General features: G+C 62.1%; 52 protein-coding genes and 1 tRNA gene (1 of these 53 running past the window's edge). 31 read left to right on the top strand and 22 right to left on the bottom strand.

Annotation, left to right across the window (positions count from 1 at the left end; translation table 11 throughout):
* Positions 1 to 672: the start of a glutamate--tRNA ligase gene (gene gltX / locus EV679_RS00265; protein ID WP_130486275.1), read on the bottom strand. 723 nt of this gene lie to the left of the window's left edge; only the first 672 of its 1395 coding nucleotides appear in the window; it begins with the start codon at positions 670 to 672; its stop codon lies beyond the left edge, outside the window.
* 99 nt (positions 673 to 771) lie between these two features.
* Here gltX and EV679_RS00260 point away from each other — a divergent pair, with 99 nt between their 5' ends.
* Complete coding sequence (locus EV679_RS00260) at positions 772 to 3234, top strand: bifunctional acetate--CoA ligase family protein/GNAT family N-acetyltransferase (protein WP_068372721.1); 2463 nt, start codon at positions 772 to 774, stop codon at positions 3232 to 3234.
* A 54-nt stretch (positions 3235 to 3288) separates the two neighbouring features.
* On the opposite strand, the gene EV679_RS00255 is transcribed toward EV679_RS00260, so the two are convergent.
* Together EV679_RS00255 and yjgA are read right to left on the bottom strand one after the other, a co-directional pair.
* Positions 3289 to 3972: an alpha/beta hydrolase gene (locus EV679_RS00255; RefSeq protein WP_068372716.1), complete on the bottom strand. Its 684-nt coding sequence runs from the start codon at positions 3970 to 3972 to the stop codon at positions 3289 to 3291.
* Complete coding sequence (yjgA, locus tag EV679_RS00250; RefSeq protein WP_130486274.1) at positions 3969 to 4553, bottom strand: ribosome biogenesis factor YjgA; 585 nt, start codon at positions 4551 to 4553, stop codon at positions 3969 to 3971. The genes EV679_RS00255 and yjgA overlap by 4 nt, the downstream gene beginning before the upstream one ends.
* A gap of 109 nt (positions 4554 to 4662) precedes the next feature.
* Between yjgA and pmbA the strand changes: the two genes are divergently transcribed.
* The 6 genes from pmbA to erpA all read left to right on the top strand — a co-directional run bounded on the left by pmbA (position 4663) and on the right by erpA (position 10197).
* On the top strand, positions 4663 to 6030 hold the full coding sequence (pmbA, locus tag EV679_RS00245) for a metalloprotease PmbA (RefSeq protein WP_127772952.1): 1368 nt from the start codon (positions 4663 to 4665) through the stop codon (positions 6028 to 6030).
* A gap of 233 nt (positions 6031 to 6263) precedes the next feature.
* Positions 6264 to 6692: a 50S ribosomal protein L13 gene (gene rplM, locus EV679_RS00240; protein WP_068372705.1), complete on the top strand. Its 429-nt coding sequence runs from the start codon at positions 6264 to 6266 to the stop codon at positions 6690 to 6692.
* Between the two features lie 9 nt (positions 6693 to 6701).
* Positions 6702 to 7094 (top strand): 30S ribosomal protein S9, encoded by a 393-nt coding sequence (rpsI, locus tag EV679_RS00235; RefSeq protein ID WP_068372703.1) that lies wholly within the window; start codon positions 6702 to 6704, stop codon positions 7092 to 7094.
* Positions 7095 to 7825: 731 nt separating this feature from the next.
* The gene (gene argC / locus EV679_RS00225; RefSeq protein WP_068372701.1) at positions 7826 to 8890 is read left to right on the top strand and encodes an N-acetyl-gamma-glutamyl-phosphate reductase; all 1065 of its coding nucleotides are present in this window, start codon (positions 7826 to 7828) and stop codon (positions 8888 to 8890) included.
* A 9-nt stretch (positions 8891 to 8899) separates the two neighbouring features.
* Positions 8900 to 9673 carry a DUF6776 family protein gene (locus tag EV679_RS00220; protein ID WP_127772953.1) on the top strand — a complete coding sequence of 258 codons (774 nt, stop codon included), beginning with the start codon at positions 8900 to 8902 and terminating at the stop codon, positions 9671 to 9673.
* A gap of 155 nt (positions 9674 to 9828) precedes the next feature.
* Positions 9829 to 10197 (top strand): iron-sulfur cluster insertion protein ErpA, encoded by a 369-nt coding sequence (erpA, locus tag EV679_RS00215; RefSeq protein WP_068372697.1) that lies wholly within the window; start codon positions 9829 to 9831, stop codon positions 10195 to 10197.
* Between the two features lie 320 nt (positions 10198 to 10517).
* Here the strand turns inward: erpA and EV679_RS00210 are convergent, their stop codons facing one another.
* Together EV679_RS00210 and EV679_RS00205 are read right to left on the bottom strand one after the other, a co-directional pair.
* A complete protein-coding gene (locus EV679_RS00210; protein ID WP_130486273.1) occupies positions 10518 to 11648 on the bottom strand; it encodes an anhydro-N-acetylmuramic acid kinase in 1131 nt (376 codons plus the stop codon).
* Positions 11649 to 11651: 3 nt separating this feature from the next.
* The gene (locus EV679_RS00205) at positions 11652 to 13064 is read right to left on the bottom strand and encodes a M23 family metallopeptidase (RefSeq protein WP_127772954.1); all 1413 of its coding nucleotides are present in this window, start codon (positions 13062 to 13064) and stop codon (positions 11652 to 11654) included.
* Positions 13065 to 13295: 231 nt separating this feature from the next.
* Here EV679_RS00205 and tyrS point away from each other — a divergent pair, with 231 nt between their 5' ends.
* From tyrS to EV679_RS00165, 8 genes are all read left to right on the top strand, one after another.
* Positions 13296 to 14528: a tyrosine--tRNA ligase gene (gene tyrS / locus EV679_RS00200; RefSeq protein ID WP_068372681.1), complete on the top strand. Its 1233-nt coding sequence runs from the start codon at positions 13296 to 13298 to the stop codon at positions 14526 to 14528.
* A 449-nt stretch (positions 14529 to 14977) separates the two neighbouring features.
* Positions 14978 to 15634 carry a YbhB/YbcL family Raf kinase inhibitor-like protein gene (locus tag EV679_RS00195; protein ID WP_068372678.1) on the top strand — a complete coding sequence of 219 codons (657 nt, stop codon included), beginning with the start codon at positions 14978 to 14980 and terminating at the stop codon, positions 15632 to 15634.
* A 238-nt stretch (positions 15635 to 15872) separates the two neighbouring features.
* Positions 15873 to 17117, top strand: a complete 1245-nt coding sequence (gene glyA, locus EV679_RS00190; protein ID WP_068372675.1) for a serine hydroxymethyltransferase — start codon at positions 15873 to 15875, stop codon at positions 17115 to 17117.
* 111 nt (positions 17118 to 17228) lie between these two features.
* Positions 17229 to 17705: a transcriptional regulator NrdR gene (gene nrdR / locus EV679_RS00185; protein WP_068372672.1), complete on the top strand. Its 477-nt coding sequence runs from the start codon at positions 17229 to 17231 to the stop codon at positions 17703 to 17705.
* Between the two features lie 48 nt (positions 17706 to 17753).
* Positions 17754 to 18884 carry a bifunctional diaminohydroxyphosphoribosylaminopyrimidine deaminase/5-amino-6-(5-phosphoribosylamino)uracil reductase RibD gene (ribD, locus tag EV679_RS00180; protein WP_130486272.1) on the top strand — a complete coding sequence of 377 codons (1131 nt, stop codon included), beginning with the start codon at positions 17754 to 17756 and terminating at the stop codon, positions 18882 to 18884.
* Between the two features lie 154 nt (positions 18885 to 19038).
* Positions 19039 to 19671 carry a riboflavin synthase gene (locus tag EV679_RS00175; RefSeq protein ID WP_130486271.1) on the top strand — a complete coding sequence of 211 codons (633 nt, stop codon included), beginning with the start codon at positions 19039 to 19041 and terminating at the stop codon, positions 19669 to 19671.
* A 136-nt stretch (positions 19672 to 19807) separates the two neighbouring features.
* Positions 19808 to 19898, top strand: a tRNA-Ser gene (locus EV679_RS00170).
* 355 nt (positions 19899 to 20253) lie between these two features.
* Positions 20254 to 20898 carry a hypothetical protein gene (locus EV679_RS00165; RefSeq protein WP_130486270.1) on the top strand — a complete coding sequence of 215 codons (645 nt, stop codon included), beginning with the start codon at positions 20254 to 20256 and terminating at the stop codon, positions 20896 to 20898.
* 252 nt (positions 20899 to 21150) lie between these two features.
* Here EV679_RS00165 and EV679_RS00160 read toward each other — a convergent pair whose 3' ends face one another.
* From EV679_RS00160 to EV679_RS00105, 13 genes are all read right to left on the bottom strand, one after another.
* The gene (locus tag EV679_RS00160) at positions 21151 to 23142 is read right to left on the bottom strand and encodes an AAA family ATPase (RefSeq protein WP_130486269.1); all 1992 of its coding nucleotides are present in this window, start codon (positions 23140 to 23142) and stop codon (positions 21151 to 21153) included.
* Positions 23139 to 23525, bottom strand: coding sequence for a hypothetical protein (locus EV679_RS17550; protein ID WP_151098418.1), 387 nt, complete (start codon positions 23523 to 23525; stop codon positions 23139 to 23141). The genes EV679_RS00160 and EV679_RS17550 overlap by 4 nt, the downstream gene beginning before the upstream one ends.
* Entirely contained in the window at positions 23522 to 23719 is a 198-nt protein-coding gene (locus EV679_RS00155; protein WP_130486268.1) for a helix-turn-helix transcriptional regulator, read from the bottom strand. Before EV679_RS00155 ends, EV679_RS17550 begins: the two co-directional genes overlap by 4 nt.
* Before the next feature lie 126 nt (positions 23720 to 23845).
* Positions 23846 to 24409, bottom strand: a complete 564-nt coding sequence (locus EV679_RS00150; protein ID WP_130486267.1) for a hypothetical protein — start codon at positions 24407 to 24409, stop codon at positions 23846 to 23848.
* A gap of 457 nt (positions 24410 to 24866) precedes the next feature.
* Positions 24867 to 25598 (bottom strand): DUF4339 domain-containing protein, encoded by a 732-nt coding sequence (locus EV679_RS00145; protein ID WP_130486266.1) that lies wholly within the window; start codon positions 25596 to 25598, stop codon positions 24867 to 24869.
* 137 nt (positions 25599 to 25735) lie between these two features.
* Positions 25736 to 26932 (bottom strand): tyrosine-type recombinase/integrase, encoded by a 1197-nt coding sequence (locus EV679_RS00140; protein ID WP_130486265.1) that lies wholly within the window; start codon positions 26930 to 26932, stop codon positions 25736 to 25738.
* 293 nt (positions 26933 to 27225) lie between these two features.
* The gene (locus tag EV679_RS00135) at positions 27226 to 28533 is read right to left on the bottom strand and encodes a sensor histidine kinase (protein WP_130486264.1); all 1308 of its coding nucleotides are present in this window, start codon (positions 28531 to 28533) and stop codon (positions 27226 to 27228) included.
* A gap of 3 nt (positions 28534 to 28536) precedes the next feature.
* The gene (locus EV679_RS00130; protein ID WP_068372664.1) at positions 28537 to 29232 is read right to left on the bottom strand and encodes a response regulator transcription factor; all 696 of its coding nucleotides are present in this window, start codon (positions 29230 to 29232) and stop codon (positions 28537 to 28539) included.
* On the bottom strand, positions 29229 to 30710 hold the full coding sequence (locus EV679_RS00125; RefSeq protein WP_130486263.1) for an ArnT family glycosyltransferase: 1482 nt from the start codon (positions 30708 to 30710) through the stop codon (positions 29229 to 29231). The genes EV679_RS00130 and EV679_RS00125 overlap by 4 nt, the downstream gene beginning before the upstream one ends.
* Positions 30697 to 31740 (bottom strand): glycosyltransferase family 2 protein, encoded by a 1044-nt coding sequence (locus tag EV679_RS00120; protein WP_068372660.1) that lies wholly within the window; start codon positions 31738 to 31740, stop codon positions 30697 to 30699. Before EV679_RS00120 ends, EV679_RS00125 begins: the two co-directional genes overlap by 14 nt.
* Complete coding sequence (locus EV679_RS00115; RefSeq protein ID WP_068372657.1) at positions 31737 to 32126, bottom strand: GtrA family protein; 390 nt, start codon at positions 32124 to 32126, stop codon at positions 31737 to 31739. The genes EV679_RS00120 and EV679_RS00115 overlap by 4 nt, the downstream gene beginning before the upstream one ends.
* Positions 32127 to 32397: 271 nt before the next feature.
* A complete protein-coding gene (locus EV679_RS00110; RefSeq protein WP_068372653.1) occupies positions 32398 to 33129 on the bottom strand; it encodes a GntR family transcriptional regulator in 732 nt (243 codons plus the stop codon).
* On the bottom strand, positions 33126 to 33356 hold the full coding sequence (locus EV679_RS00105; RefSeq protein WP_127772970.1) for a hypothetical protein: 231 nt from the start codon (positions 33354 to 33356) through the stop codon (positions 33126 to 33128). The genes EV679_RS00110 and EV679_RS00105 overlap by 4 nt, the downstream gene beginning before the upstream one ends.
* 183 nt (positions 33357 to 33539) lie before the next feature.
* Here EV679_RS00105 and EV679_RS00100 point away from each other — a divergent pair, with 183 nt between their 5' ends.
* From EV679_RS00100 to EV679_RS00080, 5 genes are all read left to right on the top strand, one after another.
* Entirely contained in the window at positions 33540 to 34295 is a 756-nt protein-coding gene (locus tag EV679_RS00100) for an SDR family NAD(P)-dependent oxidoreductase (RefSeq protein ID WP_207224882.1), read from the top strand.
* Between the two features lie 23 nt (positions 34296 to 34318).
* Positions 34319 to 35176 carry an isocitrate lyase/PEP mutase family protein gene (locus EV679_RS00095; protein WP_068372649.1) on the top strand — a complete coding sequence of 286 codons (858 nt, stop codon included), beginning with the start codon at positions 34319 to 34321 and terminating at the stop codon, positions 35174 to 35176.
* A 41-nt stretch (positions 35177 to 35217) separates the two neighbouring features.
* A complete protein-coding gene (locus EV679_RS00090) occupies positions 35218 to 36261 on the top strand; it encodes a TRAP transporter substrate-binding protein (protein WP_068372646.1) in 1044 nt (347 codons plus the stop codon).
* 104 nt (positions 36262 to 36365) lie between these two features.
* Positions 36366 to 37001, top strand: coding sequence for a TRAP transporter small permease subunit (locus tag EV679_RS00085; protein ID WP_130486261.1), 636 nt, complete (start codon positions 36366 to 36368; stop codon positions 36999 to 37001).
* The gene (locus EV679_RS00080) at positions 37001 to 38401 is read left to right on the top strand and encodes a TRAP transporter large permease (RefSeq protein WP_068372643.1); all 1401 of its coding nucleotides are present in this window, start codon (positions 37001 to 37003) and stop codon (positions 38399 to 38401) included. The genes EV679_RS00085 and EV679_RS00080 overlap by 1 nt, the downstream gene beginning before the upstream one ends.
* A gap of 70 nt (positions 38402 to 38471) precedes the next feature.
* Here the strand turns inward: EV679_RS00080 and EV679_RS00075 are convergent, their stop codons facing one another.
* Positions 38472 to 39404, bottom strand: a complete 933-nt coding sequence (locus tag EV679_RS00075) for an EamA family transporter (RefSeq protein ID WP_068372641.1) — start codon at positions 39402 to 39404, stop codon at positions 38472 to 38474.
* 590 nt (positions 39405 to 39994) lie between these two features.
* On the opposite strand from EV679_RS00075, the gene EV679_RS00070 reads away from it, so the two are divergent.
* Complete coding sequence (locus EV679_RS00070; RefSeq protein WP_238591408.1) at positions 39995 to 42664, top strand: HAD-IC family P-type ATPase; 2670 nt, start codon at positions 39995 to 39997, stop codon at positions 42662 to 42664.
* Between the two features lie 41 nt (positions 42665 to 42705).
* Here EV679_RS00070 and EV679_RS00065 read toward each other — a convergent pair whose 3' ends face one another.
* Together EV679_RS00065 and dprA are read right to left on the bottom strand one after the other, a co-directional pair.
* Positions 42706 to 43203: an acyl-CoA thioesterase gene (locus tag EV679_RS00065; protein WP_068372637.1), complete on the bottom strand. Its 498-nt coding sequence runs from the start codon at positions 43201 to 43203 to the stop codon at positions 42706 to 42708.
* A 35-nt stretch (positions 43204 to 43238) separates the two neighbouring features.
* Complete coding sequence (gene dprA, locus EV679_RS00060; protein WP_420883593.1) at positions 43239 to 44432, bottom strand: DNA-processing protein DprA; 1194 nt, start codon at positions 44430 to 44432, stop codon at positions 43239 to 43241.
* Between the two features lie 270 nt (positions 44433 to 44702).
* Between dprA and def the strand changes: the two genes are divergently transcribed.
* From def to EV679_RS00020, 8 genes are all read left to right on the top strand, one after another.
* A complete protein-coding gene (gene def, locus EV679_RS00055) occupies positions 44703 to 45215 on the top strand; it encodes a peptide deformylase (protein ID WP_130486259.1) in 513 nt (170 codons plus the stop codon).
* Between the two features lie 101 nt (positions 45216 to 45316).
* The gene (fmt, locus tag EV679_RS00050; RefSeq protein WP_068372634.1) at positions 45317 to 46279 is read left to right on the top strand and encodes a methionyl-tRNA formyltransferase; all 963 of its coding nucleotides are present in this window, start codon (positions 45317 to 45319) and stop codon (positions 46277 to 46279) included.
* On the top strand, positions 46276 to 47604 hold the full coding sequence (rsmB, locus tag EV679_RS00045; RefSeq protein ID WP_130486258.1) for a 16S rRNA (cytosine(967)-C(5))-methyltransferase RsmB: 1329 nt from the start codon (positions 46276 to 46278) through the stop codon (positions 47602 to 47604). The genes fmt and rsmB overlap by 4 nt, the downstream gene beginning before the upstream one ends.
* 19 nt (positions 47605 to 47623) lie before the next feature.
* On the top strand, positions 47624 to 48217 hold the full coding sequence (locus EV679_RS00040; RefSeq protein WP_127772979.1) for a DUF4390 domain-containing protein: 594 nt from the start codon (positions 47624 to 47626) through the stop codon (positions 48215 to 48217).
* Entirely contained in the window at positions 48214 to 50520 is a 2307-nt protein-coding gene (locus tag EV679_RS00035; RefSeq protein WP_068372629.1) for a sensor histidine kinase, read from the top strand. Before EV679_RS00040 ends, EV679_RS00035 begins: the two co-directional genes overlap by 4 nt.
* A gap of 25 nt (positions 50521 to 50545) precedes the next feature.
* The gene (locus EV679_RS00030; protein WP_130486257.1) at positions 50546 to 51217 is read left to right on the top strand and encodes a response regulator; all 672 of its coding nucleotides are present in this window, start codon (positions 50546 to 50548) and stop codon (positions 51215 to 51217) included.
* A complete protein-coding gene (gene trkA, locus EV679_RS00025) occupies positions 51214 to 52596 on the top strand; it encodes a Trk system potassium transporter TrkA (RefSeq protein WP_068372618.1) in 1383 nt (460 codons plus the stop codon). Before EV679_RS00030 ends, trkA begins: the two co-directional genes overlap by 4 nt.
* A 19-nt stretch (positions 52597 to 52615) precedes the next feature.
* Entirely contained in the window at positions 52616 to 54088 is a 1473-nt protein-coding gene (locus tag EV679_RS00020; protein WP_068372614.1) for a TrkH family potassium uptake protein, read from the top strand.
* A gap of 24 nt (positions 54089 to 54112) precedes the next feature.
* On the opposite strand, the gene EV679_RS00015 is transcribed toward EV679_RS00020, so the two are convergent.
* Positions 54113 to 55027 (bottom strand): methyltransferase domain-containing protein, encoded by a 915-nt coding sequence (locus tag EV679_RS00015; RefSeq protein ID WP_130486256.1) that lies wholly within the window; start codon positions 55025 to 55027, stop codon positions 54113 to 54115.
* Between the two features lie 241 nt (positions 55028 to 55268).
* Here EV679_RS00015 and EV679_RS00010 point away from each other — a divergent pair, with 241 nt between their 5' ends.
* Together EV679_RS00010 and EV679_RS00005 are read left to right on the top strand one after the other, a co-directional pair.
* Positions 55269 to 55859: a ComF family protein gene (locus tag EV679_RS00010; RefSeq protein WP_068372608.1), complete on the top strand. Its 591-nt coding sequence runs from the start codon at positions 55269 to 55271 to the stop codon at positions 55857 to 55859.
* 257 nt (positions 55860 to 56116) lie between these two features.
* Positions 56117 to 56590: a tRNA (cytidine(34)-2'-O)-methyltransferase gene (locus EV679_RS00005; protein ID WP_068372605.1), complete on the top strand. Its 474-nt coding sequence runs from the start codon at positions 56117 to 56119 to the stop codon at positions 56588 to 56590.
* Positions 56591 to 56810: the final 220 nt, after the last annotated feature.

Here is a 56810-nt window from a genome sequence, read left to right as displayed (position 1 = left end):
GCCCAGCGCTTTCAGGATGTTGATCTGGCGCGGGGTGTTGTTGACGTGGTCATCGCCGCGAATGACGTGCGTGATGTTCATGTCGAGGTCATCGACGACGACGCAGAAGTTGTAGGTCGGCGTGCCGTCCGGGCGCGCGATGATGAGGTCATCCAGTTCCGTATTGGCGAAGCGGATGGGGCCCTTGACCATATCGTTCCAGCTCGTTTCGCCTTCCTGCGGATTGCGGAAGCGGATCACGGGCTTGCGGCCTTCGGGCACGGGCGGCAGAGTCTTGCCGGGCTCGGGGCGCCAGGTGCCGTCGTAGCGCGGCTTCAAACCCTGGGCGCGCGCAGCCTCGCGCATGGCTTCCACTTCTTCCGGGCTGCTGTAGCAGTAGTAGGCCGTGCCGGCGGCGAGCATGCCGGCCAGCACTTCGCGGTAGCGGTCCATGCGCTGCATTTGATAGAACGGACCCTCATCAGCGTCCAGTTGCAGCCAGCGCATGCCGTCCAGGATGGCCTGCACCGCTTCTGGCGTGGACCGCTCCAGGTCCGTGTCTTCGACGCGCAATACGAAGGTGCCACCATGATGGCGGGCGTAAGCCCAGGAAAACAGGGCGGTACGGGCGCCTCCCAGGTGCAGGAAGCCAGTGGGGGAGGGTGCGAAACGGGTACGTACGGGTGTGGTCATGGCTGGCGCAGGCGGCATGGAGCTAATACTGCTTTCATGCAGCCGTGAGTGCGTGTAGGGTTATGGTATCCGTATCATTTTAATGGAGCGCCACTCACTATGTTGCGTCATCTCATTGCTCCGCTGTTTGATCCGCGTACGTTGCTGGTTGTGGCCGACAGCGTTTTGCCCGTCATGCAGAGCTTGCCGGTGAATTTGCGCGACCGCGTGACCTGGGTGGAGTGCACGCCGGGCGTAGTGCCGGTGCTGCCGGAAGCGCTCTGTGGCCTGGCGCCCGGCGGGCGCCTGGACCTGGCCCTGGTCGGTGTGCGGCCGTCGATTCTGCCGGAAACACTGGCGCGGCTGGAAGCCTTCCGCCCCTGCGCAGCTATCCTGCTGCCTTCCAATGAAGCCGACCCTAACCCCGCCGCCACGGCCGCCCTGTGCCGCGAATGGGCGACGCGCAACCAGTGTGCGTTGCTGGGCCCCAATGCCTTCGGCGTGCAGCGCCCGCATGCCGGCCTGAACCTCAGCCAGCACCCTATCCTGGCGCGGCGCGGCAAGGTTGCGCTGGTCACGCAATCGCGCGCCTTGATGGCGGCGGTGATGGATTGGGCCGATGATGCGCACATTGGATTTTCCGTGGCCGTGGCGCTGGGCGACGAGGCAGTCATCGGCCTGCCGCAGGTGCTCGACTTCTTGGCCGGCGACGGCTGGACCGATAGCATTGCGCTTTATGTCGAAGACGTGGGCTTTGCCCGCGAATTCATGAGTGCGCTGCGTGCTGCGGCCATGGTCAAGCCGGTGGTTGTCCTCAAGGCCGGCCGGGTGCTGGATGCATCCGGGGCGGATAACGCCTTCGATGCGGCCCTGCGGCGTGCCGGCGCGGTGCGCGTGCGTTATTTCGTGCAGTTGTTTTCGGCCTTGAAAGTGCTGGGTTATGCGCGCCGGCCACGCGGCCGCAGCGTTGCACTGCTGTCCAATGGCAGCGGGCCGCCCCAGTTGGCGCTGGATTTGATGGGGCCGGCTGCTGCTGTGCTGCCGGCCGATCTGGTGTCCGCCACGCGCAAGCGGCTGGCCGAACTGTTGGAGCCTGCCGCGCGTCCGGCCAATCCGGTGATCACCTATGCTCCGTTGACGCCGGACCGCATCGGCGACTTGCTGCTATGCCTGCTCGACGACGCGAATGTCGAAGGCGTGCTGGTGCTGCTTGCACCGGATGGACGCTCGGACCTGGCCGGGGTGGTGGGCCGGCTGGCGCAACTGGCGCCCAAGGCTCGCAAGCCCGTCATCACCTGCCTGATGGGGGATGCCGGCATGCGGCCTTTGCGGCGCCTCATGGACGATGCGGGCACCCCCGCGTTCCGTACGCCGGAATCTGCGGCCGATGCCTTCGGCGTGCTGGCCACGCATCACTACAACCAGCAATTGCTGGTGCAGACGCAGCCGCCCGAGCAGCACGGTGATGCCCCGGATATCGAGGGCGCCGAGCGGGTGGTTGCCGCCGCCCGTGCCCAGGCGCGCCAGGAACTGGAGCCGGCGGAGTGCCGGGCCTTGCTGCGAGCCTTCCGGGTGCCGGTCGCCGGGCCTTATGTGGGATGTGAACCGCCGGCAGATGCCATGGAGCCGCCAGCGGCCATCCGTGTGCGTACCGACTGCCGTTTCGGCCCGGTGCTGAGCCTCGGGGCCGGGGGCGCGGCGGCGGTCATGCAGGCGCCGGACCGGGGCGCTGATCTGGCCCCCTTGAACGCTTTCCTGGCCCGTCAATTGATGGAGCGCAGCCGTCTGTGGCAGCGGGTGCTGCGCGATCATATCAGCCCTTCTGCCGAGGAGGCGCTGCGGGTGGCGTTGGAGCAGGTTTCCGACCTGGTGACGGAATTGCCCGATGTGGTGGAAATTGATATCGACCCGCTATATATCGGTGATGCCGGCCTGACCGCTGGCGGTATGCGCATTCGCCTGGCAGAGGCGCCCGCCGAGGCGCGTCCGGCGGCCAGCGGCTATCCGCATATGGCCATTCATCCGTACCCTGCGCAATGGGTGCGCCAGCGCCAATTTGCGGATGGTGCGCCGTGGGAAATCCGTCCCATCCGTCCGGACGATGCCGAGCCGCTGCAGGCCTTTATTCGCGGGCTGTCGGAAGAGACACGCTACATGCGCTTCGTTTCCATGATGCGGGAACTGACGCCGCGCATGCTGGCCCGTTACACGCAGATCGACTATCACCGCGAGTTCGCGCTGGTGGCGACCACACGCGTGCCGAATCCGGCGAACCGGGGCCTGCCAATGGAAATCATCATCGGCCTGGCCCATTACCTGCGCAATGCCGACGGGCGTGGGGCGGAGTATGCCCTGGTCGTGGCCGACGACTGGCAGCGGCGCCGGCTGGGCCGTGAACTGATGGGAACGCTCATAGAGGCTGCAGCCGCGCAGGGACTGGAATACATAGACGGGCTGGTGCTGGCCAACAACCGTCCTATGCTGGGCCTGATGACCAGCCTGGGCTTTGTCAATGATGTGGATGCCGAGGACCCGACCATGCGTCGGGTCTGGCTGGGGCTGCGGCCGGCGCCGGCGCTCTGATCGCGCCGGGGCTGGCAGTGCTGGCTCCGGCAGCGGGCTGCCCCGGGGGAGGCGCTATTGGGCGGACAGCACTGTTTTCAGGAAGACGGCAATGTCGGCGATTTCCTGCGGGCAGACCGAGTGCGGCATGGGGTAGGTACGCCATTCGATCTGGTAGCCCAGGCTGTCCAGAATGCGTCGCGAGGTTTCGGCGCGGGCCGGAATGACGATCGGGTCCTGGGTGCCATGCGCCATGAAGATGGGCGTCTGCTGGTTGGCGGCGCTGCGTTCCTCGGCCAGGGTATCGGCCAGGGGCAGGTAGCCGGATAGCGCGATGAGGCCGGCCAGGGTCTCGGGATAGCGCAGGCCGGTATGCAGTGTCATTGCGCAACCTTGCGAAAAGCCGGCCAGCACGATATTGGCGCTGGGAATGCCACGGGCATGTTCGCGGGCGATCAGCGCTTCGATTTGCCCGGCCGACTGGTGTATGCCCGCATGGTCTTCACGTACGCCAGCAGCCATCTGGAAGATGTCATACCAGGCGCGCATGGGCATGCCGCCGTTGATCGTGACGGGGCGCACTTGCGCATGCGGGAACACGAAGCGGATGGCTGGTGCGCCAGGCCAGGAAAGATGCGGAACGATGGGCGCGAAATCGTTGCCGTCCGCGCCCAGGCCGTGCATCCAGATGACGGCGTGGGTGGGGTTGGCTGCAGTTTCGAGTTCGACGGTATCCAGTAATGCAGGAGCGGAAGTCATGATTCTGTATCGGGTTCGGAAGATGCGGCAGGCTGCTCGGCGTCGAGCAGTGTCTTGAGCGCCTGGAACAGCGCCCGGTAGTGTTTGCGTTGCGGTTCGCGGCCTTCGGGCAGCGCAGCGTTGGCGGCGGCCTCTTTGCGGGCGGCGCGCAGCTGGGCGCGCAGCGCCTGGACGTCCACGCCTGGGTGGCGGGCCAGCAGGTCCGTCAGCGGCTGGTCATCCAGCATCAGGCGGTCGCGCAGGCGTTCGATGCGGTGCAGCCCGGCGGTCTGCTTGCGCGAACCGTTGGCCCAGATGTCGAGCTGGGTGCGGATGGCATCAGCGGGTGCGTCGCGCATCAGCTTGCCGACGTAATGGGTCTGGCGCCGGCGCGCACCATGGCTGTTGATGCGCTGAGCGGCCCGGATCGCTTCATACAGCGATTCGGACAGCGGCAGTTGTTTCAAACGGTCAACAGGCAGTTCGATCAGCGTTTTGCCCAGGTCTAGCAAAGCGTGCATTTCACGTTTGACCTGGGATTTGCTGGGGGACAGATCCTCCTCGTCGAACTCGTCTGTCGTGTTGTGGGCGGGCGGGCACATGGGGAAATCCTGAATGAGGCAAATGAAAAAGAATGGCGGCAGGCCGACGAAACTTCGTCATGCAGGCGGCGACTTGGCTATGATACCCGCCTCAGCGTATGGGAAAGTCATGGCAGATTCTTCTTCGAATTTTTTACCGATTGCCGCGAATCAGGCATTGTTTCGCGAACTGGTCGAGTTGGCCCTGAGCCACGCACGCAGCCTGGGCGCCAGCGATGCGGCGGCCGAAGTCTCCGAAAGCCAGGGCTTGAGCGTGTCCGTGCGGCGCCGCGACGTCGAAACCGTGGAGCAGACGCGTGACCGCTCCCTGGGCGTGACGGTCTATGCCGGGCAACGGCGCGGATCGGCCAGTACCTCGGATTTTTCGCCGCAGGCGATACGCGCCGCGGTCGAGGCGGCCTGGCATATTGCCCGCTATACCGGCGAGGACGATGCCGCCGGTTTGCCGGAGGCCGCAGACCTGGCGACGGATTTCCCGGATCTGAAGCTGCATTATCCCTGGGCGCTGGACGCCGACGAGGCGGCCCGACTGGCTTTGCAGGCCGAACAGGCGGCGCGGTCGGTCAGCAAGATGATCACCAATAGCGACGGCTCGCAGATCAATGCCAGCGAAGGGCATTTCGTGCTCGGCAATACGCGCGGCTTCATGGGGGGTTATCCCTATTCGCGCCATAGCCTGTCCGTGGCGCCCATCGCCGGGCGCGGCAACAGCATGCAGCGGGATTACTGGTACAGCGCGGTGCTGAACCCGGCGGATCTGGCCGACCCCGAGGCGCTGGGCAGGTATGCGGCCCGTCGGGCATTGTCGCGCCTGTCGGCGCGCCGCATTCCCACCGGGAACTATCCTGTGTTGTTCGAGGCGCCGCTGGCGCTGGGCCTGATGGGCGCCATGGTGCGCGCGGCCAGTGGCGGCGCCTTGTACCGCAAGGCTTCGTTTTTGCTTGATGGCATGGGCAAGCAATTGTTCCCGCGCCATATCCGTATCGACGAAGATCCGTTCCTGCCCGGCCAGGCAGGCAGTGCGGCCTTTGATGACGAGGGCGTGCGCACGCGTGCCCGCCGGGTCGTGGAAAGCGGTGTGTTGCAGGGGTATTTCCTGTCCACCTATACGGCGCGCAAGCTGGGGCTGGCGCCTACAGGCAACGCGGGCGGCTCGCACAATCTGGTGCTGCGTTCCTCGCGCACCCGTAAAACGGATGATTTCCGTGCCATGCTCAAGAAGATGGGCACCGGCCTGCTGGTGACGGAGTTGATCGGCCAGGGCGTGAATTATGTGACCGGCGATTATTCCCGTGGCGCTTTCGGTTATTGGGTCGAGAACGGCGAGATTGTTCACGCCGTAGAAGAAATCACCATTGCCGGAAACCTGCTGGAGATGTTCAAGGGCATCGTTGCCGTGGGTGCGGATGCCATCACGCGTGGCGCGAAAACCAGTGGTTCGATTCTGATCGACCGCATGGCAGTGGCAGGTTCCTGATTTTTCATGCTAAACTCGCGGGTTTCTGCCTTCATTGGCAGGGAATTCGCACGGGCGGTTGACAACGCTTTGGCGAGAGCACGCTGCACAAGCCGGTATTCCTGAGCTTTGCGTTCGGGGTCGGGGGCGTAGCGTGATTTTGAACTTTTCCGGGCGTGTCCTGAACGGCGCGCGGGGTATGTGCCAATGGTGGCCCAGCCTGACCGGATTTCATTTGATTTTAGGAACAGATCATGAAGACCTTTGTGGCAAAGCCGCATGAAGTCAAGCGTGACTGGTTCGTGATTGATGCCAAGGGCAAGGTCCTGGGTCGTGTGGCCAGCGAAGTCGCACGCCGCCTCCGTGGCAAGCACAAACCGGAATTCACGCCTCACGTTGACACCGGCGATTACATCGTCATCGTTAACGCGGCAGATATCGTCGTGACCGGCAACAAGGCGCTGGACAAGCGCTACTACCGTCACTCGGGCTATCCCGGCGGCATCACCGAAACCAATTTCGAGAAGATGCAGCAGCGTTTCCCGGGCCGTGCGCTCGAGAAGGCCGTCAAGGGCATGCTGCCCAAGGGTCCTCTGGGCTACGCCATGATCAAGAAAATGAAGGTGTACGCCGGTGCCGAGCACCCGCACGCCGCGCAACAGCCGCAGCCGCTGGAAATCTAAGGAAAGGCCATGATCGGTAACTGGAACTACGGCACCGGCCGCCGCAAGACTTCGGTGGCTCGCGTGTTTCTCAAGAAGGGCTCGGGCAAGATCGTGGTCAACGGCAAGGCTGTTGACGAATACTTCGCTCGTGAAACCGGCCGCATGGTTGTGCGTCAGCCTCTGGTGCTGACCGGCCATCTGGAGTCGTTCGATTTCCACATCAACGTGCATGGCGGCGGCGAAAGCGGCCAAGCCGGTGCAGTGCGTCACGGTATTACCCGCGCACTGATCGACTACGATGCAACGCTGAAGCCCGCACTGTCCCAGGCTGGCCTGGTGACCCGCGATGCGCGTGAAGTCGAGCGTAAGAAGACCGGCTTCCACAAGGCCCGTCGCCGCAAGCAATTCAGCAAGCGCTGATGCGTTTTTGTCCTTGCCGCTTTTCGGAGCGCTATGGGCAGGCGAAAAAACCCCTGGCTGTTTTGGCAGCCGGGGGTTTTTTTATGCTTTGGCGGTTGGGTTTGGGTTTGGGGTTGGGCAGAGGGGCAGAGGGCGTCTTGCTAAGCCGCGCCCAGGCCAGCCGCCCGGGCCCGCGCAGATCGCGTGGTTCCGGCTGCGCCGGAACTGCCCGGCGTTCAGGGCGGGAACGGGGCGGGCACACAACTCGCGGCGCGGACAGTCCACCGGACTGTCCGCAAGCATGCCGCTCAGACATGTGTGCCCTCGGTTCCCCGTTCCCGCCCCGAACACCGGCACGCTCCACTGCGCCAGCCCGGACGGCCAGCCTGGGCGCTTGCAATCGTTGCGTGCAGCGGCTGGCGATGGCCGGGGTTTTAAAAAAGTAAGGCTGATGTATCTTTACCTCAGTACCTCAGTACCTCAGTACCTCAGTACCTCAGTACCTCAGTACCTCAGTACCTCAGTACCTCAGTACCTCAGTACCTCAGTACCTCAGCCCCTCAGTACCTCAGTCCTTCGGTACGGCTTGACCGCTTTGACCTGGCTGCGGGGCGGCTGGGCCGGACGATGATGGGGGCGGGGCACGCGCAATGGGGAGAAACCGGGGAACTTGGAAAAAGTACCGGGGGTCTCATCCAGAAGCGATAGAATCAATGGTTTCAGAAGAACCCGTATTACGAGAGGATTTCGACATGGCTCAAACCGCACCTGCACGCATCAAGGTCGGTATTGTTGGCGGTACTGGCTACACCGGCGTGGAATTGCTGCGTCTGCTGTCGCGCCATCCGCATGTGGAACTCAAGGCCATTACCTCTCGCAAGGAAGACGGCCTGCCGGTGGCGGATATGTATCCCAATCTGCGCGGTCATGTCGATATCGCTTTCAGTTCGCCGGACAAGGCCGAGCTGAACAAGTGTGACGTGGTGTTTTTCGCAACCCCGCACGGCGTGGCCATGAACCAGGCACGCGAGCTGCTGGACGCCGGGGTACGCATCATCGACCTGGCGGCGGACTTCCGCCTGAAGAATCCTTCCATGTTCGAGAAATGGTACAAGATGTCGCATTCCTGCCTGGATGTCCTGGCGGAGGCGCGCTATGGACTGGTCGAGCTGGACCGCGAAGGCATCCGCGAGGCGCGGGTGATCGGCAATCCCGGCTGTTATCCCACGACCGTCATCCTGGGTTTGGCACCGTTGCTGGAAGGCGGCCTGAGCCTGATCGACACCAACAGCCTGATCGCCGACTGCAAGTCCGGCGTGACCGGCGCAGGCCGCAAGGGCGAGATTCCGCTGCTGTTTTCCGAGGCCAGCGATAACTTCAAGGCTTATGGCGTGGCGGGGCATCGCCACCAGCCGGAAATCGAAGCGCAACTGTCGCGCCTGCATGGCAGCCTGATCAAGTTGACGTTCGTGCCGCATCTGGTGCCCATGATCCGCGGTATGTTCTCGACCATCTACGCACGCATCCTGCCGGGCGCACGCGAGGTCGATTTCCAGAAGCTGTTCGAGGAACGCTATGCGGGCGAACCGTTCGTGGACGTCCTGCCTGCCGGCCAGCTGCCGGAAACCCGTACTGTCAGGGCGTCGAACAAGTTGCGTATTGCCGTGCAGCGTCCGGGTAATGGCGACCAGCTCATTATTCTGGTCGTGCAGGATAACCTGGTGAAGGGCGCTTCCGGCCAGGCAGTGCAGAATATGAATCTGATGTTCGGTTTTCCGGAAACGGCAGGACTGGAACACGTGGCGATCCTGCCTTGATGGCCTATCGTGCCAACCAGTAAGCGAAAACCGGGCAAGGCCCACGCGCCGCATGCGGCTCGCCACCGGGCGCGCGCGCGCCGTGCACCGGCGTTGGCAATTGTCCTGGCGCTGGTGCTGGGGCTGGTGACGGGCGTGGCTGGCGGCTGGTTCTGGGCGCAGGCTCGTCCCCAGTCGCCGGTACAGGGTGCGGGTGCCTTGCTTGAACCGGACGAAGTGCTGGTCCGTAACATGGAAGAGCTGGCCTTGTTGCGTTCGCAATTGGCGACACGTGACGGCGAGCTGGCCGTGGAGCGGGCGGCCCGCCAGCGTTTGGAAGAGCAGCTGACCGGCTTGCAACGGGATTTGGGCGCCGAGCGGGATCGCCTGGCGTTTTTCGAGCAGCTGCTGCCGTCGGGGCCGGGTGGGTCGGTGGATATCCGTTCCGCCAGCTTCGAACGTTTTGGCAGTGCCTTGCAGTATCGCGTGCTGTTGATGCGCAATGGCAAGTTCGATGCGCCGTTCCAGGGCAACCTGCGGTTTATGGCGACGGGACTGGATAACGGCAAGGCGGCCACCCGAGAGCTGCGGCCCATGCAGGCAGAGCCAGGCGGCCAGCCGGTCCCGGATGCGCCGGATGATGCAGCAGAGCATGAGTTGAGTTTCGACCAGTACCTGAGCGCCAAGGGCGTGCTGTGGATTCCTGCCGGTTTCGTGCCTGAATCCGTAACGGTGCAGGTATTGGAAGGCGGTGCGGTCAAGACGGCCTATCGCGTGGAGCTGGAGGCGGTTGCGGCGCCTTGATGGGCCGGCCGCAGAGTGTTGCAGCGCGGGCAATAGCAATGCCATCTATGGGTGTATTTCTGGCTAGCCCCGTAGCGCTGCGTTATAGTAAAGCGTCCGCCGGTGTTTCTGTGCCGGCCATCTCGCGGCCCCAGCAGGCCGCCAGGAGTCAGCAAATGAGCGCAGTGACCGAAGTCACCGATCTGCAGGCACCGCCTGCTTCCATTATCTTTACCGATGCCGCCGCTGAAAAAGTGCGCGATCTCCTCATCGACGAAGGCAACGCCAACCTGAAATTGCGCGTGTTCGTGCAAGGTGGCGGGTGCTCGGGTTTCCAGTATGGCTTCACGTTCGACGAAGACGTGGCCGAAGACGACACCATCCTGGAAAAGGCCGGTGTGCAGCTGCTGGTCGACCCCATGAGCTTCCAGTATCTGGTCGGTGCCGAAATCGACTACAAGGAAGACATCGAAGGCGCGCAGTTCGTGATCCGCAATCCGAACGCCACCACGACCTGCGGTTGCGGTTCGTCGTTCTCGGTGTAATGAAGGGCCCGGGCCCGGCGGCTTGTCTGCCGGGAGGCCCTGGTTTGCCGCTGTCTTCCGTCGCAGTGCCCTGACTCGGGCGAACTCGGTACAAATCAGTTTTCACCCGGCGTCCCGAGGGATGCAACGGTGTAAAGCCCTGCATACTCTGACTCTCCCACCCTGTGGTGGCAAGTCAGGGTGGCAGGGCTTTTTGCATGGTGAGGTCATGAGGGAGGCCGGCAGGCGTTGCGGCCGGGGCATTGGGGGCATGCCTTGCAAGCGCGGGCTGAGGCCCGCACCGCCATGACGATGCGGGTTTTCCTGCCGTTGTGGCTGGCTCAGGCTGGGTGCCAGGCGCCCAGGATGCTGCGATGGCGGGCTCCGGTCACGGAGGGCAGGCCGGCGGCAATGCCGTGATGGTGCGCCCAGGCCAGCCAGGCGAATGCCATGGCTTCCATGTGCTGGGGGTCGACGCCGTAGGCGTCGCTGGCGCTGACAGAGCAGGGTGCCTGCCGGGTCAGGCTACTCAGCAGATGCAGGTTGCGCGCGCCGCCGCCGCAGACGATCAGTTCTTCGGTGTCGGGGGCGTGCCGGGCCAGTGCCTCGAGCACGGTCGAAATGGTCAGTTGTGTCAGCGTGGCCTGTATGTCGGCGGCACTGGCGTTGCCTGCGGCGGCCAGGCGGCTGTCCAGCCAGCTGGCGCTGAAGAGGTCGCGTCCGGTGGATTTCGGTGGTGGCAGGCGCAGCCAGGGTTCGCTCTCCAGCAGGTAGGCCAGCCATGCATCCTGGCACTGGCCGCTGGCGGCCCAGGCGCCACCAGCGTCATAGGGCTGGCCGGTGTGCCGCTGGCACCAGAGGTCCAGCAGCATGTTGCCCGGGCCGGTGTCGAAGCCGACCGGGTCGGCGCCGGGCCGCAGCAGGGTCAGGTTGCCGATGCCGCCAAGATTGAGCAGCGCACGGGGGTGGTCGGCCTGGAACAGCGCGGCATGGAATGCCGGCACCAGCGGCGCGCCCTGGCCGCCTGCGGCAATATCGCGGCGGCGGAAGTCTGCCACGACAGGAATGCCGGTCAGTTCGGCCAGCAGGGCCGGGGCGTTCAGTTGCACGGTGTAGCCGATATCGGGGCGGTGCCGTACCGTCTGGCCATGGGCGCCGATGGCAGCAATGTCGCTGGCGTCCGATTCACTCAGGTAAAGCACGGCGGCGACCGCCTGGGCATAGGATTGCGCAATTTGCAGCGCAGCTGTTTCGGCGCGGTGGATTTCATTCTCGCCAGGCTGGTTGAGCGCCAGCAGTTCGTCGCGCAAGGCGGCCGGGTAGGCCTGGTGGGCGTGGGCGATCAGGCGCAACTGCCGGGCGTCGTCGATTTCGACCTGGACGACGTCCACGCCATCCAGGCTGGTGCCGGACATGATGCCGATGTAATAACGCCCGCGGCGGGCGCGGGCGTCGGGTGTGGGAAAGGTCATGAATCAGTTGGCGGAAGCGACCTGGGTGCCGGGCAGTTCCTGCATGTTCTGCTGGAACTGGGCCAGCATCCGGATCTGGTCCTGGTAAGGTGCGGTGGCGCGGGCAAAGGCCTGGATCTCTGCAGCAGTCAGTTTCTGTGTGACAGGCAGCGACGCCGACAGTGGGTCGACGGGAACGCCCTTGACGCGGAATTCATAGTGCAGGTGCGGGCCGGTTGCCCAGCCGGTGGAGCCGACATAGCCGATCATCTCGCCCTGGCTGACGCGACGCCCCTTGGCCATGCCTGCGGCGAGGCGGCTTTGGTGGGCATATACCGTCGAGTAGCCGCCAGCGTGTTCGATGATGATGACATTGCCATAACCATTCTGCCAGCCAGCGAAGCTGATGGTGCCATCGCCGGTTGCGTGGATGGGGGTACCGCTGGGGGCAGCGTAATCCACGCCTTTGTGGCCTACCCATTTGTTCAGGATGGGGTGCTGGCGCATGCCGAAGGTGGAGCTGATGCGGCTGAATTTCAGCGAGGTGCGCAGGAAGGCGCCACGCAGGCTGTTGCCTTCGAAGTCGTAATAGTTGCCGCGTTCGTCGTCATTGGGCGAATACCAGGCAGCGCTGTGTTGCTTGCCGCGGTTGGAGAACTCGACCGCCAGCACACGGCCGGAGCCGACTGGCCTGCCTTCGAACATGCGGGCTTCGTAGACGACACGGAATTGGTCGCCCTGACGGATGTCCTTGAGGAAGTCGATGCGGCTGCCTAGGATCTCGGCGATTTGCTGGGTGACACCGTCAGGGATACCGGCGCGGTCGGTGGCGCCGAACAGCGAACTGCGGATTTCGCCCATGCCGACGCGTACCTGGCGCTCGGGCGTGACTTTCAGTTCTTCCGCGCTGAAGCCGTCATCGGCGCGGCGGACTTCCAGCAGAGCGGTGACCGGCTGGTTGTTTTCCGTGGTTTGTGGTGTGTGGATGTAGCGCAGCCAGTTCAACTGGCCGTTCTCGTCCAGCGAGGCTTGCAACGAACGGCCGGGATACAGGCGGTAGATGCTGCGCGCGTCCGGGTTGTGCGTCAGGAAAGCCAGCAGGCCGGGTTCGTCGATATTGAGCCGCTTGAGCACTTGCGCCAGCGTATCGCCGCTGCGGATGCGGGTTTCATGGACGAAATCGGCTTCGGCGGCTTCGGCGGCCGAAGCATCCAGGGTCAGCGGCAGGGTTTCGCGCAGCATGCGCTGCTGCACCTGAACGCTGTTATCCTTGCTGGGTTGGACCATGCCGATGGCTGCGGCCGCGCCGAACATGGCGAACGCGCCCAAGAGGGCGACACGGCGGAAGCGGCTGGAGAAGTTGTTGCGTGGCTGGCTCGATCCGGAAGAACGGAGAGTCCGTAGCCTGTTTTGCGTGTCGGGAGACCTGCCGGTCATCGCTGGAGCCCTATTGCCAAGGTTTGGGAACAATGCATGGCAGACCAAGTGGCTCCAGGAGAAGTTCCCGCGAGTTGGCCAGGCTGCCAGAATAAATTCGAGGGGAGACTGCGAAGCAGAAATCTCCTGGCGCGTTATGATTGCCGGGAGAATTGCGCGACAAGGTGCGATAACACCTTGAATTTAGCCTTTTTTAACATGCTTACAGCCGCCAAGGCTACCATTTACCCAATGTCCTCATCTTCTGAAACAATTTCCCCCCAAACTCAGGAAGATCTGAAGATCATCCGCCGCGGTTGCGATGAGTTGCTGGTTGAATCCGAACTGGCTCAGAAACTGGAAAAGAGCCGTGCCTCGGGTGAGCCGCTGCGGATCAAGCTGGGGCTGGATCCTACCGCGCCCGACATCCACCTTGGCCACACCGTCGTCCTGAACAAGCTGCGTCAGCTGCAGGACCTGGGCCACAAGGTCATCTTCCTGATCGGCGACTTCACTGCCACCATCGGCGACCCCAGCGGCCGCAACAGCACCCGCCCGCCGCTGACGCGCGAGCAGATCGAGACCAACGCCCAAACCTATTATTCGCAAGCCAGCCTGGTGCTGGATCGTTCGCGCACTGAAGTCCGCTACAACTCGGAATGGTGCGATTCGCTGGGCACGCGCGGGCTGATTCAACTGGCGTCGCGCTATACCGTGGCCCGCATGATGGAGCGCGACGACTTCACCAAGCGTTTCAAGGGCGGTATCCCCATCTCGGTGCACGAATTCATCTACCCGCTGCTGCAGGGGTACGATTCGGTTGCGCTCAAGGCCGACATGGAGCTGGGCGGAACCGACCAGAAGTTCAACCTGCTGGTGGGCCGCGAATTGCAGAAGGAATATGGCATGGCGCAGCAGTGCGTGCTGACCATGCCGCTGCTGGTCGGTACCGACGGTGTCGAGAAGATGTCCAAGTCCAAGGGCAACTACATCGGCGTGACTGAAGCGCCTGACTCCATGTTCGGCAAGCTGATGTCGATCTCCGACACGCTGATGTGGAAGTACTACGAGCTGCTGTCCTTCCTGTCGCTCGACGAAATCGCGGCGCTGAAGGCAGAGGTCGACGCCGGCCGCAATCCGCGCGATGTGAAGGTGCTGCTGGGCCGCGAATTGGTGGCGCGCTTCCATGGCGCGGCCGCGGCCGAATCCGCCGCAGAGGCATTCGACGCACGTTTCCGGGACGGCGCCGTCCCGGAGAACATGCCAGAAGTCACCATTGCCGGCGCTCCGCTGGGCATTGCCAAGGTGCTGCGTGAAGCGGGCCTGGTGCCGTCGGGCACCGAGGCCAACCGCAACATCGAGCAGGGTGGCGTGCGCGTGGACGGCCAGCGGGTCGAAGACCGCGCCCTGACGCTGGCGGCAGGCGAGTACGTGATCCAGGTGGGCAAGCGCCGTTTCGCACGCGTCACGCTGGTCGCAGCCTGAGCCGACGCCGCCTGCCCGGGTAGCGGGCGCTGGTCTGGCCGACGCCTGCATGGCGCGCGGCACGTCGTCAGGGAAGGCCGCGTTAGGAAAAACCCGGCCCATTCTTCAGGAATGGAGCCGGGTTTTTCTTGCCTGATTCTAGGTTTTTTGCCAGTGCAGCCCAGGTTTTTCCTAGGATTTTTCCTAGTATGCATGGGGGCTGGGCCGGATTTCTGATGCTGATTTTTACCTGCAAAATGACAGCTTTTTTACGATAAAAAAGAAGGTTTTGCTGTAGGATAACGTTACGGCTGCTTGATTTTTACGCGGTCTGGCGAACCGCCATGGTGCGGGGCGCATCGTTTGTTTCCTAGTGCTGGGCGGCGCCGTGGCAACCCGGGTTGCCTTCTTGAAGCCGCAGTCGTATTTGTCCAGGCCGGCGTCCAGCCATTCCACGAGGAGCTGTTCCCATGAAACTCGCAAGTCTTTCCTTTGCTGACGGCGCACCGATCCCGGAGCACTATGCCTTCGGCAAAATGGATGTCAAATCCAGGGTAGAGCTGGCGGATAACTTCAACCCGCAGTTCACATGGAGCGATGTCCCCGAAGGCGTGAAGTCCTTCGCGCTGCTGTGCGTCGATCCCGACGTCCCCACTGTTCCCGACGATGTCAACGTGGCCGACCGCCTTGTGCCTGCCGATCTGCCCCGCACGGATTTCTTCCACTGGGTGCTGGTCGATCTGCCTGCCCGTTTCCGCACGCTTGAGGAAGGCCATTTTTCCAATGGCATCAGTGCCCGCGGCAAGAGCGGTCCGCAAACCCACATCGCCGGCGTGCGCCAGGGGATCAACGACTATACCGGCTGGTTTGCGGCCGACCCCGACATGTCTGGCGATTATTACGGCTACGATGGTCCGTGCCCGCCATGGAACGACGCGCGCGTGCACCGCTATGTGTTTACGCTGTATGCGCTGGATGTCGAAACGCTGGCGCTGCCGGAACGTTTCGACGGCAAGGACGTGCAGCAGGCAATGGACGGCCACGTGCTCGACAGTGCCTCCTGGACTGGAACCTTCACGTTGAATCCGGCGCTTGCGCCTGTGCGCATCGGCCCGCCGGCATCCTGATGCCAGGCCGCCCGGGCCCAGGGCGGATGCCGCTGCGCGGTGTGCCCGGGCCCTTGCATGAGTGATGCTCAAGTCCTGCATGCGCTTTTTTTGCCGCGTGCGGGCAAACGTGGCAGTTTGGCACACAAGCAGGGTTTTTTTATGGCCGATCGCTGCCTGATGATGCATTTTGCAGTGCCTGGCGGGGTAAACTAAATAGCTTCTTCGTGTTTCACGCTATTGAGCTCAGGACCCCCAAATGTTTGATCGCACCCGTACCCTTGATAAGGTCGACCCCGAACTGTGGGACGCCATCCAGAAGGAAGACGTCCGCCAGGAACAGCACATCGAGCTGATTGCTTCGGAAAACTATGCCAGCCCGGCGGTGATGCAGGCCCAGGGTACGCAGCTGACCAACAAATATGCGGAAGGTTATCCCGGCAAGCGCTACTACGGTGGTTGCGAATTCGTCGACATCGTCGAACAGCTGGCCATCGACCGCCTGAAGGAACTCTTTGGCGCTGAAGCGGCGAATGTGCAGCCCAATTCCGGCTCCCAGGCCAACCAGGGCGTCTACAACGCCGTCCTGAAGCCGGGCGACTCCGTCCTGGGCATGAGCCTGGCCGAAGGCGGCCACCTGACCCACGGCGCCAGCGTCAATTCCTCCGGCAAACTGTACAACTTCCATCAGTACGGCCTGGATGCCAATGAAGTCCTGAACTACGAACAGGTCGAAGCCCTGGCGCGCGAACACAAGCCCAAGCTGATCGTGGCTGGCGCGTCCGCCTACTCGCTGCACATCGACTTCGAGCGCCTGGCCCGCATCGCCCATGAAAACGGCGCGCTGCTGATGGTTGACATCGCCCACTACGCCGGCCTGGTCGCCGGTGGCGCGTACCCTAACCCGGTACCGCACGCCGACTTCGTGACGTCTACCACGCACAAGTCGCTGCGCGGCCCGCGCGGTGGCGTGATCATGATGAAGGCCGAATTCGAAAAGGCTGTCAATTCTGCAATTTTCCCCGGCATCCAGGGGGGGCCCCTGGAGCACGTCATTGCCGCCAAGGCCGTGGCTTTCAAGGAAGCGCTGGATCCTTCCTTCCGTGACTACGCCGCCCAGGTCGTCAAGAATGCCAAGGTCATGGCGGAAACGCTGGTCAAGCGTGGTCTGCGCATCGTGTCCGGCCGTACCGAAAGCCACGTCATGCTGGTTGATCTGCGCGCCAAGGGCATCACCGGCAAGGAAGCCGAAGCGGTGCTGGGCCAGGCCCACATCACGGTGAACAAGAACGCCATTCCCAACGATCCGGAAAAGCCGTTCGTTACCAGCGGCATCCGTTTGGGTACGCCGGCCATCACCACGCGTGGTTTTGGCGAGGCCGAAGCCGAACTGACCGCCAACCTGATCGCCGACGTGCTCGACAATCCGCATGACGCCGATAACATCGCCAAGGTGCGCGCGCGCGTCAGCGAGCTGACGGCCCGCCTGCCGGTCTACAAATAAGCCCTGGCACGGGGCGCCGGCTGCCTGGCGGCTGGCGCCTGTCCCGGAGGAACGCGGCTCGTATATGATGCGAGTCGCGTTTTTGCATTCTGGAAACAGGAGACTGACAGCGTGAAATGCCCTTTTTGCGGCCATCAGGACACCCAGGTGCTGGATTCCCGCGCCATGGAAGAAGGACAGACCATACGCCGGCGCCGCCGCTGTCTCGCTTGCGAACGCCGCTTCACGACCTTCGAGAGGGCGGAGCTGGACCTGCCGTACATCGTCAAGCGCAATGGCAGCCGCACCGACTATGAGCGTGCCAAGTTGCGTGCCAGCCTGGCCCTGGCACTGCGCAAGCGCCCGGTTGCGACGGCAGACGTGGATGCCGCAGTGGTGCGCATCGAAGAAGCGCTCATGACCAGCGGCCTGCGCGAAGTCCCGAGTTCTCGCGTGGGGGAACTGGTCATGCAGGAACTCAAGAACCTGGATCAGGTCGCCTACGTGCGCTATGCCTCTGTCTACCAGAGCTTTGAGGACATCGGTGAGTTTGTCCGCGCCATCCGGGCCATGCAGGGGCCGCGTGGCGAGGCGCCGAAAGACAAATAGCAGCGATATTGCAGGCCGCGCCGCATGCGGCGCATCAAGGAAACAAGCATGGCTGATCAGGATATCGCCTGGATGCGCCAGGCGCTGGCGCTGGCGGAAGCAGTGACCAACATCACGACTCCCAACCCCAGGGTAGGCTGCGTCATCGTACGTGATGGCGTGGTGTTGGGCGCGGGGGCGACCCAGGCCGTCGGCGGCCCGCATGCGGAAGTCTGCGCCCTGCGGGATGCCGCCGCGCGTGGTGCGGATGTGCGTGGCGCGACGGCTTATGTCACGCTGGAGCCTTGCAGCCACTTTGGCCGCACGCCGCCCTGCTGCGATGCGTTGGTGGCGGCAGGGCTGGGCCGTGTCGTGGCAGCCATGGGCGATCCCAACCCCCTGGTCAATGGCCGGGGCATGGCGCGCCTGCGCGCCGCGGGCATCCAGACGGTTGCTGGTATCTGCGAAGAAGAAGCGCTGGCGCTCAATATCGGCTTTGTGGCCAGGATGAGCCGGGGCACGCCTTGGGCCTGGCTCAAGACGGCGGCCTCACTGGATGGCCGCAGCGCCCTGGAGAACGGTCAGTCGCAATGGATTACCGGTCCGCAGGCCCGTGATGACGGCCATCGCTGGCGCGCTCGCAGCTGCGTGGTGCTGACCGGCATCGGTACGGTGCTGCATGACAATCCGCGTCTCAACGTACGTGCGCTGGAGACCCCGCGTCAGCCACGCAAGGCCCTGATAGACGGCGATTTCCGCTTGCCCGAGGATGCCTTGTTGATCGAAGGCGCGCCGCTGCTGGTTTTTACCGCACGTGAAGACGATGCCAAGGCGGCCCGCCTGGCGCAGCGTGGCGTGCAGGTGATCCTGCTGCCGGGCGAGCGCCCGGGAACGGTTGACCTGCCGGCGGTGATGCAGTGGCTGGCTGCGGATGGTGTCAATGAAGTTCACGTGGAAGCCGGCCCGGGACTCAATGGCGCCTTGCTGCGTGCCGGGTGCGTCGATGAATTGATCTCCTATGTGGCGCCCGTGCTGCTGGGCGATGCGCAGCCCATGGCCAGGTTGCCTGCCTTGAGCAGCCTGGCGCAGGCGCGGCGCTTCGAGTTCACCGACATGGTGCGGCTGGGCGCGGACGTGCGCGTGCGCGCCAGAGTGGCGGAACACTGGGACGCCCTGCGTGCGCAGGTGCGCCTTGGGTAAAGGGGCCGTGGCCGGCGGCTTCGGCCCGCCTGGCCCGGATGGGTGCATGTGTGTTCCGGGGTGGAGTATCCTTTCGGAATTGGCCGGCGTGATGTGCCGGAGACTGAGCGGGGGCAGGAGGCCGCCCTCGCGATAATTTTCAGCAGGAGCAGTCATGTTTACTGGAATCGTTGCCGCCGTCGGGAACATTGAAACCGTGACGCCGCTGGGCGCGGATGCTGCGTCGGGCGTGCGCCTGACCATCCGCGCCAATGCGTTGGACTTGTCCGACGTGGCGCTGGGGGACTCCATTGCCATACAGGGCGCCTGCATGACTGTGGTGGAAAAAACCCAAGGCGGCTTTGCCGTCGATGTGTCGCGTGAAAGCCTGAGCCTCACGGTAGGCCTGGACGCGCCGGGTGAAGTCAACCTGGAAAAGGCGCTGCGCGTGGGAGATTACCTGGGCGGGCATATCGTATCCGGCCACGTGGACGGCCTGGGCACGGTGGTGCGTTTCGAGCCCGTTGGCGAATCGCATGAGCTGGTGCTGCGCCTGCCTGCCAACCTGGCGATCTACCTGGCGTACAAGGGATCGGTCACGGTCAATGGCGTCAGCCTGACGGTCAACCGTGTGCACGACCTGCCTGCCGGTTGTGAAATTGCCATCAACCTGATCCCGCATACGGTGGCGGTGACCACCCTGCGCCACCTGAAGGCTGGCGCCAGGGTGAACATTGAAATCGACACCATCGCCCGCTATGTCGAACGCATGGTTGGCGTGCGTAGCCAGATCGCCGTCACCGACTAAGGTCCGCCGCTTCGCCCTGATCCGAGCGATATTTCGTCTTATGCAGCGAAAAAGCTGCAGGGTACGATGAAAGTTTGCTAGAATTACGGATTCTCGTGACCAGTGGGGTTTCCCTGTGGCACGTAGTAGGTAATTAGGACAGGTGGCCGAGTGGTTGAAGGCGCACGCCTGGAAAGCGTGTATACGTGATAAGCGTATCGGGGGTTCGAATCCCCCTCTGTCCGCCAGGAATTTCTTATAAGCCGTTGATTTCTTTATTGAAATCAACGGTTTTTTATTTCCAGCCCCACATCTAGCCCCACATCATGCGGAAGATCGGGGTGAGGCGTCAAAGTTGCATACGGGTTGCTCGCTGACCTAGCTTTCGCATACGCTGGGGTGGCTTTGCTGCTTCACCTAGCGGCAGGCGCTCAAGAGTGCTCCATCCCGCCTTAGATGGTGGCGCTCGCTCGCATCTAAGAAGCGCGTCGAGTCACGACGGCACATGAAAACTAAAATACTTGAAATAAGCTGCGCTTACGTGTCCAATTTATTTTATTAATCTTTGTTTTTTATGTTTATGCTATTTTTCTCGAAATTATTATGAAAATAAAACTAACAATTTCTATTTTTATGATTTCATTTTTTCTTCCGTTGGCTATGGCGGGCGAGATGTCTGTAAATGTATCTATGCCTGGGGCCATCAACCCTTTTGAGGGCTATCGCATGACTTATACGGATAAAGAAAAAAATAGCTGTACATTTGTTTTTAGCCAGCCAGGTGATGGGTTTTCATATTTGAAATCGGACAAGAAATGTCCATCTTTCGTGACGGAAGATAAGGTTTTTTTAGATGCGCAAGAGGCACGGTCTCACATGGAGATTGTTTCACATGCCAGAACCTTCTCTGAATATTTTGGAGAAGATAAGTATGGGAACAAGATTGCGAAAGCTAGTCTTTATTATAGATGTGCCAATTCTGGTGATGTGAGCCCTTCTCAGCCTATGGATTGGGTCGGGGATAACAGAAATTCTTCTTCTGGATATATGTTTATGCCAGTGCGAGATACGCGCATGGCTGGTTGGTATAGATTGGATTATTATCCTGATGGATATAAACCTTATCAATTTACAGTAGGGGTGTGGAAGCCTGTAGGTATTGATTCGATTGTTGCAGTTGATAGGGGGCGAAATTTCACAATTTCGGAGTTTAAGATTAGAGAGTGCTATAGTCATCCGATTGATTGAAATTGGCGAATTCGAACCTGAAATGTGATATCTTTTTTCTGCGCAGCTATCATGGTTTTGTACTAGTCCAGGCATTGCACGGTTGATGATTTCAACTTTGTGGCCGTCTTTGCCAGGTATCTCCCAATAAGAAAGAGTCCCGTTCTACCCGTTCTGCCCGTTTCGGGACAAGTTGGGAGCGTTTGCATTTTCCCGTTCTTCCCGGGCACCCTTTAGGGGGCCGGGATAGACGGGACAAACCGGGCATGGGGTCTACTTGCACCATATCCAGCCGCTCATGTGTGTGATGTGGCCGCTATTTATCAAACTTGTAATAGCGCTGTTAGTGCGTTCGGTCTGGCGTTTCGCATCTACTGGTAGCTGCGGGCCTATTTGCTCAATGACGGCATCTAAGCGAACCGTTGGGCGTCCCACCGGCAGGGCATCAGGTGCATCACTAGGGCGAATGTCGCCAGCCTCGCGCAGCATTGCGCCCAACTTGTCCCACACAATTTTGACGTTGCCGCCCTTGGGTTCTTTTGGCAGACTGGCTTTTGGCGTCGAGTTTCTCTCCACTAGAACCGCCCCCGCTATTTCTTGACCGTCATCAGTGATATGTAGAGTCACACTTTCCAGATCAAAACCATGTGTGACCGGCTCGGCGTCTTTGCTTTTGCCACCATTGGCGTTATCCGTGCTAATGGTTTGTGGACTGGCGGAAACTGCTAAGACGGCATCGCACGCTGCGTATAGACTGCTATGGCCACGCGCCCCCCGGCTAGTGTCCTTGCCCATGTGGTGAACCGCCAGCACCATGCCGTCTGTGAGGCCCTGTAGGCGCTGCAATGCTTCAATCAGTAGCCCCATGTCGGCACTACTGTTTTCGTCGATCCCTGGGCCTGCCTGGGCCAGTGTGTCGATAACGATCAAACCGCCTTCGCCCCCTGCTTCTAGAATGGCATGGGCCAGTTCGTGGACGTCATCCCCTTCGGTCAGCTTTAGGCTATCCAGCACCACGGCGAAGTTATCGGGCATCTCATGACCGTAATGACGTTCCCATGCCTCGATACGGCGTTTGATACCGGCGCGGCCCTCCAGGGCGCAGTAGACGGCTTTGCAAGGCCGGGTATCATGTCCAAACCAATTCTGCCCCAATGAGACGCGGGCTAGCAGATCAATTGCAGCAAACGATTTACCTGCACCTGATTGCCCAATGATTAGACCTATACCCGTCCTTGGTAGTACGTGGTCGATCCGCCAGTCCATATCAGGTAAACGACGCAAGGCATCTCTATTCAATAATGTGAATCGTGGGGGCGGCGGTTCTGTTGCAGGGGATTCTGCTTCGCTATCTGAATATATGACTAGGGAGCGGGTAACCGGTATCCCCTCATATCGTGGCGGCGCTGCTTCCCAAGCGCTGCGCAGCGTCGCTGTGACCTCAGTATCAACTAAACCAACAAGGGCACCAGCGCGGTGCAGAGCATCTCGCACACCACTCTCGCGCAGCCGTCCAGCTTTTACGAAACCAAACAGGCCAAAGGCTTGTCGATTTAATTCATCGTTTCGGGTGCCCTCAGCCGCACAGGAAACAGCCCCCACGGCACGCTCTAGCGCAGCTTGGGCGTATACGTCAGGCTGGCACACATGCGGTGCTTGAGGCGTTGTTAGCGGTGTTTCAGCGATAACCGGAAATCCGGCCAATAGTTCGGCGGCTGTGTATAGCCGTTCGGATACCTCGACAATCGACGTTTGGAATGGTTCTCCCTTACGATGGAAAAAACCGGGCAGGCGCATCACTCGGGGTAGGTCGTGTACTTTATCGTCGGTACTCCAGGCGTAAATAATCTGTTTTTGTAAGTCTTTGAATTGATTCAATGCCAGATCGCTCACCAGCCAATAGGCGTGATATTTTCTTGGCGAAGACTCGACAATTAGCGAAGGCGGCAGGGCAAACGCTCGCAGTCGGTCTGGGGTGCTCGGGTCGGCAACATCAAAATCAGCGAAGCAAGCCCGTACACGCGTTATATTTTCTGCCCTTCGCCCGATCAGGTTGGTTTTGTTGATAGTGACAAAAACACCGGCACCTGCACTGTTCAATCTCTCAAGTTCGGCGGCGTGCTCCACTAGCGAACCATGCAAAATGCGAGCTAGGTTGCTGTCTTTACGGTCAGAATCATCAAACGTCTGAAACGTCCAGGCTGTCGCCTCGGGATCAAGTGCGGTTAGGAAACGTATCGCGTCGGTGTTGCTTTGAGTAGTCATGCTGTACCACCTACGTGTGCGGCGGTGCCTTCGTGCAGGAACCGTGCTTTTAGCAAATCACGGTTGACGTTCGGCAAGCGATGAAATTGCTTCGACTGGAACAACCCAGCGCAGGGTATGCAAAGCTGAAAACCTGACGTTAAAAGCCCACTGGGCAACTGTTGAAATATCGCCATGCGTTTGCGATTGGTGTCGGTTAGGCGTGTCTTGCACTCAAAACACGCGTAAGCCTTGGTGGGAAATATCTGGTTGGTAAATTGCTTATGGGCTTGTTTTTGCTCGCGGTCGGCCTTAAGTCGGGCTCCGCGATGACCCCGTGAGACACTTGACTGGTGTTGGTCTTTGGCGCTCTCACGGCCCTGTATGGTAGGTGTGTTTTTCATTGTGCAGCCTCCCGTTTTGCTTTTAACCAAGCGTCCAGGTCAGCACGCATGACAGCGGTACTATTAGTCGCGATCTTGAATGTTGCGGGGAAAGTAGGGTCTTCTTTGGCGAAGCGCCAGAAAGACGGAACGGAAACGCCGATATAGGCGGCTGCCTCTTTTGGGCGCAGTACAGCGGGGGTGATGTTGGTCATTGAACCAAGTCCTAAAACTCGCGGTGCTGCGGCTCAAGGCGGGCCGATTAGATGCCTTGATGCCGCAACAGCCGCGTTACGTCGGCTTGATTCGAATCGTATGAAATGCGACGGAAGTTAGCGGTGCTAAGTTCCGCTTTTTTGTATCGCGGGGATGATTTTTGCTTCGCGAAGAATGCTGCGTATTGTTTTGCTGCTAGGGGCTTTTGAAATTCGCTGCGATATGATGCCTACTATTTCGTGAGGCTCGTGACTTTCCGCTAGCTTTCCGCCCATTTGTATTATGCTTTCTTGGATATCTAGGTCTACGCGCGGGCCGCGAGGCTTGCGAGCATTGGTTGCATTGATGCCGATTCTTCGAAGTTCTTTCCGATTTAAATCATCGGTAGCAAGCACGCTCCATATAATTCTACACTGCTCCGCCTCGTCATCACTCATGCTTCTGGCTGCCCATTTCATCCGAGCGTAGGCAATCTCAAACTCTCTGGTGAAAACGTTTACTTTATTGCTAAAAGTGATCGGCCATACCTCAGGTGTGTGTTGAAGACTTTTGTGTTCAGGGTCATCAGCGTATGATCCAGTGAAAACAATTAGCTTTATCAGGTTCAGGTCGTGGTCGGTATAGCCCCTTTCTTTCAAGTCTGTCGTATAGCGGTGCTTGTCGATAAAATCCTCTGCATTGCGGTTCACTCTGCTTCTCCAATCGGTACGACACGTATATCGGCTTTATTGCACAAATTGAATTTAGACGGAATCATTGCCAACCCCAGACGCAGTGACCCCTCATGCCCATTGTGGGGACGACCCCGTTCGGTGCAGCGATGTACGTACCTTGAGCTCCGTTGATCTGCCTCTCAAGCGTGTGTGCCATCACCTTATTACCAAAAGCCTCTTGATGCAGTTCATCTTCGTCTCGCGCAGAGATATGAGGTGTTAGCCACTTCCGTTTTTTCTATGTTGTGCTGCCCAAAAACTTGCACGTCCTCACTGCTTCATGGTGATAGATACAGACCGCTTCTTTGCCTTCATATGATTGCGGTTTTTTAGCTACGTCCATGCTGTTGTTTGAGTGTTCACACTTAACACGGGGCGAACGCGTTGTAAGTTATCTGACATTCAAATATGTTGCGTGTAATTCCTCTATGATTTAATCCCCTTTGATTTTCACTGTAAGCAGCCTCCTCGGCTTGTCCTTTTGTTCTATCGAGATTTTCACTTCTTTAGTATTGCTCAAAACTGCAGTTGCCTCATAGACGTTGGGCTGAGGGTTGCTATCTATAGAAACATAAATACAACTTGTTTTTTGGTTTAGCTGGTTTTGTAGGATGTTGGTTACTAGATTGCAGGATGCCTCCTCTATATCGCTGTTGCTGTTAGTCACAAGGGGAATTGATAAGGCTAGGGCTAGGGCTAGCAGTAGAAATATTTCAGCGTACCAATAAAACCTGCGAGTTTTTATCCGAATCCCTCGCAATATTACGTAAACTGGAAAAATCCACAGTGCCCAGAATGCGCTGGGTGCTTTGTGCCCTGCTTTTGCCAAAAGGCAAGAGTCGATGAGTGACAGGATAAATAATATGGCTACTACGCACAGAATATGAAAGATGCTGAAGTCGTTGCCAAAAAACGTAAATATGGCTTGCAACCCAACGGCAATCCAGATAAAAAAATTATTTATTTCGGATTCTGGCAGGGGCGGGGGAGGAAGCAAGTTATTTAGGCTTGTGTCTTTTAGCTTAACCCAGTCTCCATGCCCCGGCCAAACGCTAGTATTTAGATCTATTTTTTTCTGGTCTATAAGATCGCTCATTTGGCTTTTTGTAAATGGGCCGTGCCTAGAACCGTTTTTCGAGTAAAGCCAGTTGTCTTGATTTTTCATTTCTTATAGTGATATTTATAGTTGTCGCGTGAATGTTAGGAGGCCTCTGCAAAACCCCTATTTTCAGTCAAACAGCCATCGTAATTGATTGATTTACATGAAGATGGGCTTCAAAAACGAAGTTTTGTAGACTTTCCCTAAGCGAATGGCTGGCCGATTAAATGGCCCCATGCCTGCATCATATCGACGCGTGCATTGAGCCTGTCTGTCCGTTCGTATGCTGCCTGCACTTTGTTGCTGATGGTGTGAGCTAAAGCTCGTTCAGCAATGTCTGTACTATAGCCCTGATCTGCTGCCCAGTTACGGAAGCTGGATCTGAAACCGTGTGCGGTTGCCACGCGGCCTGGAGTATCGCTTTTCGCTTTGGCTTTGCGTAACAAACTTGTCAGTGCCATGTCTGAAAGCTGTTGTCCACGGATAGCAGGAAAGACCAATGTGTCAGGTGCTGGGGTAGGGTTGCTACATAATTGGGCTTTCAATAGTGCGACGGAAGCATCTGATAGTGGAACGCGGTGTGCTGTGTTGGCTTTCATCCGTTCTTTCGGAATGATCCACAGTTTGGTGTTCAAGTCGATTTCTGCCCATGTTGCGCCTCTGACTTCGCCGGATCGCGCTGCCGTCAAGATGGCAAAGAGTAATGCTGCTCTGGCTCCCAGCACTGGCGGGCTGTGTAGGTGTTCAGCCACAAAGCTCGGCACATCACGCCAAGGCATTGCGGGTTGATGGCGTGCGCCTGTAGACGCTGGTTTGCTTGGAAGCAGGCGGCTCGCCACATCTAACGGGTTCGCTGAAGTATGGCCTTGAGCCCAGCACGCGGCCATCACATCGGCGCAGCGCATTTTGACGCGCCGGGCTGTTGCTGGAATTGCAAGCCATATAGGGTGCAGTGCGTTGGCGAAATGTTGCGGCGTCAAAGCATCAACTCGCAAAGCACCTATATGTGGGAACACATGCTGTTCCAGGCTGCTGATCCATTGCGCACGATGTTTGGCATTTCTGAAGGATGGCGCTACGACTGCCCAACGAGTCCGCGCGGCCTCTTCGAACGTGGGAATAGCGCGCTTTGTATCGCGTGCCATGATTGGATCGTCACCCGCTGCAATTAGCTTGCGTGCTTGATCGCCAGCCTCTAATGCGGTGGCTACTCCAACATCGGGAAACACTCCTAGCCCCATGTCCCGGCGTTTGCCGGTCACAGGCGACACAAAGCGCAGATTCCATTTACCACGTCCTGCGGTCGTGGTGGGTTGCAGCGTCATGCCTGTGATGCCACAAGGAATAGGTGCCCCCTCAGGCTTGATTGCCCTAGCTTGCCTGTCAGTGATTCGTGCCATATCAGCCCCACATATAGCCCCACACTTGGAGCGAGATGCAATGATATGGGATGATGCGGCATTTTTCCACAAGGCTATGATTTATATTGTTTAATTTGCTTTTTTTATATGGGATGATCTTCCTTGATACAGGAAGTAGGCGGCCCCTCTGTCCGCCAGGAATTCTTCAAAGCCCGTTGATTTCATTTTTGGAAATCAACGGGCTTTGTTATTTCTGGCTCTGCTGCTGGTCGCGTGAGGTTGTGTGGTACTGGGCCGAGCCGGGCGAGCCGAGGAAAGGCGAGCCTCTGCCACTAGGTTGATAGTTCAGCCGTCGTGGGTGGCAGGAAGGTGAGGCGCAGTACGTTGCCCGGGCCGTCTCCGGCCAGGGCCTGCAGCGTCCAGCCCAGGCGCTCGCAGATCAGGCTGACGATGAACAGACCCAGCCCGGACAATGACAGCAGTTCGCTGGCGTCGGCCTGCGGGTCGTTCAGGTAGGCCTGATAGGCTTGTGGTAGCCCCTGGCCATGATCGCGAATATCGACATAGTGGGTGTACAACAGCACTTCCACACTTGCGCCGGTGTGCTGCAGGGCGTTCTGGATAAGGTTGCGCAGCAGCATTTTGACCAGTACCGGATCACCCTGAACCTTGGGCTGGGCTACCGATATCAGTTGTAGGCGCGGTGATGCATCCGGCAGATGGCGGTTGAGGTCTTCCTGTATGGCCTGTACCAGGTCAGCGAGCGGGATGCTGACACGCCGGTCTGCCTGCGCCTTGCGCCGGGTAAGGCGCAAGATGATGTCGATATTGGCTGCCATTTCATCGACGGCGCGACGCATGCGCAGCAACACGCCCTGGTCGGCAGTGCCCAGGCCGCCGCGCCGTTCGATGACATCCAGCGCGCCTGCGATGACGGCAATGGGTGTGCGCAGTTCGTGGCTGGCCAGTCCCATCAGCGATTGTTCGCGCTTGACATAGGTTTCCAGCTCATTGAGGAAGCGGTTGAAGGATTGGGCAATGGTCTTCAGTTCGGCATCCTGGTAATCCTCCGTGACGCGCCGCATGTGTGGTGCCGGCCTGGTGTCCAGGATTTGCCGGGAAAGCTGTTGCACTGGTGCCACCAGCCGCTTGCCGGTCAGGCGAGCCAGAAAGATGCCCAGGGCGATGACGGCGATGCCCAGAAGCAGCAGGAAACGGTGGAATTCGTCTTCGCGGGTTTCGAACAGCGTGATGTCCTTGGCAAGGTACAGCTGCCCGTCGTTGACCACGCTGCTGGTGATCAAGTATGTGTTATTGCCGGCTTCGATTTCCCCGGAAAAGGGGAACGGCAGACCCTGGAACAGCATCGGCATGCGGTCGTCGGCCTGCATGCCGGCGGGGACGAAATAAGCAGTCAGGGTGGCAATGTCCCAGACCAGTATTTCATTCGGGCGGGCGTTGTCCAGCAGGAAATCCCGCTCTGTCTGCATATCCATTTCCAGCAGGGATTCTTCCAGTCGCTCATTGGCGATCAGGACGGACGCCACTGTGACGAAGAACGTCAGGAGGATGGCGCACAGGACGGTAAGGCGGATGCGGCGTTCGATGGTGCTGGTGCGTGCGGGGCGAAGGAAGGCCATGCGTCATGATTCCTCGGGTGGGGCGATGCAATAGCCGCGCCCGTGCAGGGTCTTGATGACGTTGGCCCCCAGGTTTTCCTGTAATAGTTTGCGCAGCAGGTAGATGTGGGTGCGCAAGGTATGCGGCTCGACTTCCTTGTCGCCCCACAGGCTTTGCGCCAGCTGGTCATAGGATACGAAGTTGGGATAGGCGCGGACCAGAGCTTCAGTGATACTGGCTGGCATGCCTGACAGTTGCAGTGGGGTGCCCTGGCCCAGGCGGATACGCAGTGTGCCGGGGTCGAAACTGATGTTGCCTGCATGGAGCACGGGTGTGCCGCCGGTGCTGCGCCGGTACAGGGCGTCGATTCGTATCGCCAGTTCCTTCAGGTGGAAGGGTTTGACGAGGTAATCGTCCGCGCCCTGGGTAAAGCCGGTGATTTTGTCGTCGATATGGTCCTTGGCTGTCATCATGATGATGGGGGTGGCGCAATGCAGGTCGTTGCGGATGCGCTGGCACAAGGTAAAGCCGGACATGCCGGGCAGCATGATGTCCATGACGATGACGTCGTAATCGTTGACTGAGGCCAGGTGCAGCGCGACCAGGCCGTTGGCGGCGAAATCCAGCAGGTAGCGGCCGTCTTCCAGGAAGTCGCTGATATTGGCGGCGAGCGCTGCATTGTCTTCGATCACCAGCACACGGATGCGCTGTTCGTTCATGGCGGGCCATCTCCTTGTCTGCGTGGCGCTGGATACCGGGCGCCGTTGGCGTACACCAGGGAGTATCGCCGGTTTTTGAACAGGATCGGGCTGTCGGGCGGCAGGCCGGCCTGTGCCAATTGGTCGTGTTCGACGGCCAGAAAGACGCCAGCAGGGTAGTGGGCCAGGAAATCCCGGGTGACCGGACCCCGATGCAGTTTGGCAGTATCCCTGGAATAGTAGCGTGCCGAGAACGGCAGCTTGTCCTGGTAGTAGAGCGGTTGGCCGTCTTGGGCATGTGCCTGCTGCACGGCCACCAGGCTGCGTTCACTTTTCAGGATGTCGGGGTTGGCCCAGACGGCAATGCCCAGCAGCAGTCCAATCACCGGTACTGGCGTGACCAGGGCTTGCCAGTGCAGCGCGGGCGGGTTTGCCGGCGCGTGCTGCGACAGCCATGCGGCCAGCAGGATTGCGAAGGCGGGCAGGGCGGGCTGTACGTACGTCCACAGGATATTGCCGGACAAGGTGAAGAACAGGGGCGTGGCCAATGCCCAGAGCAGCAGCAGGCTGATGTCCGGTGACACGCGGGCAAGGCGTGGCCTGGCGGCACGGCGGTTCCAGGCCTGGCGCGCCAGCAAATAAATGGCGAATGGTCCCCAGGGTAGTGTTGCCAGAATCCAGTCCAGCCAGATGCTGCCATAGGCGCGCTGGTGAGCGCTGCCGTAAAGGTCGCCTTGCCAGCCGGGATCGACGAAGCGGTAAAAATGCTCGCCAACGATGAAGTACTGCAGGAAACCCGGCGTTTTCAGTTCGGCCAGGAGATACCAGGGCAGGCTTAGCGCCAGGAACAGCAGCACGCCGCCCGTCCAAGGCAGGCGGCGCAGGCAGGCCAGCGCAGCGCGGCGCTGCCAGAGCAGCCAGGGGAGCAAGACGGCCAGCACCAGAACGATCGCCAGCGGCCCCTTGGCCAGCATGCCCAGGGCCAGCCCGGCGAAGAAGGCGTAGCCCCAGGCCTGGCGCAAGCCGTCCTGTTGTTTGCCTAAGGCAACCAGGCATAGCGTGATTGCCAGCGTCAGGTAGGCATCGGTCAGCACGGCGCCAGCCAGGACGAAGGTCAACAGGCAGGAGCTGTATATCAGGGTGGCATGGCGAGCGACCGCCGTGCTGATGCGGTCACGTGAGTAGGCATAGATGAGTGCGGTGGTGGCCAGGGTTGCCAGCCAGGCGGGTAAGCGGGCGGCAAAGTCACAGTCGCCCAAGAGCCGGAATGCGGCGGCGGAAGCCCAGAAGGCAAATGGCGGCTTGCCCCAGAAGGGAGTGCCGGGTTCGAACCAGGGGGTGATCCAGTCGCCGCTGACGGCCATCAATCTGGCGATTTCCGCATAGCGTGGTTCGGAGGTGTCAGCCATGGGCAGGATGGCCATCAGCACCAGGCGCAGCCCGAACAACGCAGCCAGAAACCAGAGCCAGCGTGGCAGCAGGCGTTCAGCGGCGGCCATGACGGGGCTCCTGTACAGGTACGGTGGCGTGGGCGCTGGCCCGCGCACTGCCGGCCTGGCTGTGCAGGACATCGCGGATCAGGTAGACGGGGCGCTGCTTGGTTTCGATATAGGTCTTGCCGACGTACTCTCCCAGCAGCCCCATGGTGATGAGCTGCACGCCGCCCAGAAAGGCAATGATCGCGATGAGCGAAGGGTAACCCTGTACTGATTCGCCGTACAGCAGGGTCTTGGTGGCGATGAACAGGCCGTATGCCAGCCCGGCGCCCGCCACGGTCAGGCCGACACCCGAGGCCCAGCGCAGCGGTTTGATGGAAAAGGAGGTGATGCCTTCGATCGCCAGGCCGATCAGGCCACGGTAGTTCCATTTGGTCCTGCCGGCCGCGCGCGGCTGGCGTTCATAGAGGATCTGGGTAGTCGGGAAGCCGATCCAGGCGAATATGCCCTTCATGTAGCGTGAACGTTCAGGCAATTGTTGTAATGCCTGGATGGCCCTGAGGCTGAGCAAGCGGAAATCGCCCGTGTCCTCGGGGATGGCAACGTCGCTCAGGCGGTTCAGCAGGCGGTAGTAGAGATGGGCGCTCAGGCGCTTGTGCCAAGGGTCGCCAGCGCGAGAGCGGCGCCGCATGGTGACGATGTCTGCACCGGCGCGCCAGGCCCGCACCATGTCGGGGATGAGTTCTGGCGGGTCTTGCAGGTCGGCGTCCAGGATGATGACGGCGGCGCCGGCACAGTGTTCCAGTCCGGCGGACATGGCAGCTTCCTTGCCGAAATTGCGACTGAGCCGGACGACCTTTATGCCAGGTTGGGAGAGCGCGAGCGCGGCCAGTGCGGTGCTGCTGCCGTCGGTACTGCCGTCATCGACAAAGACGATCTCATGGCTGAGGTCCATGTCCTGCAGCACGGCGCTAACGCGCTCGAAGCACAGGGGCAGGACGTCGGCCTCGTTATAGACAGGGATCAGCAGCGATAGGGCGGGTGGCCGTGTCGGTGTGGCGGAGGAGGCACGGAGGGTGCGGATATTGTTCATAGGAACACGAATCTCCTGGAGATCCAGTAGTTGCACAGGGCCAGCAATAGCGTGGCCAGCATCTGTGCGAGAGGAACGGGCAGTGCGAACCCGGAATACAGGGTTGTGAAGAACAGTAGGTTCAGGGGCCAACCGATCAGTACCACTATCAGGTATTTCATGGCGGTGGCTGCATGCCGGGACGCAGGCCGGAAGGCATAGTGGTATTGCAGGAGGTAATTGGCCCAGGCGCCGGCCAGTGCTCCTGTCGCCGTGGCCGCCGTGGGCGGCAGGCTGCCTTGCAGCAGGGCCAGCATGATCAGGTAATGCAGGGCCGTGGCTGCAGCGCCGCTCAGGCCAAAACGCAGGGCCTGGTACTGGCTGGCGGAAAGAAAAGATGCGGGCATGACGAAAACGATCCGGCGGTGGGCGAGATGCTCCGATGCCTGTGCGGCAGGAAGCTCATACCTGTGGATCGTAGATTTCGAGGCGTCGAAAATCCGTCAAGGAAAAATGAAAAACGCGTCAAATTCCCGGCTGCCGCTGGATGCCAGGGGCCAGGTTGGTGTACGGGATGGGGAAGGATGTCTGTGGGCGATGGCCGGGCAAGTACGCCTGGGACTGGCGCAGGAAGGCCGTGTCGGGCGGGCCGCCCGGCGCGAGAATGTGCCGTATGGCCTACAGCGCGCCGCCCTGTTGCAGCTTGCGCCGCACGACTTCCTTCTGGGTCAGCGGCTTGATGGGGTTGTCCTGGAAGGCCTGCATGAAGTTGTCGCTGGTGCGCATGATATGCGTCCAGAGCACGGTTTTCAGGCGCGAGATTTTGTTTTCCCGGATGAGCTGGATCATCATCGCGTGGTCGTGCATGGAGCGCTTGGGTTCGTTCTTGGCATGCAGGGCCAGCTGGGTGCGCAGCGTGGCGACGCGGCCCATGATCATGCGGTAGCCCTGCATCAGATAACGGTTGCCAGCGTTCTCCAGGAACGCGAGATGGTATTGCGTGTCCAGCTGTCCGTAGATGCGGATGTCGCCGTCATGGACTGCCTGTTCCATTTGCCCCAGCAGGCGTTCCAGTGCAGCGGCGAGGTTCAGCGGGTTGCGCATCGCAGACAGTTCTGCGGCCTGCAATTCCAGACAGGCGCGGTATTCACACAGTTCGATGATGTCTTCCAGCGACGGGGTGAACACATAGGTGCCGGATTTCGGCACGATGTTCACCAGGCCTTCGAGTTGCAGCAGGTTCAGCGCTTCGCGAATGGGCGTGCGGCTGACGTCGAAGGCGGCGGCAAGGTTTTCTTCCGACAGCGCTTCGCCGAAATCGAAGGCGGCATTGATGATGGCGTCACGGATTTTGTCCGCGACTTCCGCAGACATGGAGGACTTGGTAGCAGTGCTTTTGGTTGCTGTCATGACTGAACTGTCGTGAAGAGATCCGGCCCGGCGGCGAAAATGATTCCACCGCCATTCGGGGGAGTCATGGACTCCAGATGGAAATTGCCTTGCTTGATCCCACCCCGGCGGGCGAGCGTTTCGGTTTGGCGCGTGGTCAATGGTTGGCCAGGAAAACGGAATTGCAAACGCGGATTGATGGGATGTTCCGGCGCCGGGATCATGGAAATCCCGGCGCTGGCGGCCATTGCTGGCAGTCATGGTCTACTTCGATTATTGCTCACATTCCGGCCTTGTTCAATGTTGTTCCTATGGTACCGCAGCCAGGGGGGGAAGACGCTGGCCACGCTGCTCGCTAACCCGAATTGCATACTAGTTCTGCTATGCTAAGATCGCCAAAAATCCATGCAGCAGGTCTACGGGAGGCGCCGGTGGTGCAGACATATGATCAGTCCTGGTTCGCCGGGCGTGTCGTGGTGGTGACAGGGGGGGCGTCCGGTATCGGGCGTGCAATCGTGGAGCGCCTGCTGGCACTGGATGCCCTGGTATCGGTCTGGGACCTGCGGGAAGATCGTCTGGCGGCGCTGGCAGACCGGTATGGCGGGCAGATTCTGCCGCTCAAGGTTGATGTCAGCGACAAGGTTGCGGTCGATGCGGCGGCCGATGCCGTACTGGCCCAATGGGGCGGTATCGCCCATCTGGTCAACAACGCCGGGATCATCGGCCGGCGCATGACGTTGGCGGATCTTGACGCGGCGGAACTGGACCGCGTCCTGGGCGTCAACCTCAAGAGCGTATTTTTTGCGACGTCGGCCTTTGCCACGCGCGGCGGCGGGTTCAGCGAGCGTTCCATGGTTTCCATGGCGTCCATTGCGGCGCGCACCGGGGGTATGGTGGGCAATATGGCCTATGCCGCCACCAAGGGCGCGATTGCCACGCTGACACAATCCTTCTCCAAGGAGCTGGCACCGGACGTGCGCGTCAACGCACTGTCGCCCGGCATCATCGACACGGAAATCCAGATGGATTCCCTGGGGGACCCGGCTGCCATTGCTGCCCTGGCCGACATCATTCCCATGCGCCGTCTGGGTGCGCCCGCCGAAGTTGCCGAAGCGGCTGTCTGGCTGCTGTCGCCCGGCGCTTCCTATATCACTGCCAGTGTGCTCGACGTGGCCGGCGGCCGCTGAACCTGGCGTCAGGAGTCTGACGAATGTCCAAACTGAAGGAACTGTTGAACGCAGGAACATTGATCCAGGCGCCCGGCGCGGCGGATGCGCTGACGGCGCGCCTGGTGGAGCAGGCCGGTTTTCCCGCTGTCTATATGACGGGCTTCGGCGCCACGGCTACCACCCTGGGCATGCCGGACCTCGGCCTGATGACGCAGACCGAAATGCTCGAGCATGCCCGGCGCATGGTGCGCGCCACGGCCCTGCCGGTCATTGCCGATGCCGATACCGGCTACGGGGGCATCAACAACCTGCTGCGCACAGTGGAGGACTACGCCCAGATCGGCGTCGCGGCCATCCACCTGGAGGACCAGACGCTGCCCAAGCGCTGCGGGCAGCTCAGCGGCATTCAGCTGGTGGATGCCGAGGCCCAGGTACGTACGCTGAAGGGGGCGGTATGCGCCCGGGCCTGGTCGGACATGTTGTTGATCGCGCGTACGGATGCGCTGGGCGTGCACGGTGTCGAGGAAGCCGTGCGTCGGGCCAATCTGTATGCCGAAACCGGAGTGGACCTTGTGTTCGTCGATGGTGTCAAGACGATTGCCCAGGCCGAGGCAATTGCGCGGCACGTGCCCGGGCGCAAGGTGCTGAGTGTCGTGGATGGCAATGAAACACAGCGATTGACCGCAGCCGAAATCCAGCAGATGGGTTTTGACATCGTGTTCTATGCGCTGTCGACATTGTTCGCTGCGGCCAAGGCGTCCGCCAGGGTGCTTGAAGTTCTGCGGCACGATGGCAGTACTGCGGCCATTTCGAACGATATGGCGACTTACGGCGAGTTCATGGAAATGGTGGGTTTGCATCGCTACCATGATTTCGAGAAGGAATTCGGCCAGGCCTGATGGGAAGCCGGAGCCGGAGACAACAAAGAGAGGAGCTGGAAATGAAGAAACTCGCAGTGATCAGTGGCCTGGCGCTTGCCCTGACGATAGGGGTGTCCACCGTTGCCAATGCCCAGGAACGCGTGCGCTGGCGCATGCATTCCGCCTATGCCAAAGCCATGCCGGTCGCCGGTGCGACCGCCTTCCAGATCGGCGATGAGGTCAAGTTGCTGTCGGACGGCAAGTTCGATATCCGCGTGTTCGAGCCGGGCGCCATCGTGGCCGGTACGCAGTATTACGACGCCGTGTCCAAGGGCGCGGTCGACGCCGCCTACGGTTCGCCCGGGTTCAACGTCGGCAAGAACTCGGCCTATGCCTTCTTTGCTGCGGTGCCCTTCGGCCCGGGGGCGGGTGAAATGCTGGCCTGGCTGCGTTATGGCGATGGCCTGAAGCTGGCGCAGGAAATGTACGCGCGCGACAACATCCACATGCTGCCGTGCGGCATCCTGCCGCCCGAGAGTGGCGGATGGTTCCGCAAGGAAATCAAGTCGCTCGACGACCTGCGCGGCCTGAAAATGCGCTTCCTGGGCCTGGGTGCAAAAGTGATGGAAGAGTTCGGGGTATCCACGCAGTTGCTGGCGCCGGGTGAAATCTACCAGGCGCTGGAGCTGGGCACGCTGGATGGCGCCGAGCAATCCGTGCCGGCCATCGACCGGGGCCTGGGCTTCTACCAGATTGCCAAGTTCAATTACTTCCCCGGCTGGCACCAGCAATCCACGGTGCAGGAACTGCTGGTCAACAAGGATAGCTGGAACAAGTTGAATGCGGCGCAGAAGGCCATGATCGAGTTGTCTTGCGACCGTGCCCTGGTGGATCAGCTGGCGGCCGGCGAAGCCGGGCAGTACGCCATCATGCGCCAGAACGAGGCCGATGGCGTGCAGATCAAGATGTGGCCGGCAGAAATGCTGGCAGCCTTCAGCACGGCCTGGGACAAGGTGATCAAGCAGGAGGTGGCCCAGAACCCGGATTCGGCCAAGGTCTGGGACAGCCTGTCCAAGTTCCGCGAGGATTACAAGATCTGGGGGGAACGCGCCTACCTCAAGTAAGGGGGCAGGCCGGCAGCATCCGGGTGGATGCTGCCTTGCGGCGGCGGGCTGCGGTTGCCACCCGCCGCCCCGCTGGAATCTGATGGCTGTTAGTGGAGCCCGCCATGCGCCAGTTACTCGTTTTATCAGACATGCTTTCCAGGCTGTGCGCGGGTGTGGCGCGGCTTGGGTCCTGGCTGATTCTGCCGCTCATCCTGGTGATCGTCTATGACGTCGTCACCCGCAAGATCGTATTCATCCAGCAGTGGGTCATGAATAGCTGGCTGTACGACTTCATTTCCCCGACCAAATTGCAGGAGCTCGAGTGGCACCTGCACGCGATGATTTTCCTGATGGCCTATGCGCTGGCCTATCTCAACAGCGCGCACGTACGGGTGGATATCTGGCGCGAAAAACAGTCCGAGCGCAAGCGCGGCTGGGTCGAACTCATCTGCATCCTGGTGTTCGCACTGCCGTTCTGCGGCGTCCTGGTCTATGAGTCCTGGCAATTCGTCGTGAATGCCTATGTGCAGGGCGAGGGTTCGGCGGCCCTGACCGGCATTCCGCACCGCTGGATCATCAAGTCCTTCCTGCTGCTGGGGGTGGGCCTGCTGTTGCTGGCTTTGCTGGCGACCCTGCTGCGCCTGGTGATTTTCCTGTTCGGCCCACGAGCCCTGCGCCCTGAAGCGCTGGCGCGGCTGGGCATGGTCCAGCAGCCCGCCGGCGAGGCGGTGCGCGATGATTCTGCCGAGGTGCGCTGATGGAAGCCCTCTACAACCATTTCTATGACTACCTGGGCGGCTACATGTTCATCGCCCTGGCGTTGTTCGTGTTCACCGGCTTTCCGGTCGGGTTGGTGCTGGGTGGGCTGGCGCTGCTGTTCGCGCTGGGCGGGATCGGGCTGGGGGTGATGCATACCTCCGAGCTGTACCTGTTCGTCGAACGGCTGTGGCAGAACGCCGCCAATAACCAGATCCTCGTGGCCGTGCCCTGCTTCATCTTCATGGGCATCATGCTGGAGAAAAGCCAGGTGGCGGACAATCTGCTGCGCGTACTGCAGTTGCTGCTGCGCCGCGTGCCTGGCGGACTGGCGCTGGCCGTTGCATTGCTGGGCACGATTCTGGCGGCGACGACGGGCATCATCGGAGCCTCCGTGGTGATGCTGACGATGATGGCCTTGCCTGCCATGCTGGCGCAGAAGTACGACGTACGGCTGGGCACGGGCATCATCGCTGCCAGCGCGACACTGGGCATCCTGCTGCCGCCTTCGGTCATGCTGGTCATGATGGCGGATCTCATGGCCATTTCCGTGGGCAATCTGTTCCTGGCGGCCATTCTGCCGGGCCTGATGCTGGCGGCGTTCTACTGCATCTATGTGGTAGTGATCTCGATGATCAAGCCGCAGCTGGCGCCAAGGGTGGAGCGCGAGGAAAGTGAAGTCGGGGCCTGGAATCTTTTTGTCCTCTTTGCCAAAGGGGTGCTGCCGGTTTCGTTCCTGATCGTGCTGGTGCTGGGCTCGATTTTCGCCGGTTGGGCCACGCCCACCGAAGCGTCGGGGATAGGCGCGTTCGGCGCCATCCTGCTGGCGGCATTCTCGGGGCGGCTGCGGCGCGAGACCGTGGATAAGGTCTGCATGCAGACGGCGCTGACATCAGCCATGATCTTCCTGATCTTCGGCGGCGCCACTGCATTTTCCTATGTGTTCCGTGCGCTGTATGGCGAGGACCTGATCCTGGACTTCATCCAGTGGATGGGCCTGACGCACTGGAGCCTGCTGTTCCTGCTGATGGTCGTGATTTTCCTGCTGGGGTTCTTCTTTGACTGGCTGGAAATCACGCTGATCATCCTGCCGGTATTCGCGCCCATCATTGCCAGTTTTGCGCCGGATTTCGCCCCTGCGCTGGGTATCGAGCATCTGTCACCGGAAGACCAGAAGTCCATGGTGTTGCTGTGGTTTGCCATTCTGGTGTCGGTAAACCTGCAGACGTCGTTCCTGACGCCACCCTTCGGTTTCGCTCTGTTCTTCCTGAAGGGGGCGGCGCCGGCGTCGGTGCGCATCAAGGATATCTATCGTGGCGTGACGCCTTTCGTGATCCTGCAACTGGTGGGTGTGCTGGTGCTGGCACTGTGCCCGTCCATCGTGTTCTGGCTATTGTCATGAGCGCGGCATGATGCGCTCGCCAGCGCACCGCCCGACGGGATGAGCCCGCGTGCGGTGCGCTGGTGCGGCATCAGGCGTCTGCCGGTTTCTGCTTGTTGTAGGCCAGCAGGACGATGCCGGTGATGACGATGGCGCCGCCGATCAGTTGGGTGGAATTGAACATTTGGCCCAGCACCATCCAGCCCAGGCAGAGCGATGCCACGGGTTCGATATTCATGACCGGTGCGTTGCGAGCCATGTCCAGCCGTGGCGCGAACACGAACAGAGAACTGAAGGCGATGGTGTAGAGGATGCTCAGCAGCACCAGCGCCAGCCATCCCAGGCTGTTGTCCGGTGCGGCCATGCCGCCAGGGATGAGGTCTGCGGTGCCTGCCACGATCATGCTGGCGAACACGACCAGGATCGTATAGAAGCTGCGTACCGGGCCGGTGACGGTGGCCAGTTTGTGTTCGGTGACCCACAGGCCGATGGAAAACACACAGGCCGCGCCGAAGCTGAACAGCAGGCCGCTGATCCAGTCCGGGCCCAGTTCATGTCCGCCACGGATCAGGGTAGGCAGGTCCAGCACGAACAGCAGTCCGAACAGGATCAACGCCATGATGCCCGCCGTGCGCCGGGTAGGCGGCTTGCCGCCCAGGGCCCAGGTGAGCAGGGCCAGCAGGATGGGGAAAGTATTGGCGACCAGCAATGCCAGCGCGACGGGAATGCGCGCCACAGCCGAATACAGGCAGAGGCTTTGCAGGGCGATCAGCACGCCCAGCGCCAGTTGCCATTTGCCGGTGCCCGCGGGCAGGCGGGGCGCTTGCCGCAGCCAGAGCAGCAGTCCGGTGAGCGCGAGCAGGCTTGCGCCCGAGCGGAACAGGATGGCGACCAGCAGTCCGGCGCCGTTGTCGAAGGCCAGGCGGGCGGAAACGTGGTTGCCAGCGAAACAGGTGCCAAGCAGCAGCAGGATGGCGATGGCCAGGTGGCGGGGCAAGGTGGGGGCAGAGGCGGTTGCAGTCATGGTGTCTCCGTAGGCGGCAGGGTGACAATTCCTGGCCTGGTCGCCCGCGTCGCCAGGGGCAAGGTAGGCATGGGTGTTCTGGTCTGCCTGGGCGCTTCAAGACAAACAGCCCCCCGTGAGGTTTCCAGGGGGCTGCATGATGAAGGCGTGGCGCAGTATTTTCAGGGGTGCGGCTTGGTTGCTGCGGCGTGACCGGCCGGGTTTGCCGGCGGGCAGGGACAGCAGTGCGGCGATGCGCCGGTCAGGCGGCATCCAGGCTTGGCGATTATGGCATTTTCCTGGCAGGCGTGGCTGGACAGGCCCAGTCCGCGTGCGGGTATGGGGCAGGTGCCATGTTATCTTTTGCTAATGGGGCCGGTGTGGCGGATGCAATCAGAATCGCGCGATAGCGCGTCATGCCATGCGGCCGGTCCCTGGCTGGCCGGCTTTAGCGGCCAGGGTGTTTCATGACAGCGGGGTTGTGTTCAGAGCCAGGGGGGCAAATGCAGCAGCGGGGGCAGGAACCGGTTTCAGGGCCGGAGGACACAGAGGCGGCCGGGGGGCGCCTGGCGCGTCCGGGGCACGAAGGGGCTGCGTCCATCTGGCATGCCATGCCAGTGGACGATGTGCTGGCAAGCCTGCAAAGCGGGCCGGAAGGGCTCGATGGTGCGCAGGCCGCGCAGCGGCTGAAAACGTATGGCCCGAACCGGTTGCCGCTGGCTGCGGGCAAGCCGGCATGGCGGCGTTTTCTTTTGCAGTTCCATAACAGCCTGATCTATCTGTTGCTGGTGGGGGCGGCCGTCAGCCTGGCGTTGGGCCATGGCGTGGATGCGGCCGTCATCGTGCTGGTGGTGGTTGTGAATGCCGTTACCGGATTCATCCAGGAGGGCAGGGCGCAACAGGCCATGGAATCCATCCGGCGCTTGATCGCGCCCCATGCCACGGTGTTGCGCGATGGCGGGCGGATGGTATGCGATGCCGCAGACCTGGTGCCTGGCGATATCGTGCTGCTGGAGCCGGGCGACCGCGTGACGGCGGATCTGCGCCTGTTGCGCTCGCGTGGCTTGATGGTGGACGAGGCCATCCTGACAGGCGAATCCGTCAATGCGTCCAAGCAGGTCGCCGTGTCGATGGTGGACGCGCCCCTGGGCGACCGCGACGGGATGGCGTTTTCCGGCACCCTGGTGGTGGCGGGCATGGGCGCTGGCGTCGTGGTGGCGACTGGCGCCAGGACGGAAATCGGCCGCATCAGCACGCTGATGCATGAGGTCGAGGTGATCAGTACGCCGTTGTTGCGCCAGGTAGATCGTTTCAGCCGGGTGTTCGGGGTGGCGGTGCTGGTTTGCGCCGTCTTGCTGTTCGTGTTCGCCGTGGGTGTGCGCGGCTATGGCGCGCTGGATGCGCTGATGGCTGTGGTCAGCCTGGCGGTGGCCGTGGTGCCCGAGGGTTTGCTGGCCGTCATGACGATCACGCTGGCGATCGGCGTGCAGCGCATGGCGCGGCGCCAGGCCATCGTGCGCCGTCTGCCTGCCGTGGAAACCCTGGGGGCGACTTCCATTATTTGTTCCGACAAGACCGGTACGCTGACGCGCAATGAAATGACGGCGCAGCGAGTGGTAATGGCAGATGCCTGCTGGCAGGCGTCCGGCCAGGGCTACGCGCCCCAGGGCGAGCTGCTGGCGCAGGCAGGTGGCGCGGATGTGGAACAGGCCGGTGCGCTGCTGCGTTGCGGCCTGTTGTGCAATGACGCGGGCTTGCATCAGGACGAAGGTGGTGCCTGGTCGGTGCGCGGCGATACCATGGAAGGGGCGCTGCTGGCGCTGGCCGCCAAGGGGGGGCTGGATGCCGGGCTGGAGCGGCTGGCCTGGCCACGGCTCGATGAAATCCCGTTCGACGCACGTTATGCCTATATGGCGACCCTGCATGGCGACGCGGCGGGGAGCGGCGTGCGATTGTTGTGTCTGAAGGGCGCACCCGAGAAAGTGCTGGGACGCTGTGCTACGCAGCGCACGGCCGGGGGCGAGACGCCGCTGGACCGCGCCTACTGGGATGGGCAAATCGCGGCATTGGCGGAACAGGGCCAGCGTGTGCTGGGCTTTGCCATGCGCGAGCTGGGGCCGGAGGATGCGCTGTCGCTGAACCCGGATGAGCTGGCGGCGGATTTCGTGCTGCTGGGGGTGATCGGGTTCATCGACCCGCCACGCGACGAGGCCCTGGCGGCCGTGCGTGATTGCCGCAGCGCAGGCATCGAAGTCAAGATGATCACCGGCGACCACGCCGCCACCGCCCTGGCGATTGCACGGCAGCTGGGCCTGCGGGACCAGCCCGAGGTGCTGGGTGCTGCCGAGCTGGATCGCATCAGTGATGCCGATTTGCCTGATGCCGCACAGCGCACGACGGTGTTTGCCCGTGCGACGCCAGAACACAAGCTGCGCATCGTGCGTGCGCTGCAGGCGCGTGGCGCGGTGGTGGCCATGACTGGCGATGGCGTCAATGATGCGCCGGCGCTCAAGCAGGCGGATGTCGGGGTGGCGATGGGCGGCAAGGGGACGGAAGCAGCCAAGGAAGCGTCCGAGATCGTGTTGGCCGATGACAACTTCGCCTCCATCGTTGCGGCCGTCAAGGAAGGCCGGACGGTCTATGACAACCTGACAAAGGTGATTTCCTGGACCTTGCCGACCAATGGCGGTGAAGTCATGGTCGTTATCCTGGCCCTGATGATGGGATGGGTGTTGCCCATGTCTACCGCCCAGATCCTTTGGATCAACCTGGCGACGACCGTGACGCTGGGCCTGGTGCTGGCTTTCGAGCCTGCCGAGCCCGGCGTCATGGCGCGCCGGCCGCGTCCGGCCGGGCAGCCGTTGCTGTCGGGCTTCCTGCTGTGGCGGGTGGGGTTCGTTTCGTTCCTGTTCATGATAGGTGCGCTGGGCATCTTTCTGTTCCTGCAGGCCCGGGGGGCACCGCTGGAAGTCGCACGCACGGCAGTGGTGAACGTGATCGTGGTGATGGAGGTGGCTTATCTGTTCAGCGTGCGCTACCTGCACATGCGTTCGTTCAACTGGCAGGGCATCAAGGGGACGCCGGCTGTGGCGTTGGCGCTGGTGGTCGTGACGGCGGGGCAGTTGTTGCTCACCTATGCGCCCGCCATGCAGCGCTGGTTCCAGACGGCGGCGTTGAGCCCCGGGCAGGTGGTGGCCGTGCTGGCGGTAGGGCTTGCGCTGTTCACTTTGCTGGAGCTGGAAAAGGCCGTGGCACGGCGCTGGCTCGGAGAGGTCGTTTAGCCGCCCTGGCTGGCCGGCGCCACTGGGTCAATAAACAGGCTTCAGGCTTCGTGGCCCGTGGTGTCGTGCTTGATGCGGCGATGCCTGGCTTCCATTTCCTCGCGCAGGGCGCGGCGCTGGATGGCGGCTTCATAGCGCTGGCGCTCTTCCAGGGTGTCGGGTTGCAGCGGCGGCACGGCGACCGCCTTGCCATTGTCATCCACGGCCACCATGGTGAAGTAGCAGCTGTTGGTGTGGCGCACCATCTGCTGACGGATATCTTCGGTCACGACCTTGATGCCGATTTCCATGGAGGTCCTGCCGGTGTAGTTCACGCTGGCATAGAAGGTGACCAGTTCGCCGACGTGGATGGGCTGGCGGAACATCACCTGATCGACCGACAGGGTGACGACATAGCTGCCCGCGTAGCGGCTGGCGCAGGCGTAGGCCACCTGGTCGAGGTACTTCAGGATGGTGCCGCCATGGACATTGCCGGAAAAATTGGCCATGTCCGGCGTCATCAGGATGCTCATGGAAAGCTTGTGGCGATGTTCATTCATGGGAAAAGCCGGGGTCGGGAAGAAAAAGACCGATTCTAGGTCTTGTTGGCGGGAAAAGGAGCCTGGCCCTGGCGTACGCGCCTCCGGGCGGCCAAGCCCTGGTAGCTGCCTGCATCCGTACGCGCGGCCAGACCGGCGGTTTCAAGTTCCCAGAGCGCGGCGCTGGCCGATGCGGCATCCATGCCGCTGCGCAGCAGCAGGGCATCCAGGCCGGCGGGGGCGTCCGATAGAAAGGGGAGCAGACGGCGGGCATCCGGGGACAGCGGGCAGGCGGGCGGAGCTTGAGGATGGGGGGGCTGGGCCGGGGTTTGTTCAGGCGCAGGCGGAATGGCAGGAAGCTCTTCCAGGATGTCTTCCAGGGTTTCGACCAATTTGGCGCCCTGGCGGATCAGTGCATGGCAGCCGCGCGCCAGCGGGGCATGGATGGAGCCGGGTAGCGCGAAGACTTCCCGGTTGTTGTCGGCGGCCAGCCTGGCGGTCACCAGTGAACCGCTACGCAGGGCAGCTTCTATGACCAGCGTGCCCTGCGCCAGGCCCGCAACCAGGCGGTTGCGACGCGGGAAGTGACCCGGCAGCGGCGGAGTGCCTGGTGGATAGTCCGACAGGATGGCGCCTTGCCCGATGATGCGGCGGGCCAGCTCGGCATGGGACGCCGGGTAGATGATATCCGGGCCGCAGCCCAGGACGGCCACCGTGGCCGGGGCGAGCGGGGGCGCGCCGTCCAGTGCGCCAGTATGCGCGGCAGCATCTATGCCGCGTGCCAGCCCGCTGACGACCACCCAGCCGGCGCTGGCGAGCGCGCTTGCGAAGGCATAGGCGTTCTGTTTGCCTGCCGGGGTGGCGTTGCGAGCGCCGACAATGGCGATGGCGGGTCGCGCCAGCACCTGAGGGTTGCCTTCAAGGTAGAGCAGCAGCGGTGGGTCGGCCAGCTGGCGCAGGGCGTCGGGGTAGCAGGGGTGATGCAGCGGCAGGGCATGGCGCTCTGCGCCGCCGCGCAGCCAGTGCGACGCCTGTGCCAGGCGGGCCGCCAGTTCGGTGCCGGGCGCACGCGCCAGCTGCATGGCCAGGGCAGCCGGCAGACAGGTTCGCAATACGGCAGCGTCCTGCTGGTAGACGGCCGATGGCGTGGCGAAGCGTTGCAGCAGCGCCAGTGCGGTACGCAAGGGCAGGCCAGGTTCGAGCGCGAAGCGCAGCCAGGCCGCCAGGACTGGGTCCGGGTGAGCAGGCAGGCAGACAAGCGGGCGGACAAGTGTGCCTGCAGGAGGGCTGACCGGTGTGCCGGCATGCGAGTCGGCATGTGGGATGGGGGAAGGGCCGGGAGTACACATGGATGGCAGTCTGGCACGTTGCCCGGCCAGTCGGGGGTGAAGGTGTGCTCAATTGAGCACACCTTCACCCATTCATCCGCATGGCTTTTCCCCGTGCCGGCAGGTAGATGATTTATGATGAAGGTTATGCGCGTCTCAGGGCGCTTTTTGTGTTTCTTCGGTACCTTGGCCATGGCATTGCTTCCCATCCTCCGTTATCCCGACCCTCGCCTGCACAAGGTCGCCCAGCCTGTCGAGCAGGTCGACGACAGCATTCGCCAATTGGTGCGCGACATGGCTGAAACCATGTATGCAGCGCCCGGCGTCGGCCTGGCGGCAACCCAGGTAGACGTGCACAAGCGTGTGGTGGTGATCGACGTTTCGGAAAACCAGCAGGAATTGCGGGTGCTCATCAACCCGGAAATCCTGTGGCGCAGCGACGAAAGCAAGACCTACGAAGAAGGCTGCCTGTCGGTGCCCGGCGTGTACGACGAAGTCTGCCGTCCGTCGGAGGTCCGGGTGCGCGCGCTCAATGAGCAGGGCGAAGCCTACGAATTCGATGCCGATGGCCTGCTGGCTGTCTGCGTGCAGCATGAAATCGACCACCTGGATGGCAAGGTTTTCGTCGAATACCTCTCCAGCCTGAAGCTCAACCGCATTCGCAACAAGCTGCGCAAGCAGGCACGCGAACTGGCGCGCGCCTGATGCCGCGCTGCCGCCGGCTGCGTCTGCCGGCGGCCTGGATTCGCCGTGGCGCCCTGGCGGGGCGCGCGTTCGTCAACTGTTGTTATTCCTGAATCCTACCCATGCGACTTGTCTTTGCCGGTACCCCGGAATTCGCCCGTATCGCGTTTGACGCGCTGTTGGCAGCCGGGCACGAGATCGTGCTAGTCATGACACAGCCTGACAGGCCTGCCGGCCGGGGCATGAAATTGATGGCCAGTCCGGTCAAGCAGGCAGCGCTGGCGGCGGGAATCGAGGTGCTGCAGCCGCGCAGCCTGAGGTTGGATGGCAAGTTTCCCGATGAAGCCGGGGCCGCTCGCACCGTGCTGGAAGCGCTGCGGCCGGATGCAATGATCGTCGCCGCCTATGGCCTGATCCTGCCTGCCTGGACGCTGGCGTTGCCGCGCCTGGGCTGTCTGAATATTCACGCCAGCCTGTTGCCACGCTGGCGTGGCGCTGCGCCCATCCAGCGTGCCATCGAGGCCGGCGACGAACGTACCGGCGTGACGATCATGCAGATGGACGAGGGCCTGGATACCGGCGCTATGCTGCTGGAGAAAAGCACCCCCATCGGTCCGCACGACAATGCGGCGCGCTTGCATGACCGTCTTGCGGCGCTGGGTGGCGAAGCGATTGTCGAGGCGCTGGCGGCGCTGGAACGTGGCACGCTGCCGGCGGTGCCGCAGCCTGAGCAAGGGGTTTGCTACGCGGCCAAGCTGGACAAGGCCGAGTCGCCGCTTGATTTCACCCAGTCTGCAGACGTCTTGGCGCGGCGCATCCGGGCTTTCGATCCCGTGCCGGGCGCAAGTGTACGCCTGCCTGGTCTGGCTGATCCGGTCAAGGTATGGGAAGCCGTCGCGCTGCCGGACGAAGGTCACGGCCAGGCGCCCGGCGCCTTGCTGGCCGCCACGCCCGAAGGCATAGACCTGGCGACGGCCAATGGCCGCCTGCGTTTGTTGACGCTGCAGAAAGCGGGGGGCAAGCGCCAGCCTGTCGATGTCTTCGTGCGAGGCTGGCAGGTGCCAGCCGGAGGGCTGGGCGCGTGACGGGCGCGCCGCAGGTCCAGATCCCGCTGTCGGCTGTGCTGCTGGATACGGCAGTTGCAGTGCAGTCCGTGCTCTCAGGGCGTTCTCTGACGGAAACGCTGGATGCATTGCCATCGGTCCGCCGTCCGGCGGCCCAGGCGCTGGCATCGCATGTCATGCGCACGCTGGGCACCGCCATCGCGGACCGCTCCTACCTGGTGCGGCGCAGGCCGGAACAACCTTTGCTGGATGCCTTGTTGCTGACGGCCTTGTCGTTGCTGGATGCCGCCGTGCGCCATGAACAGGGCACGGCCTTGCCGCATGAACCCAATTACGCATCGCATACGCTGGTGGACCAGGCCGTCGAGGCGGCTGCCGGGCAGGTGCGGCTGAAGCATTTCAAACCCCTGATCAATGCCGTGCTGCGCAGTTTCCTGCGCGAGTACGGGCAATTGCCGCGTGACGACGATGAAGCGCGCTGGAATTTCCCTCAATGGTGGGTGCGCAAGCTGCAATTCGCCTACCCCGATGCTTGGCAGACCGTGCTCGAGAGCAGCGCCACCCCGGCGCCACTGACCTTGCGGGTCAACCGCCGCCGTGCCAGCTTGGCCCAGGTGGCGGACGCGTTGGCCGCAGCCGGCGTGCAAGCCGAGCCGGTCGGCAGCTGGGGCCTGACGCTCGCGGGTTCGCATGTCGTGACGCGCCTGCCGGGCTACGCAGAAGGTTGGTGGTCGGTACAGGATGCCGGTGCCCAGCGGGCGGCCGAGCTGCTGGCGCCGCGTGAGGGCATGCGTGTGCTGGATGCCTGCGCAGCGCCTGGCGGCAAGACGGCGCACCTGCTGGAATGCGCCGATGTGGAGCTGCTGGCGCTGGATGCTGATGCCGGCCGCCTGGCGCGCGTGCACGAAAACCTGGCGCGCCTGCGCCTGGATGGGCCGGCAGTGCAGGTTCGGGCCGGGGATGCCGCGCGTCCCGACACCTGGTGGGATGGCCGGCCGTTCGACGCCATGCTGGTTGATGCGCCATGCACGGCCTCGGGCGTGGTGCGCCGTCACCCGGACATTCGCTGGTTGCGGCGTGAAGCCGATGTGCAGAAGACCGCCGCGGTGCAGCGCCGCATGCTGGATGCCCTCTGGCCGCTGCTGGCGCCGGGCGGGCGCCTGCTGTATGTGACATGTTCAGTGTTCCCGGAGGAATGCGCGGGCCAGGCGCGGGCATTTCTCAAGGCACATGCAGATGCCGTGGTGCTCGAAGCGCCGGGTCAATTGCTGCCGGTTGGGGCGAATGCAACACTGTCGCATCAGCATGACGGTTTTTTCTACGCCTTGTTTGCCAAGCAGGCCTGAATCGCCAAGAATGATGGCTATGCCACGCACATCTTTCTCCCTCCTCCGAAACCTGCTTGCGCTGGTTTCGCTGTGTCTGGCGGCATGTTTGCTGCCGGTGGGGCCGGCGTTTGCCGAGCAGGCCGATATCTCCGTGTCGTTCCGGCGCGGTGAGGTGGAGATAGATGCGCAGCTGCCCTTCGAACTGAACGCGGAACTGCGTGAGGCTGCCGAACGGGGCGTGCCGCTGTATTTCAGCGTAGACCTGGAAGTCGATCGCAAGCGCTGGTGGTGGTTCGACGCCACGGAAATCGAAACGCGCATTACCTGGCGCGTGCTTTACAACGCCTTGACGCGTCAATGGCGTGTCGGCACTGGCGAGCTCTCGCTGCCGGTATCGGGCCTGGATGAAGCCATGGAGGTGGTGCGTACCATCCGTGGCTGGCCCGTGGCGAAGACCGCTCAGCTTGTCCCCGGCGTCCGCTATGAAGGCAGGCTGCGGTTGCGCCTGGATACGGCACGCCTGTCCAGGCCGTTCCAGATCAACGCTTTCAACAGCAGCGCCTGGACGGCCAGTTCACCTTGGTTCGATTTTTCGTTCAAGGTGCCGGATCCCGTACCGGAAGGCCCATGAGCCAGATGCTGCGCATGGCCTTGTTGCTGGGCGGTGCCTGCGGGCTGGCGCTGCTGGCCATGCTGGTCTGGTCCACAGCCAATGCGTCCCGTTTCGCCGAATACTACGATCTGCTGCTGTTGCTCAATGGCGTGCTGGCGCTGGCCATGTTCGTCTGGGTGCTGGGCCTCAGCCTGCGCATGTGGCGCCAGTTCCAGCGCCGCGCCTTCGGCGCCCGCCTGACTGCGCGTTTCGCCCTGTCCTTCGCTGTCATCGGCGTGGTGCCTGGCGTGGCCATCTACATGCTGTCGGTACAGTTCATGTCGCGCTCCATCGAGTCCTGGTTCAACGTGCGCGTGAACGCGGCGCTGGAGGCCGGTCTGAACCTGGGGCGCGCGGCGCTGGATTCGCAACTGGCGGAACTGGAAGCCCGCGGGCGTGCCATGTTGCTCGAACTGAACCGCACCAGCGACGCCGACATGGCGTTGGTACTGACCCGCCTGCGCAGTGCGCACAGCGTGTCCGATGCCATGGTGTTCACCAGCAACGGTCGTTCCATTGCCTATTCGACTGAAGGTTACGGCGCGCTGCTGCCCGAGCTGCCGCCGCCATCCGTCATGAACCAGCTGCGCATTGCACGCAGCTATTCCGCTGCCGAGTCCGATGAAACCCGTGGCTCGGTGGGGAGAGAACGCCTGTATTTGCGCGTGGTGCTGCCCATGTCGTCGGATGCCAGCATAGACCGCCTGCGCGGCTGGACCACTGGCGACCCGCGCTGGTTGCAGCTGATACAACCCGTGCCTGAGCAGATTGCCTACAACGCCAGCCGCGTGCAGGAAGGTTTCCGCGACTACCAGGAGCTGTCGCTGTCGCGGCTGGGCCTGCGCAAGCTGTACGGCATCACGCTGACGATGGCCCTGCTGCTGACGGTGTTTGCCTCGGTGGCTGTCGCGCTGGCGCTGTCCCGGCGCTTGGTGCGGCCGCTGCTGACCCTGGCGTCGGGCACCAAGGCCGTCAGCGTCGGGGATTATCGGCCGTTGCCCGAGCCTCCCGGCAATGACGAGGTCGGCCAGCTGACGCGCTCCTTCAACGCCATGACGCGGCAGCTGGGCGAGGCGCGCACCATGGTGGAGCGCAACCGGCGCCAGCTCGAGCGCTCCAACGTCTACCTGGAAAGCGTATTGAGCAACCTGTCTTCCGGCGTGCTGGTGTTCGACGAACTGTTTCGCGTCACCATGTTCAACCAGGGAGCGCAGGCCATCCTGCATGCCGACCTGCGCCAGACTGTGGGCCGCCCGCTGGAAACCGTCGATAGCCTGATCGGTTTTGCCGCCGTGATTCGCCATGCTTTCGCCGCGCACGAAGCCGTGGATTCCGAAGCGCCCTACTGGACCCAGCGGTTCGAGCTGGCCCTGTCCGAAGAGGGGGGCAGCGGCACCGACCCGCAGCCTGCGACGTTGATGGCGCGTGGTACCCACCTGCGTGTCGCCGAGCGTGACAACGGCTATCTGGTGGTCTTCGACGACATCACCGAACTGATGTCGGCCAGCCGTACGGTAGCCTGGGGCGAAGTGGCGCGCCGCCTTGCCCATGAAATCAAGAACCCGCTGACGCCCATCCAGCTTTCCGCCGAGCGTCTGGCCATGAAGCTGGCCGACAAGCTGGAATCCGACGACGCCCGCATGTTGCGGCGGGCCACGCAGACCATTGTCGATCAGGTGGCCTCGCTCAAGCAGATGGTCGATGAGTTCCGCGAATATGCGCGCGCGCCGCAGGCGGTCATGCGGCCAGTGGATTTCAATCGTCTGGTGACGGATGTGCTGGCGTTGTACGGCTGGGATCCGGTCGAGCATGGTGCATCCGGCGCAGAACATTGGCTGGAAGTGCATCTGGACCCGGAAGCACCGCTTATCATGGGTGATGCGGCCCAGCTGCGCCAAGTTATCCATAATTTACTGAGTAATGCCCGCGATGCCATCGTGGAGCAGGCAGAACAGGGTAAAGTCCGGGTACGAACGGTGCGGACACTGACGGCGCGGGCGGATGGCACGGAGCAGCCTGCCCTGAGATTTTCAGTCTCCGATACTGGCAAGGGGTTCGCGGCGCACGTGCAGCAACGGGTATTCGAACCCTATGTCACTACCAAGTCGCATGGTACGGGCCTGGGCCTGGCCATTGTCCGTAAAATCGTTGACGAGCATGGTGGCAGGATAGACTTGGGCAACCGCAAGGAAGGCGGAGCGCGGGTGACCATTCTCCTGACCCGGTTGGCACCAGCCTCGACTTCGGCGAAACTGGACGATGCAGGGCCAGAAAAGGGATAATGCAGCAAGCGATAGGTGAGAGGTTATGGCCAGAATCCTGGTAGTGGACGACGAAGTTGGCATACGCGAGCTGTTGTCCGAAATTCTCTATGACGAAGGGCATACGGTCGAACTGGCCGAGAATGCCAGTCAGGCACGGGCCGCCAGGCAGGCGTTCCGGCCTGACCTGGTGCTGCTCGACATCTGGATGCCGGATACCGATGGCGTCAGTCTGCTCAAGGAGTGGAGCGCTCAGGGCCTGCTGGACATGCCGGTCGTCATGATGAGCGGGCATGCCACCATTGATACCGCCATGGAAGCCACGCGCATCGGCGCCATAGATTTCCTGGAAAAGCCGATCACACTGCAGCGTCTGCTCAAGACCGTCGAAAACGGCCTGGCGCGGCGCCGTGTCGTGCCTGCGCCGGCTGCGGCCAATGCGCCGGCCGCACCGCAGCCGCAACGCGCAGTGCGGGACCCGGTGACGGCAGGGGCCGAACAGGAGGCGCCTGCCAATGGCCGTCTCGGGGAAATTTCCCTGGACCTGCCCTTGCGCGAGGCGCGCGATGCCTTCGAACGGATTTATTTCGAATACCACCTGGTGCGTGAAGGGCACAGCATGACACGCGTGTCCGAACGCACCGGGCTGGAGCGCACCCACCTGTACCGCAAGCTCAAGCAGCTTGGCATCGAGGCCACGCGCAAGCGCTCATCATGAAGATCCTGATCGTCGGCGCCGGACGTGTCGGTGTCAGCGTCGCGGAAAACCTGGTCTCCGAGCGCAACGACATCACCGTCGTCGACATGAATCCTGAGCAGCTCGCGCCGCTGCAGGAGCATTTCGACTTGCGCGTGGTGCATGGCGACGCTTGCCAGGTATCCGTGCTGCGCAAGGCCGGCGCGGACGATGCCGATCTCCTGATCGCCTGCGCCAGCCTGGATGCCGTGAATCTTGTCGTCTGTAAGCTGGCGCGGCAAGTGTTCAACGTGCCGCGCCGGATTGCCAGGATACGCTCGGCGGAACTGCCCGAAATGCCGGAACTGCTGGCCGAGGGCGGTTTCTGCGTGGATGCCGTCATCAGCCCGGAACGCAGCGTCAGTGGCTACCTGTACAAACTGATCGAGTTCCCCGAAGCGCTGCAGATGGTCGAGTTTGCCAATGGCCAGCTGAGCGTGATGGCGCTGCGGGTGGGCGAGGGCAGCCCGCTGGTGGCGCGCCGCACCGATGAACTGACCAGTGTGTTTCCCGGCATCAATGCCAGGGTGATAGATGTGGTGCGGCGCGGCCGCTCCCTGTTGCCACGGCCTGAACTGCGTGTCGCGGCCGGTGACGAGGCCCTGGTGGTCGTGGATACGACCCAGGCGCGCCGCGCCGTGCGCCAGGTGCGTAGCGCCGAGAAAAGCGTGAGCCGTGTGATGATTGCAGGCGGCGGCAATATCGGTATTCGCGTGGCCCGCGAACTGGCCGCCGAAGGCTACAACATCCGTGTGATCGAACGCGACATCAGGCGTTGCGAGTACCTGGCGGAAACCTTGCCCGACAACGTCCTGGTGCTGCATGGCAGCGGCACCGACGAAGACCTGCTCGAAGGCGAAAGCATCGAGGACATGGATATCTGGCTGGCGCTGACCAGCGACGATGAAGACAACATCATGTCTTCCCTGCTGGCCAAGCGCCTGGGCGCCCGCAAGGTCATTGCCCTGATCAACCGCCAGGCCTACGGCGAACTGATGCAGGGCAGTCATATCGACGTTGCCATTTCACCGGCCCAGGCGACCATGAGCGAGTTGCTGCGCCATGTGCGCCGTGGCGATATCGTGGCGGTACACCGACTGCGGCAAGGCATGGCCGAGGCTCTGGAAGTCATCGCCCACGGTGATCGCCATACCTCCAAGGTGGTGGGCCGCAAGGTCGAGGATGTCCGCCTGCCGCGCGGCGCGCGTATCGTGGCGCTGGTGCGTGGCGAAGAACAGATCATCATGGCCGATGATGATACGGTGATCGAGTCGGACGACCACGTCATTGTGTTTGCGCCGACCCGGCGCCAGATTCCGCAGATCGAAAGCCTGTTCCAGGTCAGCGCTGCTTTCTTCTGACAACCTAACCACAAGAGCCATGAGCCGTCGTTTCTTTGCCGTGCTGCATCTGCTGGGCGTCACGGTAACGCTGTTTGCCTGTGCCATGCTGCTGCCCGTGGCCGTTTCGGTGGCGAGCGGAGACGGTGCGCTGCCGGTCTTCGAGGACAGCTTCCTCATTACCTTCGGGCTGGGCGCACTGTTCTGGCTGCTGGGGCGCTGGCGGCGTGGTGAACTGCGCCCCAGGGACGGCTTCATGCTGGTGTCCGTCGTTTGGGTCAGCCTGCCGGCGCTGGCTGCGGTGCCCCTGTATCTGTATTTCCTGCGCGCAGGCACGCCGATCACGGTGGCGCATGCCTACTTCGAGGCGATGTCGGGGCTGACTACCACCGGCGCCACGGCCCTGACCGGCCTGGACGATCTGCCGATGTCCATCAACCTCTGGCGCACCACGCTGGTCTGGCTGGGCGGCATGGGCATCCTGGTGCTGGCCGTGGCCGTATTGCCGCTGCTGGGTGTAGGTGGCCACCAGGTATTCCGTGCCGAAGTGCCCGGACCGATCAAGGATGAAAAACTCACGCCGCGCATCGCGGAGACTGCCAAGGCGCTGTACGCCATTTATGTCAGCATTTCCCTGGTGTGCTTCGTGTGCTACCACCTGGCTGGGCTGTCTTGGTTCGATGCCTGGACGCATATGGCATCCACCATGGGCCTGGGGGGATTCTCTACCTATGATGACGGTTTCATGCATTTCGATTCGGCAGCCGTGGAAGCCGTGGCGATGGTCTTCATGCTGATTGCCGGGATCAATTTCGCCACGCATTTCCAGGCCTTCCGGTTGCGCAGTTTCCGCCCCTACCGCCGCTGCCCCGAGGCCATTCCGTACCTGGCGACGCTGCTGTCGTTGTGCGTGCTGGTGTCCTGCTACCTGTTCTGGCACTACCCGGATGCCGGCATCCTGGATGCCTTGCGCAAGGGTTTTTTCAACACGATATCGGTCGGCACTACGACGGGCTTTTCCAATACCGACTATGCCCTCTGGCCCATTTTGCTGCCGCTGACCATGATGCTGGCAGGGGCGTTCTGTACGTCTGCCGGGTCGACGGGGGGCGGCATCAAGATGATCCGCGTGGTACTGCTGTTCAAGCAGGCGCGCCAGGAAATGCGCAGCCTGCTGCATCCGCATGCGGTCATGCCGGTGCGTGTGGCTGGCCGCATCGTGCCGCAGCGGCTGATGATTTCCATCATGGCTTTCATGCTGCTGTATGCCGTATCCATAGGCGTATTCAGCGCGCTGATGCTGATGAGCGGGCTGGATACGTTGACAGCGCTGACGGCGGTATTCGCCATGATCAACAATATTGGCCCGGGGCTGGGCGCAGTCGGGCCGATGGGCAACTATGCCGGCATGACGGATTTCCAGGCCTGGGTCTGCACCTTTGCGATGATGATAGGGCGCCTGGAACTGTTTACCGTGCTGGTGCTGTTCCTGCCGGATTTCTGGCGCCGCTGACGCCTGGGCGGTCAGCCTTGTGAGCTAGCCTTGCTTGCGGCCAATGGCACTGACGGACAACCGGGTTTCGCCACCGACCTGCCGCGCAGCGGCGCGCCAGGCATGGCCATAGGAAACTTCCACGCTCAGTGCGATGCGGCCGTCGGCGCCGCGTTGTGCCGCCAGTGCATTCTTGAGATCTTGCAGCCACTGGCGGCCGGGCAGGCCGGCGCGCCGGCCGATGGCGGGGTTGCCGCCCAGGGCACGCACATCCTGCAGCAGGCGCTCGGGTGTTTCATAGGTCAGGGTCAGGGTTTCCTGGTCCATCACAGGGTCGGCAAAGCCGTTCTCTACCAGTTGGTCGCCGAAATCATGCATGTCCACGAAAGCCGGCGTGGCGGTTTTCAGACCCGCGTCGGCCAGGGCTTGCCGCAGTTCCAGAAAGGTGCCGGGCCCCAGCCAGGAAAACATGGCCAGGCCGCCGATTTTCAGCACGCGGCGCCATTCGGCCAGCACGGCGTCAGGTTGCGGGTGCCAATGCAGGGCCAGGTTGGACCACACCAGTTCCAGCGACTCGGGCGGCAGGCCGGTTGCAGCCATATCGGCCTGGACGAAACGCGGCGCCGTGTCGCGCCGTCGCAAGGTGTCCAGCCAGGTGCGGAAGCTGCCGGGCGCATGTCGCGCTCGAGCCAGCGCCAGCACCGGTGCACTGTGATCCACGCCGGTATAGCTGGCCTGCGGATAACGGGCCTGCAGCAGGGGCAGCGCATGGCCTGCGCCGCTGCCGGCATCCATCAGTGCATTGGGCGTCACCCGGATATAGCGTAGCCGCTCGTCCATGCGCGCGGCAATTTCGTCATAGAGAAACCGTCCTTCGGCCAGTTCTCCGCGTCGGGAAAACTGCAGCATGACATGGCGGGGATCCAGGGGCAGGCGTGGGGCAGTGGTGGACATTTTCATCTCGCATGGGCTGGACATCGTGCCATGCATGGTGTGGGATGGATGCTGTGCAGTGTACGCGTACTTGCGTGGTTGCGTGAAGCCCGCCCTCCGTGACCAGCAGGCCAGCAGACTGCCAGGGCGGCAGACCGGGAGAGTTCCATTGCAATGGTTGCGAGGCGGCTGGTACGGGTGCGTGGAGTCTGCGCTGGCCCGCCTATCTTCGGCGTGTCCACTATGTCTGGCGGCCGCGCGCGGCGGCATGCCCTGCGCTGCCTGCCTGGCGGACCTGCGCCAAGGGCAGCAGCGCCTGCCGCCCCTGGCGCTGGCAGGCCTGGCATCCATTTGCGAGGCATTTGCCTATACGCCGCCCGGCGATGTGCTGGTCTGGCAGTACAAGGTGGAATTGCGTCTGCGCCATGCGCGCCTGCTGGCCAATCTGATGGCCGATGCCTGGCTGGCACAGGCCGGGAGCGCACCGCGCAGGGTGTTGGTGCCGGTGCCGTCCAGCCGCCGCTCATTGCAGCGGCGCGGTTTCAATCCTGCGCGTGAATTGTCGCGGCACTTGGCGCGGCGCCTGGGGGCAGAGGAACAACCGGCCTGGCTGCGGCGTACTGAAACCGAGCACAAGCAGGCGGCACTGGGACGGCAGGCACGGCGTGCCATCCTGGATGGGGTATTTCACTGTCCGCAGCGCATCGGTGGCAACGCGGTCCTGCTGGTGGATGACGTGGTCACCACGGGCAGCACCGCCAGCGCAGCCGCGCTGGCCTTGAAGGCGGCAGGGGCGAGCAGCGTGGCCCTGCTCGCGGCCGCGCGCGTGCCGCCGCCGGACTGGGCCACAGACACGTAGATGCCAGGCATGTATCGTGCATGAATCTGGGGGTGATGGCGTTGGAGGGACAGCTGTCGTGCTCCTGTCTGGCTGTTCGGGAGAGGGTGACGGTTCGTTGCGTGGGCGGTATGGATTGCGGGCTCGCAGTCCTGGCATGACAGAAGATGCTGCGAGGGGAAGGCAAGGGCTGGTTCATGGTGGTGTAGAGGGGCCTGTGTGTATGCCGGCTCATGGAAATAGTGTCGCCATGGGCGTGGCAGTGGCAAAATACCGGGATGTTTCACGTCATCCTTGTTCACCCAGAAATTCCGCCGAATACCGGTAATGCCATTCGCCTGTGCGCCAATACTGGCGCACAGCTGCATTTGGTGCGCCCCTTGGGCTTCGAGCTGGACGACGCTCGTTTGCGTCGTGCCGGGCTGGATTACCATGAATGGCAGCCCATGAAGGTGCATGATTCCCTGGATGCCGCGCTGACGGCGACCGGCGCACCGCCCGAGCGTTGCTTTGCGCTGACGACGCAGGGTGCGCGCAGCATTGCCGGTGTCAGTTTCCAGGCGGGCGATGTGTTCGTGTTCGGCCGCGAAACGGCCGGGCTGGCGGATGCCGAGCTGGCGACTTTTTCCGCCGCTCAGCGTATCCGACTGCCCATGCGGCCGGGGCAGCGCAGCCTGAATCTGTCCAATGCCGTCGCCGTGACGGTGTTCGAAGCCTGGCGCCAGCAAGATTACGCAGGCTGCGCGGGATAAGTCCTGCCACGCTGGATAGCTGTGTAGTGGCTGGTCGTTTCCTGGTAGGCCACCGCCTAGCGGGGCGGCCATGGACTGATAGCGTGCTATTTTCGGCACGCTGACGCTCGTGTCATGAGACTCCTGGCATTAGGCTATGCCTGTTCGCCCTGCCAGGAGGCAATATGTCTCGTCCAGCATCCTCGTTCGTAGTGCTGCCAGCAGCCCTGCCTGCTGTTCT

This window comes from Kerstersia gyiorum (assembly GCF_004216755.1).
Taxonomy (GTDB): Bacteria; Pseudomonadota; Gammaproteobacteria; order Burkholderiales; family Burkholderiaceae_B; genus Kerstersia; species Kerstersia gyiorum.
Note: the sequence above shows the minus strand (reverse complement) of the source record. Positions and strands in the feature narration are given on the sequence as shown.

Bases quoted from the DNA above. Each gene is read 5' to 3' on its own strand.
- EV679_RS00260 (WP_068372721.1), top strand. From the start codon at position 772: ATGTTGCGTCATCTCATTGCTCCGCTGTTTGATCCGCGTACGTTGCTG.
- EV679_RS00255 (WP_068372716.1), bottom strand. From the start codon at position 3,972: ATGACTTCCGCTCCTGCATTACTGGATACCGTCGAACTCGAAACTGCA.
- yjgA (WP_130486274.1), bottom strand. From the start codon at position 4,553: ATGTGCCCGCCCGCCCACAACACGACAGACGAGTTCGACGAGGAGGAT.
- pmbA (WP_127772952.1), top strand. From the start codon at position 4,663: ATGGCAGATTCTTCTTCGAATTTTTTACCGATTGCCGCGAATCAGGCA.
- rplM (WP_068372705.1), top strand. From the start codon at position 6,264: ATGAAGACCTTTGTGGCAAAGCCGCATGAAGTCAAGCGTGACTGGTTC.
- rpsI (WP_068372703.1), top strand. From the start codon at position 6,702: ATGATCGGTAACTGGAACTACGGCACCGGCCGCCGCAAGACTTCGGTG.
- argC (WP_068372701.1), top strand. From the start codon at position 7,826: ATGGCTCAAACCGCACCTGCACGCATCAAGGTCGGTATTGTTGGCGGT.
- erpA (WP_068372697.1), top strand. From the start codon at position 9,829: ATGAGCGCAGTGACCGAAGTCACCGATCTGCAGGCACCGCCTGCTTCC.
- EV679_RS00210 (WP_130486273.1), bottom strand. From the start codon at position 11,648: ATGACCTTTCCCACACCCGACGCCCGCGCCCGCCGCGGGCGTTATTAC.
- EV679_RS00205 (WP_127772954.1), bottom strand. From the start codon at position 13,064: ATGACCGGCAGGTCTCCCGACACGCAAAACAGGCTACGGACTCTCCGT.
- tyrS (WP_068372681.1), top strand. From the start codon at position 13,296: ATGTCCTCATCTTCTGAAACAATTTCCCCCCAAACTCAGGAAGATCTG.
- EV679_RS00195 (WP_068372678.1), top strand. From the start codon at position 14,978: ATGAAACTCGCAAGTCTTTCCTTTGCTGACGGCGCACCGATCCCGGAG.
- glyA (WP_068372675.1), top strand. From the start codon at position 15,873: ATGTTTGATCGCACCCGTACCCTTGATAAGGTCGACCCCGAACTGTGG.
- ribD (WP_130486272.1), top strand. From the start codon at position 17,754: ATGGCTGATCAGGATATCGCCTGGATGCGCCAGGCGCTGGCGCTGGCG.
- EV679_RS00175 (WP_130486271.1), top strand. From the start codon at position 19,039: ATGTTTACTGGAATCGTTGCCGCCGTCGGGAACATTGAAACCGTGACG.
- EV679_RS00165 (WP_130486270.1), top strand. From the start codon at position 20,254: ATGAAAATAAAACTAACAATTTCTATTTTTATGATTTCATTTTTTCTT.
- EV679_RS00160 (WP_130486269.1), bottom strand. From the start codon at position 23,142: ATGACTACTCAAAGCAACACCGACGCGATACGTTTCCTAACCGCACTT.
- EV679_RS17550 (WP_151098418.1), bottom strand. From the start codon at position 23,525: ATGAAAAACACACCTACCATACAGGGCCGTGAGAGCGCCAAAGACCAA.
- EV679_RS00155 (WP_130486268.1), bottom strand. From the start codon at position 23,719: ATGACCAACATCACCCCCGCTGTACTGCGCCCAAAAGAGGCAGCCGCC.
- EV679_RS00145 (WP_130486266.1), bottom strand. From the start codon at position 25,598: ATGAAAAATCAAGACAACTGGCTTTACTCGAAAAACGGTTCTAGGCAC.
- EV679_RS00140 (WP_130486265.1), bottom strand. From the start codon at position 26,932: ATGGCACGAATCACTGACAGGCAAGCTAGGGCAATCAAGCCTGAGGGG.
- EV679_RS00135 (WP_130486264.1), bottom strand. From the start codon at position 28,533: ATGGCCTTCCTTCGCCCCGCACGCACCAGCACCATCGAACGCCGCATC.
- EV679_RS00130 (WP_068372664.1), bottom strand. From the start codon at position 29,232: ATGAACGAACAGCGCATCCGTGTGCTGGTGATCGAAGACAATGCAGCG.
- EV679_RS00125 (WP_130486263.1), bottom strand. From the start codon at position 30,710: ATGGCCGCCGCTGAACGCCTGCTGCCACGCTGGCTCTGGTTTCTGGCT.
- EV679_RS00120 (WP_068372660.1), bottom strand. From the start codon at position 31,740: ATGAACAATATCCGCACCCTCCGTGCCTCCTCCGCCACACCGACACGG.
- EV679_RS00115 (WP_068372657.1), bottom strand. From the start codon at position 32,126: ATGCCCGCATCTTTTCTTTCCGCCAGCCAGTACCAGGCCCTGCGTTTT.
- EV679_RS00110 (WP_068372653.1), bottom strand. From the start codon at position 33,129: ATGACAGCAACCAAAAGCACTGCTACCAAGTCCTCCATGTCTGCGGAA.
- EV679_RS00105 (WP_127772970.1), bottom strand. From the start codon at position 33,356: ATGGCCGCCAGCGCCGGGATTTCCATGATCCCGGCGCCGGAACATCCC.
- EV679_RS00095 (WP_068372649.1), top strand. From the start codon at position 34,319: ATGTCCAAACTGAAGGAACTGTTGAACGCAGGAACATTGATCCAGGCG.
- EV679_RS00090 (WP_068372646.1), top strand. From the start codon at position 35,218: ATGAAGAAACTCGCAGTGATCAGTGGCCTGGCGCTTGCCCTGACGATA.
- EV679_RS00085 (WP_130486261.1), top strand. From the start codon at position 36,366: ATGCGCCAGTTACTCGTTTTATCAGACATGCTTTCCAGGCTGTGCGCG.
- EV679_RS00080 (WP_068372643.1), top strand. From the start codon at position 37,001: ATGGAAGCCCTCTACAACCATTTCTATGACTACCTGGGCGGCTACATG.
- EV679_RS00075 (WP_068372641.1), bottom strand. From the start codon at position 39,404: ATGACTGCAACCGCCTCTGCCCCCACCTTGCCCCGCCACCTGGCCATC.
- EV679_RS00070 (WP_238591408.1), top strand. From the start codon at position 39,995: ATGCCAGTGGACGATGTGCTGGCAAGCCTGCAAAGCGGGCCGGAAGGG.
- EV679_RS00065 (WP_068372637.1), bottom strand. From the start codon at position 43,203: ATGAATGAACATCGCCACAAGCTTTCCATGAGCATCCTGATGACGCCG.
- def (WP_130486259.1), top strand. From the start codon at position 44,703: ATGGCATTGCTTCCCATCCTCCGTTATCCCGACCCTCGCCTGCACAAG.
- fmt (WP_068372634.1), top strand. From the start codon at position 45,317: ATGCGACTTGTCTTTGCCGGTACCCCGGAATTCGCCCGTATCGCGTTT.
- EV679_RS00040 (WP_127772979.1), top strand. From the start codon at position 47,624: ATGCCACGCACATCTTTCTCCCTCCTCCGAAACCTGCTTGCGCTGGTT.
- EV679_RS00035 (WP_068372629.1), top strand. From the start codon at position 48,214: ATGAGCCAGATGCTGCGCATGGCCTTGTTGCTGGGCGGTGCCTGCGGG.
- EV679_RS00030 (WP_130486257.1), top strand. From the start codon at position 50,546: ATGGCCAGAATCCTGGTAGTGGACGACGAAGTTGGCATACGCGAGCTG.
- trkA (WP_068372618.1), top strand. From the start codon at position 51,214: ATGAAGATCCTGATCGTCGGCGCCGGACGTGTCGGTGTCAGCGTCGCG.
- EV679_RS00020 (WP_068372614.1), top strand. From the start codon at position 52,616: ATGAGCCGTCGTTTCTTTGCCGTGCTGCATCTGCTGGGCGTCACGGTA.
- EV679_RS00015 (WP_130486256.1), bottom strand. From the start codon at position 55,027: ATGAAAATGTCCACCACTGCCCCACGCCTGCCCCTGGATCCCCGCCAT.
- EV679_RS00010 (WP_068372608.1), top strand. From the start codon at position 55,269: ATGCCCTGCGCTGCCTGCCTGGCGGACCTGCGCCAAGGGCAGCAGCGC.
- EV679_RS00005 (WP_068372605.1), top strand. From the start codon at position 56,117: ATGTTTCACGTCATCCTTGTTCACCCAGAAATTCCGCCGAATACCGGT.